This window comes from Stenotrophomonas maltophilia group sp. Smal12, assembly GCF_037079935.1.
GTDB lineage: Bacteria > Pseudomonadota > Gammaproteobacteria > Xanthomonadales > Xanthomonadaceae > Stenotrophomonas > Stenotrophomonas sepilia.
In genome coordinates this window covers 1-54771 of sequence record NZ_JBAWUK010000017.1, presented here as the reverse complement: position 1 = coordinate 54771, position 54771 = coordinate 1, and the positions used below count along the sequence as shown (strand labels likewise).

The following is a 54771-nucleotide window of genomic DNA, read 5'->3' as shown; positions in this document are numbered from 1 at the left end:
GGCGATGCGGCGGCAGCCCTGCAGCAGCAGATGGGTGGTGATGTCATGCCCGCCCTGGAAGTTGTCGCTGCCGATCGAGACACCGGGCTGGCCGGGCAGGGCGGCGCCCCAGCGCACGAAGTGCGTGCCCTGTTCGACCAGCCGCTGCAGGCGGTCGCGCGATTCGTGGTAGTCACCGTAGCCGAGCAGGATGATGCCGTCGGCCTTGTTGCTGTCTTCGTAATCTGCCTGCCAGTCGGTGGACAGCTGCTGGAACGACACCAGCAGGTCCTGCCCGTGCAGGGCGCAGGCGCGGGTGATCGAGCCCAGCATCGAATGGAAGAACGGGTTGATCAGCGAATCGTCGTTGGTCGGGTCCTCGAAGAACAGCAGGGCCAGCGTGCCGGCATTGCGCAGGCGCAGGCTGGAGGCGTTCTTGTCGACCTTGTAGTTCAGCTCGCGGGCGATGCGCAGGATGCGCTCGCGGGTCTCGGCGTTGACCATCGGGCTACCACGCAGGGCCCGCGACACGGTCGGCTGGGAGACCCCGGCCAGGTGGGCGATGTCGAGGGAGGTGGCTTTGCCTTTGATCGTCATGGGCGGGCGGAGCGGGCAGGTGGAAGGTGCCCGGGCATGATGCCATGCGCAGACGCGAATGCCTCTCTGGACGTCGGTCGGGGCGAAGGTAAGTCATTGCCGGACAAGGAAATCAGCCTGATCCTTCGGTGCGGTCGGGGTCTCCTGACCGGGCGGACGGCGGCGGCAATGGTAAGATGCGTCGTTCTCGCATTCCCCAAAATTTCACCAGGGGCGGCCCAGCGTACTGCACCCCGCCCGGGGCTGTGCTATCACTGGCGGTCTGCCCCTGGACAACGGACGAAGGTACCTATGGCGCGCGGCATCAACAAAGTCATCCTGGTCGGCAATCTCGGCAACGACCCGGACGTGAAGTACACCCAGGGCGGCATGGCGATCACCCGCATCAGCCTGGCCACCACCAGCGTCCGCAAGGACAAGGATGGCAACCAGCAGGAGCGCACCGAATGGCACCGCGTGGTGTTCTTCGGCAAGCTCGGCGAGATCGCCGGCGAGTACCTGCGCAAGGGCAGCTCGGTCTACGTCGAAGGCAGCCTGCGTTACGACAAGTACACCGGCCAGGACGGCGTGGAGAAGTACTCCACCGATATCATCGCTGATGAAATGCAGATGCTGGGCGGCCGCGGTGAAGGCGGCGGCGGTGGTGGCGGCAACTACGGCGGCGATCGTCCGCAGCGCCAGCAGGCGCCGCGCCAGGAGTACGGCGGCGGTGGCGGCGGCCAGCGTGGTGGCCAGGGCGGTGGCTATGGCAACCAGGGCGGCAACCAGGGCGGCGGCTACGGCAACCAGGGTGGCAACCAGCGTCCGCAGCCGCAGCAGGCGCCGCCGATGGACGACTTCGCTGACGACGATATTCCGTTCTAGCGAATACTAGATCAATAGTGGTGATATAGCTTCGAGGAAGGCCCTGTTTTTACAGGGCTTTTCTTTTTTCTACGCTGACTTGCGTAGTCGAAAATTTCATATACAGTTGTACATATGCAAAAACAGTAGAAGAAGAGTGATGGCCATGCTGTCAGTTCATGTGCTTGGCGAAGGAGAACGAGTTCCAATGCTCCACGACGAGCAGGGCGTGCCTTTGTTCTACCCGACCCTGTTCGCTACTTCCCAGCTTCGGAATGCCGGGGCAGCCGTCAACACGATCCGAAACAAGCTTGCCGACATCGTTGTACTTCTGCGCTGGGAGCAGGCCAATGGCCGAGACCTGATCACCGAGTTCCGCAGCGGGCGCCTTCTCACAGTTTCAGACATAGTGTCGCTTCGAGATTTCGCCAAGCTCGACATGCGGGAGTTGAGTTCAGTTGGAGAAGGTGACAAGAAACGAAGCGTCGTCATCGATTTTCTCGAGGCGCGAGTTGCCTCAAATCAGGTGCTGGCCACCATTGGTGGGCAACAGCATTTCAACCGTATCAGCACGTTTGCCGACTATCTGGAATTTACGGCTTCGGTCGTTACACAGCACCAGAACTCGTCTCGAACCGCTCAAGAAATTGCGCGGATGGCCAGAACCATTCGCAAGCACCGACCGCGCGGGTTGGCAAAACAGAGGGATGACGATTTGGATCTGCGCTCGCCACCCTCCGAGTTGGTCGAGCGATTCATGGCGATAGGCACTGAGGGTGATCCGCGCAATCCGTTCCGGCATCCGGAAGTCCAGCTCCGCAATGCCATCATCTTCGGGCTGCTAAGACACACCGGAATGCGACGAGGAGAGCTATTGAGCTTGCGACTCGACCAGTTCGACTTGGGCCATGAGCCGCACGTCTGGGTTCGGCGCAATCAGGATGATAAGCATGACCCGCGACCCTATCAGCCGGTAACGAAGACCAAGGAGCGGCCATTACCGATACCTGAGGCGCTCGCCAATCAGATCGACCGTTACATGCTGAATGTCCGTTCCAGGATCGGCCCCGCCAGAAGGCATCCGTATCTACTTGTCTCGCACAGGAAGGGCGATACATGGGGCAAGCCACTCTCCACCTCAGCTCTGAGTAGCCAGATCTTTTCGCGGATGCGCGCGGTGGACCCCGCCTTTGAGGCGATCCATCCCCACGCCTTTCGACACCATTTCAATTACGAGCTTTCCGTCAGCATTGACAAGCACAACGCCAAGATCCGGTCGGGTGAAGATGCTGAGGCATTGCCGTTCAGCGAGGCTAGGGAGCTGGATGTTCGTGCTTTCCTGAACGGTCATCGCAGCAAGGCATCGGGAGCGACGTACAACCGGCGTCACATTCGTGAAGCCAGCGACAAGGCTGCTCGTCAGGTGCAGGCCGCTCATCCCAAGCGTAGCGATAACTCCAAGGGGGGCGGTGGTGATTCGCGCTAATCCAAAGCAGGTCGATGTCGAGGGAAAGTCGACCGCTCAGACAGTGTCTAAGGATGGTTATCCCTTCAAGCCTTCGGATAAACATTGGCAATTAAACAAGGACGTGCAGATTTCACTAGCGCTGCCGGGGGGGGTTGAAGCTAGAACCGAGGCTGGCTTTCGCGCCACGCTGTTGCGCTATGCGGAAGAGGCATCCGCTCGTCATGCGCGAAATATGGAGACGCGTTTCAAGCGATACCTGCGGGATACAGGAGCGTCGCGGGTGACCGTGGTTGACCTCATCAACTGGCGCGCCAGCCTTGCGGCAGACGAGCAATATCAGTTAGGCGGCCTGAAGGGCTTTCTGCTTGCCTGGCATGACTACGGATTTGACGGCGTCACTAGCGAAGTCGTTGATCTCCTCCAAAGCTGGCGAATAAAGGGGAATGAAAAGGGGGCGGCCGTTGCTAGTGGTTGCCCCGAGAATGGGCCCTACACCGACCTCGAGATGGCTGCGCTCCTGGATTGGGCGAACCTCGCGGTAGCACGAAAGGACATTGCATTCGAGGACTACGCATATCTGCTCACCTTGGCGATGACCGCGCGCCGTCCCGTCCAGATCGCTGCTCTCAGGGGGCGGGATCTCGTTCGTGAAACAGGTGAAGGCGCGCCCATGTTTAGGCTCAACATTCCGCGAGCCAAGCAACGTGGCATCGCTTTTCGAGGTGCCTACCGGTCTCTTGCCATCCTTGAAGACCTATATCTGGTGCTTCGGCAGCAGCATCGACAGTCCGTCGCCGCAGTTCTCGAGGCGATTGGGGGGGCGGTTGATCCTGCCTTGGTAGGTGAGGTGCCGATCTTTCTCAATCGCAAGAAGCTTGAGGATGTTGGAAATTTAGACGAGCTCACCGACTATCTGATGGGTGGCGCGCCAGATCAACTGCATTCAAAAATTGACTCGCTCGATTCCGCTCTACAGCGTTGCGCGAAGGCGTCGACTGCGCACTCGGAGCGTACTGGTGAGTTTATTCGTTTTTCCGCACTGCGATTCCGACACACGCGAGGCACGAAGCTTCGCCGAGAGGGATTCGGTGCAGTCATCATCGCCGAGTTGCTGGATCATTCCGACACCCAGAACGTCCATGTGTACACGGAGAACACCGCTCAAGAGGCGGTAGTCATCAATGAGCTAGTGGGTGCTCGACTCGCTCCCTTCGCGCAAGCCTGCCTCGGCAAGCTTGTCCACTCTGAACGTAAGGCAGTTCGCGGTGACGATCCGCGGAGCCGTGTGCCGAATGATCGTCAACACGCGGTGGGGACCTGCGGTAACTATGGATTCTGCGCTAGCGGCTACCGAGCCTGCTACACATGCTTTCACTTCCAGCCGTGGGTCGACGGGCCGCATGAAGAGGTGCTGGTGGACCTATATGCCGAGAAGGAGCGCACCCGGGAGGCAGGCTGTTCCAACGTCATTGTTAATGCTAATGACCAACTGATCCTTGCTGTCGAGCACTGTGTTTCGATGTGCAAGGATGCGAGGGCTCAGATGCTCGACGCGAATCTGTTGGAGGCGGGCACCCATGGGTGATGTCGTCCAGTTCGTTCCCCGCGCTGAGCGTGAAGCCAGCGGAAACCTTGCCGACTTCATACGCTTGGCAAAAGAGGGTCTGACTGCCTTCGCGAATGGTGGCGCTTGGGATCGCGACAAGTGGCAGCAAAACGAGACCATAGTCGTCTTCGCAACGAAAACAGCACCTCTGAACTCATACTCTTTCACGCCCTTCGTCGAACCATTCATGCAGTTCGCAAAGGCATACAATCGATACAGATATAGCCACAGGCCAGTCAAGAGCTTGGCAATGATGCTCCAAGCACTTCGCTGCGTGGAGGCAGGATTGCTGGCGGCTTGCGGCCGAGGAGATGTCGGACTCCTGAGTGGTGCGGTAATGGACGTTTGCGCCAACAAGTGCAAGGAGTTCTACTCCAGCGAGGACGTGCACCACAAGACCGGGCTCCAACTTCAAGCTGTATTCGACTTCTTACGTGAGAACAGCCTTGTCCCGTCGTTGCCGGCTTGGAAGTCTCCTTTCAAGAAGCCGGTGATCCTGACCGAGGATCTCGGCGAAGCGGGACAGGCCCATCGCATGAAAAAGCTTCCCACCAATGAGGCAATGCTCGCAGTTGCTGACGTGTTTGCCCTGGCCGACGATCGGGAGAGTCAGTTTTACTCATCAATCTTCATCCTGCTTATGGCCGCGCCAGGCCGCGTCTCCGAAGTGCTGAAGCTTCCTATTGACTGCATCCAGTGGGAGGAAGATGACGACGGTAATCTTCAGATGTTCCTGCGTTGGAATGCGGCCAAGGGCAAAGGAGCGACGAAGAAGTGGGTCGTGCCTGTCATGCATGACGTCGTGAAAGAGGCCGTCCGGCGCCTGATCGAAATCGGTGCTCCTGCACGTGAGTTAGTCAGGGCGGCGTTCGAAGGCTCCACGTCTTCGTCTGAAGATGTCGGCACGTCCAATCTCATCAAAGAATTTGGCGGCTTCTACTGGCCCTTCCTTGATGAGAAGAGGGTGCTGACGACCTGGAGTGCTCTGTGCCTGCATCGAGAGAATGAATTCAGTCGCGAGAAGGAAATTAGGCCAGACTCATGGCGGATTCCAAGCGCTAACGAGGTGAATAAGCGCTTGGGCGCTGGCAGCGGCCACGGCGAATCTCTTTTTGACCGTATGGGCCTGCGGAATTTGGATGGCACGCGCATCACGTTGACATCGCACCAGCTCCGTCATTGGCTCAGCACGATGTCAGAACGGGCGGGCATGGACGATTACAGCCTGGCGCGCTGGGCCGGTCGCGCAAAGGTTTCCGACAACCGTCATTACGACCATCGCTCGCCGGAGGAACGCCTAGAGGCTGCCCGTGGGCTGCTTCCGATGCAGCCTGCCCCATTGCTCGAACGCATCAAGCAGCGTCAACCGGTGACGTATCAGGAACTTGGGACTGATCGGCTGGGAACGGCCAAAGCCACGCTCTATGGCATGTGCGTGCACGACTACGCCATGGCACCGTGCCAGAAACAGCGCGAATGCATGACCTGCAAGGAGCATGCTTGCATCAAGGGTGATCACGTTGCGCTAGACCGGATTCGCCTCTTGGAGGCGCAGACGGAAAAACTGCTCCAGCAGGCCATGAAAGCTCATGAGGATGGCGACTTTGGTGCCGACCGCTGGGTGGACAATCACAAGTGGAAGCTCGCGCACGTCAAGGCAATGAGGATGGCATTGGAGCATCCCAATGTTCTGGAGGGAGCGGTCCTCAGGATTCCGGATGGGCACGATCCTTCTCCGGTTCGCCGTGCTCTCATGGATCTTGGCGTTGTCGAAGTGCCCTCCATGGATGCGCTTGGTCCGAAAATGATTGCCTTGGCTCTTACCTGACCCGCCATGCCAAAGAAGATCATCACCAAGGCAACGCTGCCAAAGATAATGCGTGAGCTGGATCGCTGGGACGGCAAGCTCACTTGGCCGCTATTCTGCGAGCGCGCCGCAAAGGTGCTGGACGTGCCTTCGATCTCGAAGCACACGATGTACCTTTATCCTGCCGTCAAGGAGCGGTTTCAGCAGCGTCAAAAGGATTTGCGTGAGGCGAGAGATGCGCTTCCGAGAGATTTCACGTTGGACGCCGCTATCCGCCGCATCACTGACTTGGAAGCGCAGGTTAAACGGTTAGAGGACACCAACAATCTGCTTCTTGATCAGTTTCGTCGATGGCAATACAACGCCTACGCGAACAACGTTCGTATGGACTTGCTTGCATTGGACAAGCCGTTGCCTGAGGTGAACCGTTCTGGTCGCCGGAAAGGTGAAAAGAAGAAGAGAGAGAATAGCGAGCAGTGACCTGGAAGTGGTTTCTTTTGAGAGGTCACGGCAGCTCCGCCGGTCGCAATGCACGCTACTGAGTAGTAGAGCCTCGGTTCGGACCGATCAGAATCCGCTGCCGGCTCTTATCGGCGTCTTGCTGGAAGGGATCCGGACACTGAAAGAGCGGCGCGCGCAAGAAGACCAAGCTAAGCATGGTCGATCTGTTCGAGGTGTGGTGCGCATTGCTGTACGTAGAACCTAACATTCGCTTGGATGAGACGGGGATCCTGTAGTGCTGTTCCTGCGCGCTATAGCCTGCAGCGGAGTGCGCCCCTCCGACCATGTGCGGCTGCTGTAGCCGATTCACCGCAACCGCGTGATGCAGATGGGCGCTAAAGATCTGAAGTGCGCTTCCCTCGCCGTCCCGTGGAGATCCAATGGCGTAGGAAGAGTTAGGGTCGGTGGTCACATCGCCGTGGACGTTCGGATCCGTTCCGGCAACGCATGAGAAGGACCAGGCGGGGCCGTCTAGAACACAGATGCAGTCGGGCAAATGTTCAATTTCCTCAATCCCAAGCTGCTTGAACAGTTCGCCGGAGTTCATCGCTTCAGGCAGCTTTCGGAGGGGGCGCGCAGAATAGGCGATTACTCCCGCAAAGTACGTATTGCGGCGGATGGATGCAGCTTCCATCACGTCGACCGCAGATTTGATGTTCTCAAGGGCCTCGACCAGGCTGCCCGCCCAGCGGTAGTGTCGCCCCTTGGGGGTGAGAAACGATGGGCTGGTACTCATCCGGACGGTTTCCCTCACTATTTCTAGAGAGCTCTTGACCTCAATGATCGCAGCAACGGATTCAGGCCTAACGATCGAAAATTCATCGGCGCGTAACAGCGGGGTAAAGTCCTGCTTGTCATGCGCGAGGCAGTCGATCTGGCGCCAGGATCGATCAACCTGATTGTCTTGCTCTCGATCATGATCGGTCACGAATCCGCTGGTAACCAGGAAGCGTAATGGGAGATGCTGCTTGAGGAACTCTCGCAGACTCGCTTCCCGATAATGCCCATCGTCGCGGTGCGGAGCTGCTCGGATCATTTGTGATGGATTTCCTCTTCCAAGCCCAATGATGCCGTGAAATCCATCGCCGGCGCCTTCCCTATAAGGCCTGTTGCGGCAGGGCATAGAGGCCCAGTAGTCACTGTTGTCCCCTTCAGTGTTTATAGGTCCTGAAGGGGTCGCACCACGTTGTTCACTACCAGCCACCACGTGTCGTTGAAATAGAATGCAGACGTGCGGCCGGCAGGCAGTCGGCTGCCAGACCGTCGGCCGAGGCGGGGCTGTTAGGCCTCCCTCGCACCGAACGGTCGAGATGACATGAGCATCGCCCGCCTATGTAGGCCAACCATTTAGTCAATCGGCGCATCGCGGAAGGGTGCGATGAGTGAAACGGGAGTAGCATGACTCATCTGCTCCCCCAGGCCAGAGGGATGATCTACCCAATCGCCAGTGACGCCACCAGCCTGGAAGGACCTGCTCTGCGCGCGTTTACCAAGATGGCAGAAGTTTGGAAACTAAGCGCTCATGAGCAGTCGGCAATCCTGGGTAGGCCCATCGACGTTGCTTGTGCACAGCTAGAGGCGGGAGTGACTGACGGCCTTTGGCCAGAAACACTCGAGCGAATCAGCTATGCGCTCGGCATATACCGGGCACTGCACATCCTCTTCCCTGATCAGCAGCAAGCTGACAGCTGGCTACGACGCCCCAACAGCGCAGCACCGTTCAAGGGGACCCCGGCCTTGGCCTTCATGTGCTCTGGTCAACTCAACGACCTTGCCACTGTTCGTGACTATCTAGAGGCCCAGGGAATCGCCGCCTCCCTGACAGCTCCGACGACGTCCAGCAGTCTGTGACCGAGCACCACTAAGAAAGTCGGGACTATAACCACCACCTCGTCACAACCACCAAACCGCATAGCCGATACGTGAGACGAGCGAAGACGATGGATCCTGTTCATTTAGCAGTCTTTGATGGCTTACCTTCTGTGCCCGCCAGGCCTGTCCAGAACAAATTCTTTCCAAATCCAGTCCAGTTGGCATCGTTCTTACGAGCCGCGTAAAGTTCTGTAGAGACAGGATAGTCCACCGGGGGATGGAGCATGCCGATCGAACGTATTGTTATCGAGAACTTCAAGTCTTTTCGCCACCTCAATCTGCAGCTCAATGCGCACATGAACCTTGTGGTTGGTGACAACGAGGTGGGAAAGTCCACCTTGCTGGAAGCGATCCACGCAGTGATAACTGGGCAGCTGTATGGTCGCAACCTCACCTACGAGCTCACACCCTATCTTTTCCACCAGCCAACGGTGAGGGAGTACTTAGCGGCTCTGCGCGCGGGAACGCCTGCGTCACCGCCCAGGATCTCCATTGAAGCCTATTTGGGGAACGATCCCGCGCTGGCGTCTTTGCGCGGCACCAACAACTCATTAGGTCTAGACGGTGCAGGCGTCCGATTGCTGGTCGAGCTCAGCGATGACTATCGCGAGGAATTCAACGCCTACCTGCAGCAACACCAGGGCGCGACCAGCCTCCCAGTGGAATACTACACGGTGCGCTGGTACTCCTTTGCCAACAACGGTGTCACCGCTCGTACCATCCCGTTCGATTCAACTATCATCGACACCCACGGTATCAAGACACTGTCCGGAGCCGATCGCTATATCGCCAGCATCATCGAACAGGCGCTTACCCCAGCGCAGCGCGTGTCGCTATCTCTGAGTTTTCGCCGCATGCGGCAAAGCTTCGCGGAAGAGGGCGACGTTGCCGCCATTAATGCTTATCTCACTGAGCACACGGGGGACATCAGTCACAAAGCATTGACGGTGGGCGTGGACTCTTCACCGCGCTCAACGTGGGAAACCAGCTTGTCACCGTACCTGGATGAGCTTCCTTTCACCCAAGCTGGCAAGGGTGAGCAAAGCGCAGTAAAGATGAAGCTGGCTATGCATGCTGCAGGCTCGGCGCATGTACTGCTGATCGAAGAGCCGGAGAACCACCTCTCCTTCTCTGGCATGAGCCAGCTGATTGACAAGATTTCAGCGCTCTCTACAGCGCAGCAAGTGGTCATCGCAACCCACAGCAGCTTCGTTCTGAACAAGTTGGGCGTGGACAATGTGATCCTGTTCAGCGCCCAAGGCCAGATGAAACTGGATCAGTTGCCGCATGATACGCACGATTACTTCATGAAGCTTCCTGGCCATGACACGTTGCGACTGATTCTGGCCAAGCGGGTAATTCTGGTGGAGGGCCCGTCCGACGAGCTGATCGTGCAACGTGCCTACCTGGATCACCACGGTGTAGCACCATTGGCCCGTGGCGTGGACATCATCTCGGTCAAATCACTGGCGTTTAAGCGCTTCTTGCAGATTGCGGAGCGCCTGCGTATTCAGGCCAAAGTCGTCACCGACAACGATGGTGATATCGCGCTAGTGCAAGAGCGATATGCCGACTTCCCCAATGCCATCTACTACGATTCTGACGAGACCGCCCCATCGTTGGAAGAACAACTTATTAAAGCCAACTCACTGGACGAGCTGAACACCGTGCTGGCCCAGTCATTCGCCGACGAGGTGGCTTTGCTCAAGTACATGAAAGGTCACAAGACCGATACGGCTCTAGCCATTTTCAACAGCCCTCATTCAATCAGGTTCCCGGACTATGTCCAGCGTGCTATCGCCTAACCGGGTACTGCTATCGGCAGCCGGCTCTGGCAAGACCACCTTGCTGGTCCGCCAGGCCTTGGAGCGACCACAGCGCCGCATCGCTATGCTCACCTATACCTTGGAGAATCTCGAAGAAATTCGACGCTCATTCGAGGCCCATGCCGGCGCGGTGCCCGCGAATGTTACCTTGTATAGCTGGTACGGATTTCTGCTACGCGAGTGTATTCGACCTTATCAGGCGGCACTGTGTCGCGAGCCACGGGTTGAATCGATTCAGTTCGTTGAAGGACGGACTAACAACCGGGCACCCCGCTCGCAGATTTCCCGCCACTATCTGGCAGGCGACAGGATGTACTCGGATCGGGCCTCGGATTTCGCCGTTCGTTGCGATGAGCTAACTCATGGTCAGGTCATCTCGCGCTTGGCGGACATGTACGACGAAGTGTACGTCGATGAAGTGCAGGACTTGGCTGGCTACGACCTAGATCTGATTGAGCGCCTGTTGAAGAGCCCCATCGGCGTTACGCTAGTGGGCGACACGCGCCAAGCGACCTACGCCACCAACTACGCGCCTCGGTACAGCCAGTTCCGCGGACCGAACTTGGCGACGTTATTCCAGCTTTGGGAGTCGCACGGCCTGTGCCAGATCGATCACCGCCTCACGAGTTTACGATGCGTGCAGGCCTTGTGTGATCTGGCCGACGCGCTCTATCCACAGATGCCCCGGACCCAATCAGGCAATGATCAGTTGACCGGTCACGATGGCATATACCTGGTCGCGCCCGAGCATGTCACTGCGTACATGCAGGAGTTTGCCCCAGCCGTGCTGCGGCATGACCGACGGCAGGCTTGCGATGGCCTACCAGCAATGAACTTCGGTCAGTCCAAGGGACGCACCTATAGCCGTGTGCTCATCTTCCCTAATGGGCCTTTGACGCAGTACCTGCGCACTGCCGACGCGTCCCGCATAACGGCGCCACCCAAGTATTACGTCGCCTTCACCCGGGCGAGGCAGAGTGTGGCGTTTGTGTATAACGGCACGTGCGCGCTTTTGGGCCACCAAGTCTATACCCCTCAAGCTCAAACGACTTAGCGCCGCAACAGTTTGCACGGACACGCAGTAGGCCCACGGACTGGGCATGGCTGACCGACGTGACGAGTACAGTGCTGGAGCGGCTGGCAACGTAGGGTAGCTTCGTGGCAACGATCTGTACGGGCTTTGCAGCGGTCACAATTTCTTCAAGGGCGCCGCCGTGGGTGGCGGCGGCACTGGCCCAGGGTCGTTGAAGGAAAGCACTGCCCGCTCGATGCCGAATTGATCGAAAAGTACCCGGGCGATCACAGCGTGGACCACGTCAAGGTCCACCGAGGGGGCAGCGACAGTGATGGTGGCCGCAATCGCGCGTCCAGGTGCCAGGCCTGGGACGAGCCGCAGGCCGTCTACCGCTTTCACGCCCGGGTCCGTGAACATCGCTGCCCGGACCTCTTCCAAATTGATCTCGTTCATGAGGTTGAGGGATCTTGGATAGCGCCATCGCCACGACTGCCGCGGTCGCGATGTAGCCAGCGGTACAGCACCGGCAGGACCAACAGCGTCAGCGCGGTCGAGGACACGATACCGCCGATTACGACTGTGGCCAGCGGCCGCTGTACTTCAGAACCAGCGCCTACGTTCAAAGCCATCGGCAGGAAACCAAGGGAAGCCACCAGGGCAGTCATCAAGACCGGTCGTAGTCGCCCCAGGGCGCCATCCCGGACAGCATCTTCGAGGGCGTCGCCTTGCTCACGCAGTCGGCGGATGAAGGCAATCATGACCAAGCCATTGAGTACTGCCACGCCCGAAAGCGCAATGAAGCCTACGCCCGCAGAGATTGACAGCGGAATTCCGCGTAGAGCCAAGGCGATTACGCCACCAGTCAATGCCAAGGGAACGCCACTGAACACGATGGCGGCATCCTTGGCCGAGCCGAAGGCCATGAACAGCAGGGCGAAGATCAGCGCCAATGTGACCGGGACAACTACCGCCAAGCGCTGGCTGGCCGAGATCAGCTGCTCGAACGTGCCGCCATAATCGATCCAGTACCCCTCTGGAAGAGGTACATCCTGGCCGATGCGGGTACGCAGATCGCCAACGAATCCGCCAAGATCACGCTCACGCACGTTGGCGGTGATCACCACTCGACGCTTGCCGTTCTCACGATTGATCTGGTTGGGCCCGCGCTCTACCTGTATCTTCGCCACTTCTCGTAGTGGAACAGTGCGAGGCCCACCGTTGGCACCAGCGGCTACACGGCTGGACTCATCGATACTGGTGCTCTCCGGCAGTGGAATGGGCAGGTCCGCAAGCACAGCCGGGTCTTGCCGCAGCGATTCGGGCAAACGCACCACCAGGTCGAATCGGCGGTCGCCCTCGATCAGCTGGCCAGCGACGCTACCGCCGATGGCGGTTGCCACCGTGTCCTGCACGTCACCCGGATTCAATCCATACCGCGCCAATGCCGCTGGATCTGGCGTGATGGTGAGCAGTGGTAGGCCAGTAACCTGCTCGGCCTTGACGTCTTCGGCGCCGGGGACCCCGCGCAGGACGCGCTCGACCCGGCTGGCCAGGCGGGTCAGCTGGTCAAGATTGTCGCCGTAGACCTTGACCGCAACGTCCGAGCGAACGCCGGAGATCAATTCGTTGGTGCGCATCTGGATGGGCTGAGTGAACTCGTAGTTGCTACCCGGGATCTCCTTGGCCGCCGCCTCCAGCTCTTCCACCAGCTCGGCCTTGGGCTTGCGCGGGTCGGGCCACTGGTCGCGGGGCTTGAGCATCAGGAAGGTGTCGGCCATCGACGGCGGCATAGGATCGGTGGCCACCTCGGCGGTGCCGATCTTTGAGAAGATGTTGGCCACCTCCGGGAACTGGGCCAGGCGCTTCTCCAGCGTTTCCTGCATGGCCACCGACTGCTCCAAGCTGGTGCCGGGAATACGCATGGGCTGCAAGGTGATGTCGCCCTCATCCAGGCTCGGCACGAACTCCGAACCCAAGCGGGTGGCCAGCACGCCACAGCCCACCACCAGCACGGCCGCGCCGGCCAGCACCACCACGCGCCGACGCAGGGCCCAATCCAGCAGCGGCGTATAACGGGCACGCGACCAGCGCATCAGGCGGTTGTCGTGCTCAGCCACACGGCCGCGCAGGAAGCTGGCGATCGCCGCCGGCACGAAGGTCAGCGACAACACCATGGCGCCGGTCAGGGCCAGCACCACCGTGATCGCCATCGGGTGGAACATTTTTCCTTCTACCCCGGACAGCGCGAAGATCGGCAGGTAGACCGCGGCGATGATGCCCAGGCCAAACAGGCTGGGACGGATCACCTCGGCGGTGGCCGAGGCGGTCAGGTCATAGCGCTCTTCATCGTTGAGCTGGCGGCCCAGCGCGTGCTGCGCCTCGCCGAACCGGCGCAGACAGTTCTCGATGATGATCACCGCCCCGTCCACGATCAGGCCGAAGTCCAGCGCGCCCAGGCTCATCAGGTTGCCCGACACGCCGCCACGCACCATGCCGATGATGGTGAACAGCATCGCCAACGGGATCACCGCCGCGGTGATCAACGAGGCGCGCACATTGCCCAGCAGCAGGAACAGCACCACCACCACCAGCAGCGCGCCCTCGATCAGGTTCTTGGACACCGTGCCGATGGTGCGATCCACCAGCGCGGTGCGGTCATAGACGGCCTTGGCATGGACGCCGGCAGGCAGGCTGGCGTTGGCGGCATCCAGCTTGGCCGCGGCCGCCTGGGAGACTTCCCGGCTGTTGGCGCCGAACAACATGAAGGCGGTACCGACCACGACCTCATGGCCATTCTGGGTCGCCGCACCCGTGCGCAGCTCCTTGCCTTCGCCTACGCTAGCGACGTCGCGGACGCGAATGGGCACGCCATCGCGCCGGTCCAGCACGATGTTCCCAATCGCGTCCAGATTGGCCAGCTGGCCGGGCACGCGGACCAGAAATTGCTGGCCGTTGCGCTCGATGTAGCCGGCACCGATGTTCTGGTTATTGCGCATGACCGCTGCGACCACATCGTTCAGCGTAAAGCCCAGTGCCACTAACTGGGCCGGATCCGGGGTGATGTGGATCTGCCGCTCAAAGCCACCGATTGTGTTGACCTCGGTCACTCCAGGCGTGGTGCGCAGCTGCGGCCGGATCGCCCAGTCCTGCAGGGTGCGCAGGTCCGTGGCGGTATACGGGGTGCCGTCGGGCTTGCGGGCGTTGGGCTCAGCCTCCACGGTGTACATGAAGATCTCGCCCAGGCCGGTAGAGATGGGACCCATCTCTGGGTCCAACCCTTCGGGCAGCTGAGATGCGATCTGCTGTAGCCTTTCGGCGACCTGCTGGCGGGCAAAGTACAGGTCGGTGCCGTCTTTGAAGACGACAGTGACCTGGGAGAGTCCGTAGCGCGACAGCGAGCGGCTGTAGTCCAGCTTTGGTAGCCCGGCCATGGCCGTTTCAATGGCGAAGGTCACTCGCTGCTCGGCCTCCAGCGGCGAGTAACCCGGGGCCTGGGTGTTGATCTGGACCTGGACGTTGGTGATGTCGGGCGTGGCGTCAATGGACAGGTGACGGTAGCTCCACACGCCCAGTGCGACTAGCGCAGCGGTGAGCACCAGCGTCAGCCAGCGGTGGCGGATGGACAGACCAATGAGGCGTTCGAGCATGGCGGGCCTCATTCCTCTTCCACGGTGGATTTTTCGATGTCGGCCTTGATCAAGAAGCTTTGGGCCACCACCACTCGTTCACCCGCCTTGAGCCCTTCCAGCACTTCGGCGCGTTCGGCGTCGCGGCGCCCCAGCTTGATCGGCCGGGTGTGGTACGTCTCGCCCTGCTGCACGTAGACAACGTCCTGGTCCTGTGCGGTCTGCAGGGCGGTGATCGGAACCACCAGCGACGCCGATTGGCGATCCACGGTGACCCGCGCCTTGACCGCTGAACCCGGCCGCCACAGCCCATCGGTATTAGCCACGGTGGCGCGGGCGATGGTGCTTTGGCTGGCAGTGGCGGTGCCGGGCAGGACGCGCTCCAATGTGGTCTGCGCCGTGACGCCATCGCTCAAGCGGGTGACCGTCACCGGCACGCCGGCACTGATGTGCTGGGCGTCGGCGCCGAAGATGTGCAGGTCCACCCACAGCGTGGACAGGTCGGCGACCTCGAACAGCGGGGCGCCCTCAGGCGCCGACATGCCCACGGTGGCCGTACGCGCCATGACCACGCCATTGATCGGCGCGGTGATGGTGTAGGTGGTCAGGCTGAGGTTGCTCTCCACTGTCGCGAGCACCTGGCCGGTGCGTACCTGGTCACCCACGCCCACTCGCACGGAACGGACCGGTCCGGGGAAGCGTGCAGTGACCTGCGCGATGCGCCCATCGATTGGGGTCAACAGCCCTTGCACCTCATGCTCATCGGCAATCTCACCGGGTCCAGCCGGCGCGACCTGGATACCCGCCGCCTGCGCAGCTTTGGCCGCGATCTCGGTTTCCAGCGGCGCTTCCTCGTGCTCGCCGTGCTCTTCGCCCTCAGCGGCGTGGCCTCCTTCAGATGCTTCGTTGGGGGTCGACGCGTTGCAGGCCGCCAGCATCAGGGCCATGCCCAGTGCGGTCCAGGAAAAGCGATTCATGGGGTCTCTCCAGTGGAAGCGGCAGCCGGCGGCGTGACAAGCGCCTGGCCGGTCAGTCGTTGAATTTCGATCAGGGCGCGCTGCGCATCCAAGGCGACGTCCAGCTGTTGCTGGGCCATGGCGGCGCGTTCGGACTGCAACTGTGCCCATTCCAGGTAACTGATCGCCCCAGCACGATAGGCACGCTCAGCGGCCTGCTCGGCTCGGGCCAGCTTCGGCAACACGTCGCCGTGCAGGCGCGCCACCTCGGCCTGTGCCACGGTGTAGCGGCCATGGGCTTCGACCAGCGTGGAGTACAGCGACAGGCCCTTGGCCTCGCGCTCGATCGTCAGGACCTGCAGCTCGGCTTCGCCGGCGCGAATCTCTGGCTGTGCGCGGCTGCGGCTACCCAGCGGCATGGATAAGCTGGCGACCAGCGCGGTGTCATCGGTCTCCTGTAGTCGGCGCACTCCGAGCTGCCAGGACAGGTCCGGTGAGGCCGCTGAACGCGCCAGCTGCAGTCGTGCCTGCGCGATCCGGCGGGCGTCGGCAAACTGCGCCAATTCCGGAGTCCGTTCCAACTCATCGGCCAGCGTCTGCATGGAGGCGATCTTCGGCAGGGCCATCGGATCGGCCGGGGCCACCTCGAAGCTGGGAGTACGTTCGCCCCACAAAGCGGCCAGATGCTGACGAGCAGCGAGTCGCTGTTGCTCGGCCCGATCACGCGTCAGCTCGGCCCGCGCAAGCGCTGCCTGCGCGGTGAGCAGCACCGACTCGGGTGAAGCGCCGGCCTGCAGGCGCTGCCTGGCGGCGGCCACGGTTCGCTGGCGTTGGCCAACATCGATGTCCGCTAGGCTTCGTTGCCGGTCGGCACCAACGACAGCCAAATAGCGCTGCGCCGTCTCGGCTAGCAAGTCCAGGCGCCCGGTCTCGCGCTGCACGGCCAGCGCATCAATCCGGCTTTGTGCCAAGGTACGGCGGGCGTCGAGCTTGCCGCCGCGCTCCAGCACCGAACTCAGGCTCAAGGTCAACTCGGCGCTGTCCAAGCCACCGGCCGCGCCGGTGCCCAGCGCGTTTTCGACCTCGGCACCGAGCGTCCAGGGTGGGCGCTGCACCGCCTTATCTCGCTCGGCAACGAGGACAGTGGCTCGCGCATCGACCAGACGCAGCTCGGGATGGGTTTGGGCTACGCGTGCAAAGGCATCGTCCAAGGTCATCAACTCGACCGCCGCCGCAGGCATCGCTGCTGCGCCCGTTAACAGCAACGCGGCCAAGGCCGCCCATCGCACAGACATGGAAGTACTCCGAAGGTTCTCGAGATCACAGGGATCGGCCTGCGCCCACATGCGTCACCCGGAAATTGGCGGTCGAAAGGGCGCGTGCAGATGCTCATACGCATCTGCACGCGTTTCGGCCTCGATTTCAGGCAAATACCGGCCGACAGCCAATTGCGCCAGCAGCAACCAGCGCAGGGAAAATCCCAGCTGGCCGCCCGCGGTCATGCAGGGGTCTTGCGCGCGTCGGCGCGTGCCCGGCGCGCGTCGCCCAATATTTCAAAGGCTTCCTTCATCACGTAGAGGCCGATAAGGGCACCGATTACGAAATCCGGATATGGACTGGCCAGCCACCACACCAGCAGGCCAGCCAGGATCACGCCCACGTTGGCTACCACATCGGCTCGGGTGAAAAGCCACGTCGCCCGCAGATGTACTTCGCCAGACTTCAGTGGCGCCAGCATGCGAAGGACCGCGAGATTGACCACTAGCGACAATAGAGCCGTACCGATCATCCACCCGCTTACCGGTTCAGCCCCGTGGAGTACGCGGCGACCGACCTCGACCAGCACGCCAACGCCCAGAATCAGCAGCACGCTACCGCTGACCCAAGCAGCGTTGGCCTTGAAGCGCGCCGTCCGACCAATAGCGACCAACCCAATGGCGTAGGCCGTGGCGTCGGAGAGCATGTCCAGTGCGTCGGCAAGCAAGCCGGTGGAATGGGCGATCCAGCCGGCAATGCCGCCAATCACCGCCATTGCAGCGTTCAGGGCCAGAGCGATCCACAGCACGCGCCGTTCCTGCGCGTTCTTTGCCTCGTGGTGGCAGCCGCAATCACTCATCGGATCTTCTCCATCGCAGGGGAGCCGGGCCGGCGCGGTCCGCTGGCATGGCAGGGCCCACGAGGGTAAAGTCCGTAGCTACTACGGAGTCAAGCCTACTACGAATGAAAATTAGTGACGCCGCCACCGCCAGCGGGTGCCATCTGGAGACGATCCGCTACTACGAGCGTATCGGCTTGCTCCCGAGGCCGGGACGATCAGGCAATGGTTACCGGGTCTACGGATTGGCGGACATTGAGCGCCTGCGCTTCATTGCCCGCGGTCGGGATTTGGGCTTCAGCCTGGAAGAGGTCCGTAGCCTGCTGCAGCTGGCCGGAGACGAGGGCCTGTCGTGCGTGGATGTGGATCGTCTGGCCCGCAGCCACTTGTCCGACATTCGCGCCCGGATGGCAGACTTGCAACGTATGGCCAACGAACTGGAACGGGTAATCGCCAGTTGTCACGGCGGACAGCGAGCTGAGTGCACCATCCTGTCGACGCTGCGCCAGCCGACTTCCGAGGACTCCCCACGCAAGGAATCGAGCAAGAGCGCTACCTAGGCACCCGCGGTCCAAAACCTATGACTTCTGCAGTCCGGCCGGTCGACGGTGTCAGTTGCCTGTAGCCTAGCTGCCCGAACCTGGACTCCAGGCGCGTATGAAGTCCTCCTGCTCATGCGTCTCGATCGCACCCGGCCTGACCTGACGAACCATGCTCATGGCCTGCTCACCAGTGGCAGCCGTGCCTGTTTCTAACAGCAACAAGCACGCTACGGTGCCAGCTCGTCCTAGCCCGCCCTTACAATGCACAACTGCGCGGCTTCCGCGCAACAACTCATTACTGAGTGCTGGGCCCAACTCGCGCCATGCCTCCAAGAAGGAACTGTTAGGCGCTGCGCCGTCTACGATTGGAAGTCCGTACCACTTGATTCCCTGCGCCATCGCCCGCTCTGGCAGCGCGGCAATCCTAAGCTCATCGAACTCCCATGGCTCAATCAGGGAGATCAGGTACCCCGCGCCCCACTGGCGAATCGCGCAAAGGTCCACGTCAATGTCACGACTCCATGGCCCCGTCATCGCGGCCTTTTGAAACTTCCCTGGCGCGAAAGTTACACCTACTGCGCCGCCACTGACTCCGACAGCGATCGTGGCGATATGCAGAGGATGTGTGTGACTAGTTCTGAACATTGTCGATCCCTCATCGCGGCAACTAAGAGAGCCGCGGCGCAGCGGCGACCACCCATGGCTTCTATGCCGATCCTTGAGCTAAACATTCCAGCCGACCTAGTGGTGCCGCCCTGCCGAGCAGCACAGCAAAGGTGATCCTTTTGTCAGTTGCAGGCAACAAGTACCAGTAGGCTCACGCTACATGCGTACCAGTAGGCTCACGCTGCATGTGTACCAGTAGGCTCACGTGTTGGACAGCGAGAGTGTCCAGGAGCAAGGTGTACACACGCTCCTCGCTAGAGACAACACATGAAGCCGAGCATTCTGGCATTGGACCTCGAAGGGACACTCATTTCCAATGCGATAAGCCAGATTCCAAGACCCGGCCTCTGTCGGTTCTTGGAGGACGTCCGATCGCACTTCAGTCAGCTCATGATGTTTACGACTGTGCCGGAAGAGCGCTTTCGCAGCATTGCCGATTTGTTGGTTCGTGAAGGAAGCGCGCCTCCGTGGTTCGCGAGCCTTGAATACATCCATTGGACGGGCAGCACGAAGGATCTACGGCTAGCCACACCAAAATTAGGCGCGGCCTTGCTGCTTGATGATCATCGCCCCTATGTACACCCAGGACAGGAGCATCTGTGGGTTCAGATACCTCTGTTTGCGTCTCCCTACCCATCAGAGGACGAGGGATTAGCGATCGCGCTTCGACTCCTGCTCGATCGCATCCACGCAACGGGCAATTTCACTGAAGCATCTCTCCAAGAACAGCTAAAGCCACAGGCAGAAGCAACGGGCGCACCACGGCGTTCCGACGCCTGCTCATCGGCCCAGAAGATCCTGTCCGACGCCGCCGTCAGGCGAGATGAACTTGCCGCACAGTGGCATAGCGCCGCCGAAGTCAGTTCACAGCTCGGCCCGTCATTGACCAGTGGTAGCGGCCTAGCCGGTCAGCTGCGCAGAGCCGGCCAGCTACTCGGGGTCTATGTAACGAAGCCTGTGCCCGGCTATCGCTACCCAGACTGGCAGTTTGGTGAAAACGGCGAGCCCGTTGAATATTTGGCAGAAATCCTGTCAGCACTGCGTGCAATCGGTCATTTCGAGATCGAGCCGTACGGGCAACTTCACAGCACCGGATGGCGTGAGGCAGAGTGGTTTCTCTCACCGCACGCTCTGCTCAACGGCATGCCACCTGCCGAAGCCCTCAGCTCTGAACCGGCTCGCGTGCTGCGGGCGGCCCGTACCGAGTTCGGGCAAGGAGAGTCATAGCGTCCCCCTCTGAAGTGTTGAGAAAAATATAGGATTGAGGTCAGTGGGCACTCTTTCTCACCCAAATTTTCCATTTGGTAGAATAAATGGTGCTATCCATGGTGAATGAGTTCCTAGAAAGGCAGTGTTTTAGAGAGATGCCTAGTAATGAGGTATGCACAACATGTGTGCACAACCGTTCTAAGCGCATCTTCGGTGCATCCCGACAAGGGCTCCTGGCATGCCTGCCTGGGGCCCATGTCGTTCTTGAGGCACTGCCGGGATCCTGTTGTCCGGCGGCGGCCGATGCGGACGTTCCTCGATGTTGTCACCGATTACCGAACACGCCCTGGTCCAGCAGGCAATCAATGAACGCACCCAGCAGGGCGGGGCGGTGCCGCCTGTTCGGGTAGTAGAGAAAAAGCCCGGGGCGCGAGACCGACCAATCCGCCAGTACCCGCACCAGCAATCCCTGGGCCAGCAGTTCCCCCACGCGATCCTGCTCGAAGTGATAGGCGATTCCGAGGCCGGCCAGTGCCGCCGCAATCCCGACGTCAGCGTGATTGGTGACGACAGGACCGTCCACGGCGACCTCCAGGTGGCGGCCTCGCTTCTTGAACTCCCATCGGTACTGCCTGCCGTCACTCTGCAGCCGCCAGTTGATGCAGGCGTGATCCTGCAGGTCCGCCGGAGTTCGCGGCGTTCCACGGCGTGCGAGGTAATCCGGTGACGCCACGGCCACCATGTTCAGGTCGGGAGTGAGGCGGATGGCCACCATATCCTTCTCGAGCTGCCCACCCACGCGGATGCCTGCATCAAACCGCCCACTGACGATGTCGCTGAGCGCGTCGTCGACCACGATGTCGACAACGACATCAGGGTAGGCCTGGTGGAAGCGGGCAAGCCGCGGGGCAATCAGTGTTCTTGCGGCGATGCCCAGCGTATTGATCCGCAGGGTCCCGTTGATCCGTCCGCTCGCTTCGCTGGTTTCAGCGACCGCTACCGCCAACTCCTGGAACAGCGGCGCGATGCGCGCGTACAGTCGTCCGCCACTTGCCGAGGGTGCCACGCTTCGTGTTGTGCGATTCAGAAGGCGGGTGCCGAGACGGCCTTCCAGTTGACGGATGGTCTGGCTCAGGGCCGAGGGCGATACCCCCAGATGTTCCGCCGCCCGCGCGAAGCTCTGACGTTCCACTACCGCCACGAAGGCCTTCAGTTCAGCGAACTCGGATCCGCGCATTATGTAAGATTCTTGACATAACCCATTCGGATTATAGGGCATTCACTTAACCGACCTGCGTGCACATCCTGAGCGCCTCACCACTGCAGGAGCCAGGAATGAATGCGTTGACTCTCCCAGAACCCATCGCCGCGTACTTCGCGGCCGAACATGACCCCGAAGTGCTGGCGCGTTGTTTTGCCGCCCAGGCTGTGCTGAAGGACGACGGGCACACCCTCGTCGGCGTCGACGCCATCAAAGCCTTCCTGGCCGAGGCATCCGCCAAATACAGCGCCACCAGCGTGCCGAGCGCCATCGAACGGCAGGGGAAACACCACGTTGTCCGTGCCATCGTGAGCGGCAACTTCCCCGGCAGTCCGATTCTGCTGAGCTACCGTTTCGAACTGGAACGGGGCCTGATCGCATCGCTGGAGATCACCGCATGAGCTTCGATCTTCAACTCGGTGGCCTGCGGGCCGTGGTGACCGGCGGCACGGCCGGTGTGGGGGCGGCCGTGGTCAGGACCCTTGCCGAGGCCGGGGCCAGGGTGATGACGTCGGCGCGCAGCCTGCCGGCACGCCCGGTGGAAGGAGTCGCCTACGTAGCCGCCGATCTGTCGACGGCCGAGGGCACCGGCATTTTCGCCCACGCCGTGCTGCAGGCATGGGGCAGCGCAGACATCCTGGTCAATGTGCTGGGGGGATCAAAGACACCTGGCGGCGGCTTCGCAGCGATCAGTGATGCGCACTGGCTTGCCGAGCTGAACCTGAATCTGATGCCGGCGGTCCGTCTGGATCGTGCCTTGCTGCCATCCATGCTCTCGCAGCGCGCTGGCGTGATCATCCACGTCAGTTCGATCCAGCGCATGCTGCCTCTGCCGGAGTCCACCACCGCGTATGCCGCCGCCAAAGCGGCACTCACGACCTACAGCAAGTCGCTTTCACGAGAGGTCACCCCCAAGGGCGTGCGGGTGTTGAGCGTAGCGCCGGGCTGGATCGAGACAGAAGCATCCCGGGAATTTGCAGAGCGGATCGCGGCAGAAGCGGGAACCGATTATGAAGGTGGCAAGAGGCTGGTCATGGACTGGCTCGGGGGGATCCCGGTGGGACGGCCCGCGGCACCGCAGGAGGTGGCCGATCTGATTGTGTTCCTGGCGTCTCCCCGGTCGGCGTCGATTGCCGGAACGGAGTATCGGATCGACGGCGGCACGATTTCGACGCTGTAGCCAACAGGCGTCGTCCTGCTTCCACCGCCAGAAGGAAAGCCTCGCTCACGCGGGGCTTTTGTTTTCCAGGTCGGCTGCGGAGTTGTGCCTCGCAGCATTGATTTTCGTGCACTGCGACTTGCAAACACACAAATTCCTCCCCTATGGTGCAATCGATTGCATTGCAGTGAATCCTCAGTGTTTGATGTCGGTTGGGAGGCCGGCAGGTGGATGTCCATCCATTCGATCAGACCGGCCCCGGCGATGGGCATCACGCGACGCGACGCGCTACGTCTTGCGGTTGCCGGCGGCATTGGCCTGGGGGCTGCAGGTGTGCTCCCTGCATTCGCCGCCGATGCCCCCCTCAAAGGAAACCTGAAGCAGGCCGTCGCCCGTTGGACCTTCCCGCAGCTGTCGGTTGCCCAGCTCTGCGCGACGGTGAAGGACATCGGTTTCGCCGCGATCGACCTGGTCGGTCCCGAACACTGGCCCACGCTGAAGGCCCACGGCGTCTACAGCTCGATGTGCAACGGCGCGGAGCTGGGCCTGACCAAGGGTTTCGCCGGCCGCGAGTTCCACGACCAACTGGTGGAGCGCTACACGCGGCACATCGACCTGGTCGCCGATGCCGGCTACCGCAACCTCATCTGCTTCTCCGGCAACCGCAATGGCATGGACCCCCACGACGGCATGGCCAATGCCGAGGCCGGCCTCAAGCGCGTCCTCGGGCATGCCGAGAAGCGCGGCGTCGTGCTGGTGATGGAACTGCTGAACTCCAGGGTCGACCATCGCGACTACCTGTGCTGCCACTCCGCATGGGGCGTGGAGCTGTGCCAGCGGCTCGGCTCGGACAATTTCGGCCTGCTCTACGACATCTACCACATGCAGATCATGGAGGGCGACATCATCGCCACCATCGGAAAACACCATGCCTGTTTCAAGCACTACCACACCGCAGGCGTGCCCGGCCGGAACGAGATCGGAGACCAGCAGGAGCTCAACTATCCGGCCATCTGCCGCGCGATCCGCGACACCGGTTTCAAGGGGTATCTGGCGCAGGAGTTCATGCCTGCCGCGCCCGATCCCGTTGCTTCATTGCGCGAGGCGATCCGCCTCTGCGACGTCTGAAACGATATCCACCCAGGTGAGAGACCCATGGCAGATAATCACTACGACGCCATTGTTGTTGGCTCGGGAATCAGTGGCGGCTGGGCAGCGAAGGAGCTGACCGAGAAGGGCCTGAAGGTCCTGATGCTGGAACGCGGGCGCAACATCGAGCACGTCAAGGACTACGTCAATGCGATGAAGGAAGCGTGGGACTTCCCGCATCGCAACCGGCCGACGCAGGCGATGAAGGCCGCTTTTCCGGTGCTGATGCGCGACTACGGCCTCGCCGAGAACCTGGAAGGAATGTGGGCCAACGAGCAGGACTCACCCTACATCGAAACCAAGCGTTTCGACTGGTTCCGCGGCTACCACGTCGGTGGCCGTTCGCTGTTGTGGGGCCGTCAGAGCTACCGCTTCTCCGACCTGGATTTCGAGGCGAACCTCATGGAGGGCATCGCCACCGATTGGCCGATCCGCTATGCCGACATCGCGCCGTGGTACGACCATGTGGAAAAGTTCGCCGGCATCGCCGGCACGCGCGAGGGACTGGACGTGCTGCCGGATGGTGAGTTCCTGCCGCCGATCCCGTTGAACATCGTCGAGAAGGACGTGGCCGCGCGGATCAGGAAGGCTTTTGGCGGCACGCGGCACATGATCCACTCGCGCACGGCCAACATCACCCAGCCGATGCCCGAGCAGGGGCGCGTGAACTGCCAGTATCGCAACAAGTGCATTCTGGGCTGTCCCTTCGGTGCCTACTTCTCGACCCAGGCGGCGACGCTGCCAGCGGCGATGAAAACCGGCAACCTGACCCTGCGCCCGTTCTCGATCGTCAAGGAAGTGCTCTACGACAAGGATCGCAAGCGCGCGCGTGGCGTGGAGGTCATCGACGCCGAGACCGGGCAGACCTATCAGTACACGGCCAAGGTCATCTTCCTCAACGCATCGTCCTTCAACTCGACCTGGCTGCTGATGAACTCGGCCACCGATGTCTGGGAGGGGGGGCTGGGGTCTTCGTCGGGCGAGCTGGGGCACAACGTGATGGACCATCATTTCGGTGCGGGCGCCTCGGGCCGGGTCGAGGGCTACGAAGACAAGTACTACTTCGGCCGCCGTCCGTGCGGCTTCTACATTCCGCGGTTCCGCAATGTCGCCGCCGACAAGCGTGGCTACCTGCGCGGATTCGGCTACCAGGGCGGTGCCAGCCGCACCGGCTGGTCGCGCGAGATCGCCGAGCTGAACATCGGTGCCGACCTGAAGGAAGCGCTGACCGTGCCCGGTGACTGGCGCATCGGCATGACCGGGTTCGGTGAGATGCTGCCGCACCACGACAACACGATCCGCCTGGACCGCGAGCGCAAGGACAAGTGGGGGCTGCCGGTGCTGGCGATGGACGTGTCCATGCGCGCCAACGAACTGGCGATGCGCAAGGACATGGCCGCCGATGCTGCCGAAATGCTGGAGGCGGCCGGGGTCAAGGACGTGAAGATGCACGACAACGACTACGCCCCGGGCAAGGGCATCCATGAGATGGGGACTGCGCGTATGGGACGGGACCGGAAGAGCTCGGTATTGAACGCGCACAACCAGGTCTGGGATGCCCCCAATGTGTACGTCACCGACGGTGCCTGCATGACCTCCAGCGCCTGCGTGAATCCGTCGCTGACCTACATGGCGCTGACCGCGCGCGCGGCCGACCACGCGGTACGCGAACTGAAAGCGGGGAACCTGTGATGGATCGCCGCGAACTGCTGAAGATGATCGTCGCCGCCACCGGTGCGGCCATGGTCGGCCTGCCTGCGCTGGTGCAGGGCAAAGCGCCAGCGGCCGGGGCGATGGCCGCGTTCTCCGATGCCGAAATCAGCACGCTGGACGAGATCGCCGAGACCATCCTGCCGCGGACCCGGACACCCGGGGCGAAGGACGCGGGCGCCGGTGCGTTCATGGCGACGTTCGTCAGCGACTGCTACACCGCCAGGCAGCAGGCGGTGTTCCGCGCCGGGCTGGCGGACATCGACAAGCGCGCCGGTGGCCGCTTCGTGTCGCTCACGGCGGAGGCGCGCACCGGATTGCTGCGTACACTGGATGCCGAAGCCAAGGCGCGCAATGCAGACGTGACCGAAACTGGAACGCCCGAAGAGGGCGAAGCCATGCCGCATTACTTCACGATGATCAAGCAGCTGGCCATCTTCGGCTTCTTCACCTCCAAGGTCGGTGCGACCGGGGTGCTGCAGTACGTCGCCGTGCCGGGGCGCTACGACGGTGACCTCGCCTATGTCCCCGGCACACCTGCCTGGGGAACCAGCTGATGGACACCAACCTGATGATCCGCCCTGCGTTGATCACCGCCGGCCTGCTGGCCGCTGCATCTGCGTTCGCACAGGACAGTGCCGACGCTGTGCGTGACCCGAAGAAGACGGAAGTGTGGACCCCTGTGCCCGCGACCGTGGCAACGCCACCCGGCAAGGCACCGTCCGATGCGATCGTGCTGTTCGATGGCAAGGATCTCTCCGCGTGGGAATCGGAGCAGGGTGGCCGCGTGCCCTGGAAGGTTGCCGGAGGCGCCATGACGGTTGTTCCGGGCAGCAAGGGCATCCGTACCCGGCAACCCTTCTGCGATGTCCAGCTGCATGTCGAATGGCGTACGCCCGCCGAAACGAAGGGCTTCGACGGCCAGAACCGGGGCAACAGCGGGATCTTCCTGCAGGGACTCTATGAGTTGCAGGTACTCGACAGCTACCACAACCCGACCTACGCCAATGGCCAGGCGGGTTCGATCTACAAGCAGGCCATGCCACGGGTGAACGCCTCGCGCGCACCGGGCCAGTGGCAGGTCTACGACATCCTCTGGAAGGCCCCGCGCTTCTCGCCGGGCGGCGGCCTGACGTCGCCCGCACGGATCACCGTGCTGCACAACGGCGTGCTGGTACAGGACGACACCGTGCTGGCGGGCAGGACCGAATACATCGGTGCGCCTTCGTACGCACCGCATGGGTGCGCGCCGCTGTATCTGCAGGAACATGACTCCAAGGTCAGCTACCGCAACATCTGGGTGCGCGAGCTGTAGCGCCCACCCGCTACTTCGCCAGGTAGCTGGCGATGTCATCGATCTCCTGCTGTGACAGCTGCGGGAAGGGGGGCATCAGACCGCCGCCCTTCCTGATCCTGTCCTTGACCTGGGCGGGCTGCAGCCGCTTGCCGACATCGGTGAGCGCCGGGAACGTCGGCGGTACACCGGTGCGTTCAGCACCGTGGCAGGCGGTGCAGTGCTGGGCGTAGAGTTTCGCGCCGGCGGCCGGGTCGTCCTTGGCCCACGCTGCCGTCGCAACGTTCATGCCGCCCAGGGCCACGGCCACTGCCAGGATCATTTTCATGTGGGGCTCCTTGATGCGTCAGCGGTGGGCACGGGTGGGCAGGTTGGTGGTCAGGTGTTCACGCAGGTAGTCCGCGCCGGCCTGGATGACCTTGGCCGGGTCGCGTGGCTGGTCGTGTTCGACGATGTACCACTGCACGCCAGCGGTGGCGGCGGCCGGCAGGATCGCGTCCCAGTCCAGCACGCCCTGGCCGACCGCAGCGAATCCACCTTCGTCTTCGGCCTCGCCCTTGGGCGCATTGTCCTTGGCGTGTACCGCAAATATGTGGCCGCGGAACTTGCCAAGCATCACGGCCGGGTCCAGGCCCGCGCGCGCGACCCAGGCCAGGTCCAGTTCGGTCTGCAGCTCGGGGCCGGCGGCGTCGAACAGCAGCTCCAGTCCGGTCCTGCCATTGAAGTCGACCAGCTCGAAGTCGTGGTTGTGATAGGCCAGCTGCATCCCCTTGCCGCGCACCTGCCTGGCAATCCGGCCCAGCTGCCGGCCCAACGCGGTCCAGCCGGCGGCATCGCGCGGACGGTCCTTCTGGTCCAGATAGGGCACCACCAGCGTGCTGTTGCCAATCGAGCGGTTGAAGGCCACCACGGCATCCAGGTTGTCGCGCAGCTCGGCCAGCTGAACGTGCGACGAAACCGCTTTGATCGAGTAACGGTCCAGCAACTGTTTCAGCTCCGCAGCGCTTGCATTCTGCGTACCGACGGTCTCCACCGCACGCACGCCCGCGTCGTGGACGATCTTCAGCTGTTGGTCAAGCGGGCCGGCGTTGCGCAGCGTGTACATCTGCACGGCGATGGGCTTCTGCGCACCGGCTGTGTTTCCTGCGAAGGCGGGCAGGACTGCAAGCAGCAGCAGGACGAGGGTTGCAGTTCTACGGACAGGGATGTTCATCAACAGATCCTCCCGGGATTCAACCGATGGTGGTCCAGGTGCGTGACCTGGCCGATGCAATGACACGATCAACGATCTGCGCCGAGCGCAGGCCGTCTTCGAAGGTGGGCAGGCCCTGCGGCCGCTCGCCTTCAATGGCGCGATAGGTGTCGGCCACGAACGCTTCGAAGCACTGCCCGTAGCCCTGCGCGTGCCCCGCTGGCAGCGGCGACAACCGGCGTTGTTCGGCACTGCCGGCGCCCGGGCCGCGTACGAAGATTTCCTCGCGCTGCTCGGGCAGGCCGATCCACAGCCGCTCGGCATCCTCCTGGTTGAACGCCACGCTGGCGTTGGCGCCGTCGATCTCGAACCAGAGCCGGTTGTGGCGTCCGGCCGAGACCTGGCTGACCGTCAATGACGCCAGCGTGCCCGCGCCGGTCCTGAACATCGCTGCGGCCACGTCCTCGCTCTCGACCGCTTGCTTTGCGCCGTCTGTCGCCGGCGTGCTGAAACTCTGGGAGGTGGTTGCGCTGCGCTCGGGGATCACCGTGGCAAACGCCGCGTTCACTTCGGCGAAGCACTCGCCGCTGACCCATTCAACCAGGTCGCACCAGTGCGACCCGATGTCAGCGAACACGCGCGATGTGCCACCCAGTGCAGGGTCAACCCGCCAGTTGTTGCTGGCCGGGTCCAGCAGCCAGTCCTGCAGGTAGCTGCCATGGATCAGGTGCAGTGGCCCCAGATCGCCCTGCGCGATGCGTGCGCGTGCCTCGCGGACCACCGGGTGGTAGCGGTAGACGAAGGGGACGGTGGCGACCAGTCCGGTCGAGGCGGCCAGCGCCGCCAGCGCCTGCGCATCGTCCAGCGTCGTCGCCAACGGTTTCTCGCAGATCACGTGCTTGCCGGCGTCCAGTGCGGCCTGCGCCATCGCGCGGTGCAGGTGGTTGGGCGTGCAGATGTGCACGACCTGTACCTGGGGATCAGCGACGACGTCCTCGATATCGCGATAGGCGCGCGGGACATTCCACGCATGCGCCACCTCGCGCGCGCGCTGCGGCGACGAGGCGGCCACGCCGCGCACCTCGGCGCCAGCCAGCAGTGCCGCGCGGCGATGCACCGCGCCGATCATGCCGGTACCAACGATGGCGATTCCAAGCAGGGGCATCGGCCGGTCTCCTCAGGGTGTGGACGACGCGGCCGCCGCTACCGGGCGGTCGCGGAACAGCAGCAGGAAGGCGATCAGCACCACCAGTGCAACGCCGGCCGGGAACAGCCAGATCTGCTGCCAATCGGGGCCGGCCTCGGTGGTGAAGTGCTCCACTACCGCGCCGGACAGGAAGGTGCCGATCAGCATGCCCACGCCATAGGTGGCCAGGGTGATGAAGCCCTGCGCGCTGCTGCGCGCGGCGGGGCCGGCGTGGGCATCGGTGTAGATCTGGCCGGTGACGAAGAAGAAGTCGTAGCAGATGCCATGCAGTACGATGCCGATCACAAGCAGGGAGAAGCCACTGCCCGCATCGCCGAAGGCGAACAGCGCGTAGCGCACGACCCAGGCTGCCATGCCGACCGCCAGCATGGTCTTCACCCCCAGCCGCACGAACAGGAACGGCATGGCCAGCATCAGCAGCACTTCGGACACCTGGCCCAGCGACTGCAGGCCGGCCGCGCCCTGCACGCCCAGGTCGTTGAGATACGGATTGGTGAAGTTGTAGTAGAACGACAGTGGGATGCAGATGGCGATGGAAGCCAGGAAGAACACCAGGTAGGCGCGCGACTTCAGCAACCGCAGTGAATCCAGCCCCAGGATCTGTCCCAGCCCGGCATCGCGCTGCTGCGCCAGTGGCGGCGTGTGCGGCAGGGTGAACGCATACAGGCCCAGCACCAGCGATGCCAATGCGGCCATGCGGAAGGTCAGTTCAAGCCGATGCGCCTGTTCCCAGCCCAGCCAGCCGATCAGCACGCCTGCAACGATCCAGCCGACGCTGCCGGCCACGCGTACCAGCGGGAACTGCTTCTCCGGCGATTGCATGTGCCGCATGGCGACGCTGTTGGCCAGTGCCAGCGTCGGCATGAACAGGAGCATGTAGCCCATGACGCACGCGGAAAACACGCTGAAACTGGTGGCGGTGGACGCCAGGCACATCAGCACCGCGCCGGCCAGGTGCAGCACCGCCAGGATGCGCTGCGCCGCGAAGTAGCGGTCTGCGATCAGGCCGACCAGGAACGGCGCCACGATGGCGCCGATGGACTGGCTGAGGAACGCCGTTGCCACCTGGCTTGCGCTGGCCTGCAGCGGGCCCTGTACCAGGTAGGTACCCAGGGTGACGAACCACGCCCCCCAGATGAAGAACTGCAGAAACATCATCGCGCCCAGGCGCGACATGGCGTGCGTCATGGCTTGCCCTCCCGGGGCGGTCGTGGCTCAGATTCCCAGCATGCGGCGCAGTGATCCAGCGTCCGTGGCGCTCCCGGCAAAGTCGTCGAAGGCGCGTTCGGTTACATGGATGATGTGATCGCGGATGAAGGCGGCACCCTCGCGCGCGCCGTCCTCCGGGTGTTTCAGGCAGCACTCCCACTCCAGCACCGCCCAGCCGGGGAAGTCGTACTGGGCGAACTTCGAGAAGATCGCCTTGAAGTCGATCTGGCCGTCACCGGGTGAGCGGAACCGGCCCGGACGATCGATCCAGTCCTGGTAGCCGCCATACACGCCGCTGCGCGCGCTGGGGCGATACTCCGCGTCCTTGACGTGGAAGATGCCGATGCGGGCGTGGTAACGGTCGATGAAACCGAGGTAATCCATCTGCTGCAGCAGCAGGTGGCTGGGGTCGTACAGGATCTTCGCGCGGGGATGATGGTCGACCTCATCGAGGAAGCGCTCGAATGTCGCACCGTCATGCAGGTCCTCGCCCGGGTGGATCTCGAAGCACAGGTCCACGCCGCAGGCATCGAACACATCCAGGATCGGGCGCCAGCGGCGGCCGAGTTCGGCGAAGGCTTCTTCCACCAGGCCCGGCGGGCGCTGCGGCCACGGATAGAAGTAGGGCCAGGCCAGCGCACCGGAGAACGTGGCGTGCGCGGTCAGCCCCAGGCGCTGGCTGGCCTGCGCGGCGAGCCGCAGCTGCTCCACGGCCCAAGCCTGGCGCGCGGGCGGGTTGCCGCGCACGTCTACGGGTGCGAATCCGTCGAACAGGCTGTCGTAGGCGGGATGGACCGCGACCAGCTGCCCCTGCAGATGCGTCGACAGTTCGGTGATCTGCAGGCCGTACCCGGCCAGCATGCCGGCAACATCGTCGCAGTACGCCTGGCTGCGCGCCGCCTCGGCCAGATCGAACAGGTGGGGCGCGGAGGTGGGAACTTGTACGCCAGAATAGCCCAGACCCGCGGCCCACCCGGCCAGCGTGTCCAGCCGATCAAAAGGAGCTGTGTCGCCGATGAACTGCGCCAGGAACAGCGCTGGACCCTTGAGCGTCTTCAACGTGATTCGCCCTCGATGCAATCGATTGCATTATCCTAGCAGGGGCGCACGCAGGACCTGTTGTGCACTGCACAGCGGACAGGAGAACTAACGCCATGGCCACCATCTACGACATCGCCAGGCACGTCGGCGTCTCCGCAGGCACGGTGTCACGGGCGCTTTCCCGGCCGGACAAGGTGCTGCCGGCCACCCGTGCGCGCATCGAGCAGGCCGCCGCCGCATTGGGCTATGTGCCCAACACGGTGGCCCGCACGCTCAAGACCCAGCGCAGCGGCAAGATCCTGGTCACCGTCCCGGACATCGCCAATCCGTTCTTCGCACAGATCCTGCAGGGTGCGGAGGAGGCCGCGCAGGCGGTCGGCTACGCGGTTCTGCTGGGCGATACCCAGCATCAACCCGATCGTGAGGAGCGCTACGCACAGATGCTCCGGCGCAACGAGGCCGACGGCATGATCGTGCTGGGCCATCGCCTGCCACCGACCGCGCGCGAAATCGTCGAGCAGCGCGGTGCAGCTGCGCCGGTGGTCAATGGATGTGAGTTCGACCCCGCACTGGGCATCCCCAGCGTCCATATCGACAACGCGGCCGCCGCACGCGCGGTGATGGAGCACCTGTACGGCCTGGGGCACGAACGGATCGCCGTGGTCGGCGGGCCACCTGACAACCCCCTGCACCAGCAGCGGCTGGAAGGGGTCCGGGCCGCCGGCAAGGCGCGGGGTCGCCTGCGCCAGCTGAGCATCGTGCCCGGGGACTTTTCCGTTGAGTCCGGGCATGCGGCGGTGATGGCGCTGCTGGACGGCACGCCCGTGCCGACCGCGGTGTTCTGCTTCAGCGACCAGATGGCACTGGGGGCACTGGCGGCCTGTCGCGACCGGGGCATCCGCGTTCCGGAAGCGCTCTCCATCGTCGGCTTCGACGACCTGGCCTCTTCGCGTTATCTCACCCCGCCGCTGACGACCATCCGGCAGCCGATGCGTGAAATCGGCGAGCGCGCGGTCAACCTGCTGCTCGCCATCATCGAACAGGTCGATGTACCGCTTCAGCAGACGCTGGAGTTCAGCTTCATGCTGCGCGGTTCGACAGCGGCGCCTCGGTGGTAGCGCAGGCGAGGCAGGGCAGTCGGAGCAGGGCGGCCGGCCCGCGCGTCGTGCCGCGACCTTGATCCCGAATTGACGCAAAGCTGTCAGACTCATCGCAGGCAGCCCGGCAAGGGCCGTGGCAGCAGGTGCGATCGCGCAAGGGGGGGCAATGCCATTCTTCACCGATTCGGCGGAAGGCGCGGTCGAAGGCATTGGCGCGGCACGTCGCATCGGCTGGATGCGTTTCGTCGGCAATGGACTGGGGGCAATCCCCATCGCTTCGATCATCCTCGAGCGCCACGATGGGCCGCTGGCGTGGGTCCTGCTGCTGCTCAACGCGCTGGCGTGGCCTGCGCTGGCATTGATGCTGACCCAGCGCTCCGGCCAGCCCGCGCTCGTCCAGTTCCGCTGCATGGTGGCCGACTCCTTTTTCGGTGGTGGCTGGATCGCCTTCATGGCGTTGAGCGCGGTGCCCAGTGCACTGTTCGCCGCACTGCTGGTGGCCGACAAGATCGCTGCCGGTGGCGTTCGCCTGGCGATGCGCGCCACGCTGGCCCTGATGCTGGGCTTCGCGCTCACCTGGTGGGCGCTCGGCTTCCCTTACCAGCCGGTCACCTCGCAGCGCACGATCGTGCTGAGTGTCCCGTTCCTGTTCGTGTATGGCATCGGCCTGAGCATTCTCAGCTGGCAGCTGGCGCGCCGGGTCAAATCGCAGAACCGCCAGCTGCAACGTCTCAGCCGGATGGACCCGCTGGTCGAACTGGCCAATCGTGGCTTCCTGATCCTGCGTGCGCAGCAGGCGCTGGACCGGGCACAGGGCCAGGGCGGGTTTGCCTGCCTGCTGATGCTCGATGTGGACGACTTCAAGCGCATCAATGACTCGCATGGCCACCGCGCCGGTGACGAGGTGCTGCGGCATATCGCGGCGACATTGCGCACCGTTGCCCGGCCCGGTGATACGCCCGCGCGGCTCGGGGGCGATGAGTTCGTCGTGCTGCTGCGCGACTGCACGCCTGTTGACGCGATGCACGTGGCCGAGCGGGTGCGCCTGCACCTGCTCGAGGCCGCGCGGCAGGCCACGCCGGGTGTGGAATTCAGCGTCAGTATCGGCATTGCGGCCACGCCGCGTGGCGGCAGTGTCGAGGACTGGTTGGCACTGGCCGACCGCGCGCTGTACCACGCCAAGCGCCAGGGCAAGAACACCGCCAGCTATGGCGAGTGAGCGCGCGTGGGGACGGCACGGCTGCCGCCGAACGAGGATGAAATGCCCATTCATCCTGCACGCGGAATCAGCACGCCAATCCTCTACCATGGGCCACCCCGCCCGGACGCGCTCCCATGCAAGACGCTCTCGTTGCCCAGCCCAAGCCCCCCATTCCAAGGATCGCGGCGTGGCTGATGATGCTGCTGGGCATGTGGCTGGCGCTGAAACTGGGCCTGGTGGTCACCCTTCTGTCCGGCCTGCTGGTGTTCCAGCTGACCCACCTGCTGGCTTCCACCGTGGAAGGCAGGCTGCCGCCGGGACGCGCACGGGCGATCGCCGTGATCGTGCTGTCGGCGATCATCATCAGTGCGCTGGTGCTGGCCGGGATCGGCGTGGCCTCGTTCTTCCGCAACGAGACCGGCGGCCCGGACGCATTGCTGGCGCGCCTGATGGAGATCCTCAACACCTCGCGGCATCAGGTACCGGCGCTGCTGCAACCCTACATCCCCGAGGACATGCCGGCGCTGCGCGCGGCGCTGAACGACTGGGCCGCCGAGCATCAGCGCCAGCTGGGCGTGGCCGGTACCTCGGTGGTCCAGGTGGGTGTGCGCGTGCTGATCGGCATGGTGCTGGGTGCGATGATCGCACTGTATGACGAACTGCCGCTGCCGAAGATGGGTCCGCTGGCGCAGGAGCTGATCGGGCGCACCAGCCGCCTGGCCACCGCGTTCCGCCAGGTGGTGTTCGCGCAGGTGAAGATCTCGCTGCTGAACACCGTGTTCACCGCGATCTTCCTGCTGGGCGTGCTGCCGTTGTTCGGCGTGCACCTGCCGCTGTCCAAGACCCTGGTGCTGATCACCTTCCTGGCCGGCCTGCTGCCGGTGGTGGGCAACATCATCTCCAACACGATCATCACCATCGTCGCACTGTCGGTCTCGTTCTATGTGGCGGTGGCGGCGCTGCTGTACCTGATCGTGATCCACAAGCTGGAGTACTTCCTCAACGCGCGCATTGTCGGTGGCGAAATCCAGGCGCGGGCCTGGGAGCTGCTGCTGGCCATGCTGGTGATGGAGGCGGCCTTCGGCCTGCCGGGCCTGGTCGCCGCGCCGGTGTTCTATGCCTACGTGAAGCGCGAACTGGTCGACCAGCGCTGGATCTGACGCGGCGGGGCATGACGTATTTGTCCCGATTCGAGCGTCCGCGCGGCCTTGTCGGTGCGTTCGCGGCGGGCACGGTGTACCGACGGCCACGGTTGGCCCGCTAGCGGCTTGGCGCCTGTGCAGGCGGCCGCTACAGTGTTCCGCACGACAGGGGAAATGTGCATGGCCCGCAAGGCGTCGCCCATCGGATTGCGGACCTGGGTCTGGATCCTGGCCGGGCTGTTCGTAGTCTGTACGCTGCCGCTGATGGCCATCGCACTGGTGCAGGGCACGCTGCGCTTCACCGCTGCCGAGGACAACCTGGTCAGCCTGCGCCGACTGCAGCAGACCTTCGACCTGGCCAACCGGGTGTCGGCCGAGCGCGGCCCAGCCAACAGCCTGCTGGGAGTCAATACGGCCGATGCGGCCGAACAGGCGCGGCTGGCCGCGCAGCTGGCGGTTGCGCGCAAGCGGGTCGACACCGCCCTGCTGCAACTGGACACCGTGTTCAAGGCCGATCCGGGCGTGGTCGACGAACATGGGCTGCTGGCCGACGCGCAACGTCGCCTGCAGTCGGCGCGGGCCGCGGTGGACCAGGTGGCGGCACAGCCGCACGAAGTGCGCCGGGTGGAAGACGTGGAGCGCGCGATCAGCAGCATGTTCGCCGTGGTCGATCGCCTGCACGTGCTGACCTCGGCGCAGATCAGCGTGCTGGTCAGTGCCGACCGCGAAGCGGCGATCCCGGCGATGCAGGGCCAGGTGCTGATCGACCTGCGCGAGCATGGCGGCCGCCTGGCCTCGAACGTGATGGCGCCGGTGGCGGTACCGGGGGCCTGGCGTGACGAACAGGTGCGGGCGGCATTGCAGACCGAAGGCCGCCTGCTGGAACTGTGGCGGCTGGCAGGCAGCCATGAAGCCGTGTTCCGCAGCGATCCGACGCTGTCCTGGCATTGGGACATGGCACGCCGCCAGTTCTTCGGCGAATCGCTGCCGATGATCGAACAGCTGATCGAAGATGGACGGCGTGGCGTGCCGCCGCCGTGGACCGCCGCCGAGTTCACCACGCGCTACGTACCGACCCTGCGGTCGCTGGAAGCGCTGCGTGACGGTTACCTGAGCGTGTCCATCGCCCGTTTCGAGCGCACCCGCAACCGCGAAGCCACGCGCCTGGTGGTGCTGGTGGCGACCGTGCTTGGCACGCTGGTGGTGCTCGGCGTGGCGCTGCGCATTGCCCATCTGCAGATGCTGCGGCCGCTGCTGCAGGCACAGAAGCAGGTGATCCAGATCGCCTCGGAAGCGCCCGGCCCGGAACAGCACGTGACCCACCCGCTGGCCGAGATGCAGCGCCTGTTCGATGCCATCGAAGTGCTGCGCGAGAAGTCGCGCGAGCGCTCGGCGTTGACCAGCGAGCTGCGCCAGCTGGCCGGCACCGATGAACTGACCGGGTTGTTGAACCGGCGCGCGCTGGACCAGAGGGTGCAGCAGCGCCATGCCGACGGTGGCACCAGCGCGGTGGTGATCCTGCTTGACATCGATCGCTTCAAGGCCATCAACGATGGCCATGGGCATGCTGCTGGCGACCAGGTGCTGGTGCAGGTGGCACAGCTGCTGCAGCGCCACCTGCGCCGCAGCGACAGCATCGCCCGCTACGGTGGCGAGGAATTCCTGGTGCTGCTCGCCGACGGCGATCTGGCCGGCGGCCGCCAGTTGGCCGAGTCGCTGCGCGTGGCCATGCGGCAGCTGGACATCGCACTGGCCGGAGGCAACGTACTGCGGGTCACTGCCAGCTTCGGCGTAGCCGAGGGGGGCACCGATGCGCTGGGCTGGCGCACCCTGCTGCGTGCTGCCGACGCGGCCATGTACCAGGCCAAGGCGCAGGGCCGCGACCGCGTGCGGGTGGCCGGCGGCGGCCGCAACGCACGTTGAGGATACGCATCAACCGATGCGCGCATGCACGCGCCGCAGCGTGCGCGCGATCATCCGCCTCGCGATGGGACGCGGCACCGAGAGACCGCGCCAGCGCAGCGCACCCACCCGGAAGGTGGCGCTGGCGGTGGCCAGTACCTTGCCGGCCGGGTCAGTCAGCCAGCCACGGGTGAAGGCGATGCTGCCCTTGCTGTGCTCGACTTCGCCCCAGCCGATGATCCGCCCCGGCCGTGCCGGGTTGACGAAACTGGTCTTGGATTCCACCGTGACCGCGATGCGGTTGGCTGGCAGGGTGGCGTAGATCGCCGGCCCCATGCAGTCGTCCAGCATCGCTGACAGGAATCCGCCCTGCACGTTGCCCATCGGATTGGTGAGCACCGTCCCGGCGTCGAACTCGACCTGGATGCGACGCAGTGCATCGTCATAGCCGACGAAGCGCCAGCCGAGCAGGGTGCCGGCCTGGGAACGTGGAAGATTACCGTTGACCACGCTGTAGAAGATCGATTCGGGGTTCATGGCGGAGCCTCGTGGGGAGGGGGCAAGGGAACTCACCGGGACAGTGACAGCACGGCCAGCGCGAGGCCGAGGAGCGACAGCAGCACCACGACCGCGCCGGTGGATACCGGGGTACGCGCACCGGTGCGTCGCCGCACGCCGGAGGCGACCAGCACCGGGGGCGCGGTGGCGACCAGGCAGAACAACTGGAACGCCAGCAGCTGTGGCAGCGCGAAGTGACCACCGAAGAAGATCAACCAGGCCAGCATCACGCCGGCACCGGCCAGTGCGATCCACCCGGCGCCGACCACGCGGATGAGTGCCATCAGCAGCACCTGCATGCGCGGTTCGATCTCCGCCCACGACATGCCCACGGCCTGCGCGTGGTAGGGCATGAAGTCGGAACGTTTCAGATAGGCCGCAGCAAACAGCGAGACAATGAAGAACGCCAACAGGTAGCAGCCGAACGCGAGCCAGGCGAACAGATCCATGTGGAGGCCGTGCGGTTGGGGGAGGAGTCGCCGCGTGCACGCCGGCTGCCATGCCGGTCGTGCCACGGGGTTGCGCGATTCTCGGGCACGCCCCTGTTAGCTGGGTGTAGTGCTCCGCAGGGGCGTTCCTCTATCTGCCTTTAACGTAAGCATGGTGGTGTGGAGTGCGTCACGCATGGACCATGCGCCGTATCTCGTTTCCCGTGAAGAGGCCGCAAGTGCTCATGCACTTTCCGGTCACCGCTCTGCGCAGACGCTGGGCGTCCCTCCGATCAAGGACCGCGCCGTGACCCAGCTCACCCTCCCAGAACTTGCCAAGAAAATGGCCGGCATCGATTTCACGATGCTGCAGACCCGCGCCGGTGGAGAAATTGCCGGTCGCCCCATGAGCAACAACGGTGACGTGGACTATGACGGTGACAGCTGGTTCTTCACCATGGAAGACACCGACATGGTGCGCGAGATCGAGGCTGACCCCACCGTCGCACTGGGTTTCTCCGGCAGCAAGTCGCTGCTGGGCAAGCCGCCGCTGTTCGTGCACGTGCAGGGAAGGGCGGCGCTGGTGCGCGATCGGGCCACGATGCGCGAGCACTGGGTGAAGGACCTGGAACGGTGGTTCGAACAGGGAGTGGATACACCGGGACTGGTACTGATCCATGTGCGCGCCAGCCGTATCCACTACTGGGATGGCGAGGACGAGGGCGAAATCACAACCTGATCCCGGCGCGGGGAGGCCGGCGGCAACGCGGCCGTTGCGCGCCGCGCCCGGGCTTTGCCATCCTCCCTGCTGTTTTCCGTACCGTGGAGTTCCAATGCGCCCTGCCTCCTGGCTGATCCTGGCCCTGCTGCCTGCCCTGGCGGCGGCGCAGCCTGCACGTGCACCGAAGGCCAGCGCACAGGCGCAGGACCCTTTCAGTGAGTTGTTCGATACCGCCTGCATGCAGCACATCGGCGCACCGGCGCGGTTGCAGTCGTTGATGGAATCCAACGGGCTGTCACCGCTGCAGCCTGCCGAGGCGGCAACGTTGCTGCAGGGGCAGTCGGGCGTGGCCTGGATGGTGCCGCTGGCCAGCGGCCGCTATGCGGTCAGCTGGGCTGACGATGGCACGTGTACGGTCTACGCCGAAAAGGCCGACGCGGCGGTCGTGCAGAAGGGCTTTGCCCGGTTGGTGCAGGCGGCGCCGACGCCGTTGCAGGCGCGCTCGCTGCCAGGCCGTGGGCCGTTGTCGGCGGACCAGGTGGCGATCCAGTACGGCTGGGCCACGCCCGGGCAGGCCAAGCTGCAGGTGCGTTTCCGGCTGGTCACGCGGCAGGCGGCCGAGGCCGGCGTGCAGGCGATGGCCTCGGTGACGCCGGGCGAAGCGATGCTGGAGCAGGCTGCACCCAGCCGGTAACGCTGGCCCCGCGCCGCGCAGGCTGCCCAGGCCCGCGATTCAGCCTTTCACGCAGATTGTGATATATCGTTTATCGATAAATCCACCCCGGGGGCGGCGAGGCCGCCCCAATGCCGGAGGCCGCTTGACCGCTCGTCCCGCCCGCGCCAGACCCGCGCGAGGCTTGTTCACCCTGGCCCAGGCCGCCGTCCAGGCCGTCCGGGCGATGTGCTGGCTGGGCATCCTGGCCGCACTGCTGGCCGTGCCGCTGGTCGCGCACGACCGTCGCTGGCTGCTCGACAGCGTCCACGATGCCGCTGCCGCTGCTGCACACGGCAACGCGCTGTTCCTGCACTTCTGCCTGGGGCTGGCTGTGATCGTCGCGCTGCTGGTGCTGTGCCTGCTGTTCCTGCGCCATCTGCTGCGGCTGCTGAAATCGGCGGCGCGTGAAAGGCCGTTCACCCACGCCAATGCGCAGCGCCTGCAACGCATGGCGTGGCTGATGCTGGCGATGGAGCTGCTGTCGATCCTGATCGGCGCCTACGCGGCCTGGATGGGCCCGGACTTCAGCTGGATGGAGGTGGGCGGCGGCATGTCGATCACCGGGCTGGTGGCGGTGCTGATGCTGTTCGTGCTGGCACGCGTCTTCGCCGTGGGCGCGGCGATGCGCGATGACCTCGACGGTGTCATCTGATGGCAATCGTCATCACCCTGGACCGCGTGCTGCAGGAACGGGGCATGACCCTGTCCGAGCTGGCCGGTCGCATCGACATCACCCTGGCGAACCTGTCGATCCTGAAGACCGGCAAGGCGCGCGCCATCCGCTTTTCCACGCTGGATGCGATCTGCCGGGAGCTGCAATGCACGCCTGGCGACCTGCTCGGGTACGACCCGGTGCGGGCGCAGGAGGCAGACTGAGTGTTTCTTCTTCTCCCTTACCCACTGACGAAACGGACCTGAAATGGAATGGTTGGCTGACCCCTCGATTTGGATGGGCCTTGCAACCCTGGTCGTGCTTGAGATCGTGCTCGGCATCGACAACCTGGTGTTCATCGCGATCCTTGCCGACAAGCTTCCGCCACACCAGCGCGACCGCGCGCGGGTGATCGGCCTGGCACTGGCCCTGCTGATGCGGCTGGTGCTGCTGGCGGCGCTGGCCTGGATCATGAAACTGACCGCGCCGCTGCTTACGCTGTTCGAGCACAGCTTCTCCGGGCGTGACCTGATCCTGCTGGGCGGTGGCCTGTTCCTGCTGTTCAAGGGCACCATGGAGCTGCACGAACGGCTGGAAGGCCGCGCGCACCACGAAGACGGCAAGAAGGTCTACGCCAGCTTCGCCATGGTGGTGGCGCAGATCGTGGTGCTCGATGCGGTGTTCTCGCTGGACTCGGTGATCACCGCGGTCGGCATGGTCGACAACCTGGGCGTGATGTATGCCGCCGTCACCATCGCGATGGCGCTGATGCTGCTGGCGAGCAAGCCGTTGACCCGCTTCGTCAACAAGCATCCCACCGTGGTGGTGCTGTGCCTGGGCTTCCTGCTGATGATCGGTTTCAGCCTGGTGGCCGAGGGCCTGGGCTACAAGATCCCGAAGGGCTACCTGTACGCGGCGATCGCCTTCTCGATCCTGGTCGAGGCGTTCAACCAGTGGGTGCGTTTCAATCGTGAGCGCAACGAGCGCCGCCAGCCGTTCCGCCAGCGCACCGCTGATGCGGTGCTGCGCATGCTCGGGGCGCGCCCGGCCAACGGCCATGCCGATGACGGCGTGGACGAGCCGGTAGATGCCGAAGAGCGCCTGCAGCCGGCCGAGCACGAGATGATCCGTAGCGTGCTGGGCCTGGCTGACCGGCCGGTGTCGAGCGTAATGACCGTGCGCGCCGATGTGCAGTGGATCGACCTGGCGCGGGGCCAGGAGGATGTGGTGGCCCGCCTGGTGGCATCGCCACACACCCGGCTGCTGGTGGGCGAGGGTGACCTGGACAGCCTACGTGGCGTGGTGCAGAGCCGCGACCTGCTGGCTGACCTGCTGCAGGGCAGGCCGCTGCAGCTGGAAGGCAACCTGCGCGAGCCGCAGTACGTGCTGTCCAGCGCCAGTGCGCTGCAGGCGCTGGAACTGATCCGCCAGCATCCGGTACCGCTGGCGGTGGCGGTGGATGAGTACGGCAGCGTGGAAGGCCTGGTGACCGCCAACGATCTGCTGGCGGCGATTGCCGGCGATCTGGTCGATACCCAGGACGAGCGCTATGGCGTGGTCGCGCAGGGCGAGGACCAGTGGGAGGCCGACGGTGCGCTGACCCTGGACGACCTGCAGCGGCTGACCGGCGTATCGCTGCCACGCAGTGCCGACTACATGACCATCTCCGGGCTCGTGCTGGAGCAGCTGGGCCGGCTGCCGGACACCGGCGATGCGGTGGAGGTGGCGGGTGTGCGCATCACCGTGCTGGCGATGGAGAAGCGCCGCATTGCCCGCCTGCGGGTGCAGCGCCTCGACGGAATGGCTTGACGCCCCTGTTGTTGTAGCGCCGAGCCCATGCTCGGCTGCAGATTGAAATACCGGGCATGGGCTCGGTGCTACACAACACCGCCTGCAGCCGTCACCATGGCGGCCCACTTTCTTTCCAGGATGGTTGCAGTGCTGAGTACGATCGGTTTGTTGATGGGCCTGTATGTGGCCTGGCGCCTGTTCTGGCCACAGCGCATGCCCACTTGGCTGAAGGTCGTGCTGTCGCTGCTGCTGGTGGGCGTAGCCGTGCAGCTGCGTATCGTCGCCACCTTCTGGGGCACCATGGCGTCGCCGGAAATTCCGAAACTGGCCATCGCCACGCTGGCCACCGGCTCCACGGCGGTGTTGCTGTTGGCGTTGCTGATGCTGGCGATGGATGTGGGCCTGCTCGCGTCCCGCCTGCTGCGCTGGCCACGTGCGGTAGCCGCATTGCTGCGGCCGGCGGCCGGCGTGCTGGCCCTGCTGGTCAGTGGTTATGGTGTCAGTCAGGGCATGGCAGTGCCCCAGCCCCGGCAGATCGAGGTGAGCGTTGCCGGGCTGCCAGCGGCGTTCGACGGCTATCGCGTGCTGCAGCTGACCGACATCCATGCCAGCCGCCTGCTGACCGGCGACTGGGTGCGCAGGGTGGTGGATGAGAGCAACGCATTGGCGCCGGATCTGATCGTGATCACCGGCGATCTGATCGACGGCAGTGTCGAGGCCCGTCGTGACGACGCGCGTCCTCTGGCCGATCTGCGGGCGCCGGACGGTGTCGTCGCCATTACCGGCAACCACGAGTATTACGCGCAGTACCAGGCATGGATGCAGGCGTTCCGCGCGCTGCACATGCAGGTGCTGGAGAACAGCCACCTGCAGGTACGACGCGGTGATGCAGCGCTGACCATTGCCGGGGTCACCGATCCGGTGGCTGCACGCTACGGCCTGCCGCTGCCGGATCTGGACGCCGCCTTGGCCGGCGCCGATCCCTCTGCGCCGGTGATCCTGCTTGACCACCGCCCGCGCAACGCGCGAGAGGCGGCGGCGCGCGGCGTGAAGCTGCAATTGTCCGGGCACACTCACGGTGGGCAGATCATCGGCATGGACCAACTGGTGAAGCGGGCCAATGGTGGCTTCGTCTCCGGTCGCTACGACGTGGACGGGATGACCCTTTACGTGAGCAATGGTGCGGGTCTCTGGGCCGGTTTCCCGGCACGCATCGGCGTGCCGTCGGAGATCACCCTGGTGACATTGCGCCGCGCGCCGTGACCTGAAGTGGGGCAGATCCCTTTCCGCAGGGGATTCGATGCCGATCGTGCTGGGATCCCTCTGTAGAGCCGAGCCCATGCTCGGCTGAACCAGAGGCAGCCGAGCATGGGCTCGGCTCTACAAGTAACCGCCTCCTTGAGAACTCCGCAGCGGTGGCCGCGCACGCGCGCTTCGGCGCAGTGACTGCGCCCGCTTGGTGATCCAGCGCACCACGAAGGCGGTGAACAGCAGTGCCGACGGCACCGCATACCAGAAGTTGCCTGGCACGCGCTTGAAGTACGAGTAGGTGAACACCGCCGCGATGATCCACATGCCGGACAGGTGCAGGCGACGCCAAGCAGTGGGGCCCATGCGGCGGGCGATCCCCCGATGCGAGGTGATGGCCAGCGCCAGGATGGCGATGTAGCCCACCGTGCCCGGAAGATTGGCCAGCGCGGATCGTGCTGGCCAGAACGCCGGGTTGAGGATGCCGAAACTGGTGATGGCGATGGCATGCAGCAGGTGCGAGAACGCGAAGGACAAACCGACGGTGCGCCGTTCGCGCAGCAGGAACCGGGTGAACGGGCCGGGCAGAAGACTGGCGAACGACGATGCGGTGAACGCCGCCAGGAACAGCAGGAACGATGTGCGTGCAGTGATCCGGATCGCCGCACGGCTGCCTTCGGCTGCATCGGGATACAGGGCGAAGGCCGCCAGCGCGAATGCGATCAGGACCACGGCGATGGCCACGAACAGGCGCCAGCCGTGCAGGAAGGAAGTGTTGGAAGCAGCCATGGTGAGACCTCGAAGCAGGAATGGGGGCACCGGCCGCTGGCCGGGCACCGAGTGGGTAGTGCCGACCGCTGGCCGGCAACCTCAGGAAGCAGGCAATGCAACCAGCACGCCTGCCATGCACAGCTCGCCCAGAACGGGCACGCAGGCCACGCGCAATGCGTCCGTTGCCACGCCATGCGTTTCGGACAGCGTCTGCAGTGCCTCATCCACCGGCGCGCCGTCGTCACCGAAGGCTGATAGCAGCGCGTAGGCCAGCGGTGACAGTTGCTCGACCTGCAGGCTGAAATCGGCGCGGCGCTGGATCAGCAGCAGCGTGGGCGCAGCGCTCGGCACCGGTTCCAGGGCCTCGTCCTCATGCACCGGCCACTGGTAGCCCAGCACCCGCACCAGCGGCGAAACCGCCAGCACATCGCTGCCCTCGGGAACGCGGTGCAGGGACCGCCCGGCGTCACGTGCTTCAATGTGCAGCGACTGCTGCGAGCTCTCGTAGTGCGCCAGTTCCGCTGTCCAGGCCGGGAGTGCCAGCGTGTCCTGTACTGCCAGCCAGGTCGCGAACTCGCCGGCGATCTGTGGGAACAACGGGGTCTGGCAGGCGTGGCGGGCGTAGTAGTGCTCCACCGTGTCGCGCCAGCGTGGCATGCCCAACTGCTGTTGCAGGCGCGGCAGGCTGCCGGCCAGCAGGGTGTCCAGGCTGTCGATGCACAGGCGGCGGTATACCGCCAGCCTGCCCGCCTCGACGCCGTCGGGTGCGGCAATTGCTGGGTCCCGCACATGATCGGCCCAGCGCCGTTGCAGGGTAGCCAGCGACTCAGCCATGGGCCACCTCGGGTGAACGTGCCTCGACCTGCGCTTGGCGGATCTGTGCAACCTCGGTCAGCAACTCCGCCAGCGGCGGAAAGTTGAAGTCGCGTTCGAGCAGCGTCGGGCGCACGCCGACCCGCGCATAGGCCTCGCGCAACAGCGCCCAGACCACGCCTTTCACCGGGGCACCGTGGGTATCGATCTTGAAGCCATCGTCTTCATCGAAATGGCCGGCCACATGCAGCGAGGCGACACGGTGGGACGGCACGCAGGCCAGGAATTCGAAGGCGTCGTAACCGTTGTTGCAGGCGTTGACGAAGACGTTGTTGACGTCCAGCAGCAGGTCGCAGTCGGCTTCGGCGAGCACGGCGTTGATGAAGTCGATCTCGCTCATGTCCGCGCCGGCAACGGCGTAGTAGGAGATGTTCTCCACGGCGATGCGCCGGCCCAGCATGTCCTGCACCTGGGCGATGCGACTGGCGACATGGTGTACGGCTTCGGCGGTGAACGGCAGCGGCAGCAGGTCGTAGACATGTCCGCCGGCGGCGCAGTAGCTCAGGTGTTCGCTGTACAGCTGCACCTGGTGCAGGTCGAGGAAGGCACGGGTCTGTGCCAGCAGGGTGCGGTCCAGCGGATCAGGACCTCCCAGCGACAGCGACAGGCCGTGGCAGGTCAGGGGATGGCGCTCGCTGAGCTGGCGCAGCGCGGCGCCGTGTGCACCGCCGACGCCGATCCAGTTGTCAGGGGAGACTTCGAGGAAGTCGATGGCACTGGCCGGCATTGCCAGCAGTTCGTCGATCAGGCCACGGCGCAGGCCAAGGCCGGCGGCATTGAAGGGCAGGGACATGGCGGATGCTCCAGAGAGAGGGCGCCGCCTTGAAGGCAGCGCCGGTTGGACGTCGATCAATCGGCAACGCGGGAGAACAGGCCCTTCGGCATCGGCTTGCCGTTGGCGGTGTAGACGCTGCGCAGGTAGTCGTGCGCTTCCTGTTCGCTGATGTAACCGTCGTGGTCGGTGTCGATGCGGTCGAACTCGGCGGCACGCTTGGCGGCCACCGCGTTGAACTCGGCACGCGAGACCTTGCCGTCGTGGTCACGGTCGGTGCGGGCAAACGAGGCATCGCCGCACTTGCCTTCGCCACACTGGCCTTCGGCCACCTTGGCCTTGCCGGCGGGCTTGCCGGTGGTGGCCTTGTTGGCCCCGCACTTGCCTTCGCCGCACTTGCCTTCGGCGGCGGCGCTCATGGCGACGGCGCTGATCGCCAGCGGTTGGATCGCTGCGGCCTGGCCGGCCAGCAGCAGGCCACCGGCCAGGGCGATGCCGATGGCACCAATGCGCGGCAGGCGGGAGGAGGGGGTGTTCTTGGTCGAGACGGACATGGTGGTGACTCCTTGGGGATGGCACGCCAGGCGTGCGGGATGGACGTCGCCTGAAGGCGACGGAAACGAAAGGAGGAAGCGCGGGAAGGGGCGAAGCAGGTCAGGCGGTGCGACGACGGCGCAGCGCGTAGCCCAGCAGCAGCACGCCACCAAGCAGGGCGCCGCCGAAGCCGATGCCGGGCAACAGCGCGGCAACCGGCAGCAACAGGGCGATCAGGCTGACGCCCCAGCCCAGGCCGTCATCGCCGACGGGGGCATGCTGTGGGCCGACCAGCAGCCGGTCCACGCTGAGCGCGCCACCGCCGTTGAGGATCAATGGCAGCAGCATGGCCAGGAACAGCAGCGGCAGCTTGAAGTTGCCGTAGCCCTGGTCGGTGATCGCATAGCCCTGCCAGAGTTCACCCAGGCCGTTCCACTGGTCGGGCCAGTGCACGGCGGCGATGGCGACCACTGTCAACACCCAGAAGACGTAGGCCACCGAGCGCGTGGCCAGGCCGAGCAGCAGCATCACCGCACCCACCAGTTCCAGCCAGGTGGCCAGCTGCCAGTTCAACGATGCGGGCAGGGTGGAGAACGGGAACGGGAAGCGACCTTCCAGCTCGGCGAACCAGTTCTGGCCGCCCAGCTTCTCGCGGCCGGACTCAAAGAACTCCCAGGCCAGCAGCGTGCGAAGCGCCAATGGCGAGAGCCAGCGGCCGACGGCGTCCAGGCGGGGGGTATACACGGAAGAGGCGGTGCTGATCATGGTGGTTTCCTGCGGGCCAGTGGTCGATGGAGGCCATTCCAGGCGGCGCAGGTATCGGCAACGTGTGCCGTTGCCCGGGGTTTTGTCAGCGACTGTGGCCGCGACCGGGGTTTCGTACAGTCCGATACAAAGACGACGCGTGGATGCACATCGGGGTGTTGCGCGAGCGCGGGGGAACGATATCCAGCCGGTAGCGGCCGGCCTGGCCCGGCGCGCGAATGTATCCCACTGTACAAACCCGCCTGCGCCCTACAGTCCGTTACAACTCCGCGCCGCGAAGAAACAGCGCCGATACACCGGCAGGCGGAAATGACCACTCCCAACGCCGGAGTGTCACCCATGATCCGTATCTCCTCGCTTGCCGCCGCTCTCGCCCTGGCCGGAGCTGCCGCCCCGGCCTTCGCCACCCAGGCCGATACCGCTGCACCGCCCACCGTCATCCTGGTGCATGGTGCCTTCGCCGACGGCTCCAGCTGGAGCAAGGTCATCAGCACCCTGCATGACTGGAAGCTGCCGGCGGTGGCGGTGCAGAACCCGCTCACGTCGTTGGCCGACGATGTGGCCGCCACCCGCCGCGCGATTGCCGCCGCGCCCGGCAAGGTGGTGCTGGTCGGCCACAGCTGGGGTGGCACGGTCATCACCGAAGCGGGCAATGACCCGAAGGTGCAGGCGCTGGTGTACGTGGCGGCCTTCGCACCGGATGCAGGGCAGTCTTCGGCGCAACAGGGCGAAGGCTTCCCGGTCGGGCCGGGCCTGGCCCGGCTGCAGGAGAGGGATGGCTACCTGACGTTGCCGGCCGATGCCATCGCCCAGGACTTCGCGCCGGACGTAATGAAAAAGTCGGCAGCACTGCTGTACAGCACGCAGGTCCCGTTGAAGGCCAGCGCGCTGGGCGAGGTGGTGAACATGGCGGCCTGGCGCAGCAAGCCGAGCTGGTACGTGCTCAGCCGTGATGACCGCATGCTGTCGCCACAGCTGCAGGCCGCGACCGCACGTCGCATCGGTGCACAGCTGCAACCGATCGGGAGCAGCCATGTGTCGCTGCTTTCGCATCCGGCGCAGGTAGCCGACAGCATCCTGGAGGCGGCAGGGGTGAAGCCCGCTGAACTGCCGTTGGCCGAGCAGGGGGGCTGAACGATGACCGCACTGCGAGGGTACGCACTGCCGTTGCTGCTGGGCCTGCTCGGCGGAGCAGCGTTGTTGCTGGCCTGGCCCAACCCGGAGGCCGATGCGCAGCCGGCACAGGCCCTTCCCGCTGCCGGGTTCGACGGTGGCGGGCCCTGGCACAACAGCCCACCGCTCACACTGAAGCAGTTGCGGGGGCAGGTGGTGCTGGTCGAGTTCTGGACCTATACCTGCAGCAACTGCCTCAACGTGGCGCCGTATGTCCACCAGTGGAATGCCAGGTACGCGTCGCAGGGCCTGAAGGTGATCGGCGTGCATACGCCGGAGTTCGCCCATGAAGGGCTGCCCGGCAACGTGCGCAGGGCCATCGCACGGTTGGACATCACCTGGCCGGTGGTGCAGGACAACCAGTACCGGATCTGGAACGCCTGGGGCAACCGCTTCTGGCCCGCACTGTACCTGCTCGACCGGCAGGGGCGGGTGGTCTACCGCCATTACGGCGAGGGCGACTACGCACGTACCGAAAGCGAGATCCAGCGCCTGCTGGCCAGCCCTTGAGCCGCGCTACCATGGCCGCGCAGCGCGGCCCTGACCTCCGTCTTCATCGAGAACGCAATGAACCATGTACCGCACATCCTGGTCGTCGACGATGACAGCGAGATCCGCCAGATGCTGGCCGACTACCTGCTGCGCAACGGTTTGCGTGTCAGCCAGGTCGACGGTGGCCGGGCCATGCGCGCGCTGATGGATACCCATGCGGTGGATCTGGTGGTGCTGGACGTGATGATGCCAGGCGAGGACGGCCTGAGCCTGTGCCGCAACCTGCGCGCCGGCAAGCATCGTGCGGTGCCGGTCGTGCTGCTGACCGCCCGCGATGACGAAACCGATCGCATCATCGGCCTGGAAATGGGCGCTGACGACTACGTGACCAAGCCCTTTTCTTCGCGCGAGCTGCTGGCACGCATCAATGCGGTGATCCGTCGCACGCAGATGCTGCCGCCGAACCTGCAGGTGAGCGAGGCCGGGCGCCAGCTCGCCTTCGGCGAGTGGCGCCTGGATACCACCGCGCGCCACTTGCTGGACGCACAGGGGACCGCGTATCCGCTCAGCGGCGCCGAGTTCCGCCTGTTGCGCGTGTTCCTCGACCACGCCAATCGGGTGCTCAGCCGCGACCAGCTGCTCAGCCTCACCCAGGGCCGCGATGCCGAACTGTTCGATCGCTCGATTGACCTGCTGGTCAGCCGCGTGCGCCAGCGACTGGGTGACGACGCGCGCGAGCCGACTTACATCAAGACCGTGCGCAGCGAAGGCTATGTGTTCAGCGTGCCGGTGCAGTTGCTGGGGCCGGACGAATGAGCACCGGGGCACGCCGTCCACGCTGGCCGCGCACGCTGTCGGCGCGGCTGCTGCTGGTCCTGCTGGGCGGACTCACCCTGGCCCACGCGCTGTCCTTCGGCTTGCTCTTTTTCGAACGCTACCAGTCCACCCGCAGCATGATGCTGCGCAACCTCGACGAGGATGTGGCGGTGAGTGTCGCACTGCTGGAGCACCTGCCCGCAGACCAGCGCGATGCCTGGGTACCACGGTTGGAACGACGCACTTACCGCTACCTGTTGCGTCCAGCCGCGCCCGGGCCGGGGCTGCAGACCGATCGTGCGCGCCAGGTCACGGCGATCATCGACGACAGCCTGCGGCACCGCTATCGGTTGCAGGCGCGCCAGGTGGCTCGCCTGCCGGAGCGGTTCGAGGTGGAACTGCGCCTGCACGACGGCACACCCTTGACCATTGAAGTCACCCCGTCGGGGCTGCCGCTGGCACGTTGGCTGCCCGCCGTGCTGCTGGTGCAGCTGGCGCTGCTGCTGGTGTGCGCGTGGCTGGCCGTGCGTCTGGCCCTGCGCCCGCTGCAGCAGCTGTCGCATGCGGTGGAGCATCTGCAGCCGGGCAAGGACGGGCCTGCACTGCCTGAAGATGGCCCTGCGGAAGTAAGCGGCGCGGCGGCCGCACTCAATGCACTGCAGGCACGCATTCGTGGCCATGTCAGTGAACGCCTGCAGATCCTGGCCGCGATCTCGCATGACCTGCAGACCCCCATCACGCGCATGAAGCTTCGGGTGGAGACCCTGCCGGAAGACGCTACCCAGCAGCGCCTGCTGAATGATCTCGATCACCTCGGGCAACTGGTGCGCGAGGGCGTCGCCTATGCGCGCAGCAGCCACGTCGCCGCTGGCGCGCCGGTGTCGATGGACCTGGGCGCGTTCCTGGCCAGTGTGGTCGGCGACTACGAGGACATGGGCAAGCCGGTCACTGGCGGTGCGCCCGCTGGGCTGGTCGTACAGACCTGGCCGCAGCCGCTGCGCCGGGTGGTCGGCAATCTGGTCGACAACGCATTGCGCTACGCCGGCGCCGCCGAGATCGAGGCGGGCCGCGATGAGGCCGGAAGGGTGTGGATCAGCATTTCCGACCGTGGCCCCGGCATTCCCGAGGACCAGCTGCAGGCAGTGCTGGCGCCGTTCCACCGGCTGGAAAGCTCGCGCAACCGCGATACCGGAGGGACCGGCCTGGGACTGGCCATCGCGGTGCAGCTGGCGCAGTCGCTGGGTGGCTCGCTGCGGTTGCACAACCGCGAGGGCGGCGGCCTGCGGGCGGAGCTGCAGCTGCCGGGCTGAGTTGCTCGGCCTTGTGTTCCAGCAAGGACGCTTCTGCTTCGGCTTTGACAGTGAGCGCTTCAGCGGCCATGAAGCCCAGTACATGCAGGCAACCGATAGCCGATGACCGGTATTTCACCCCATCCATGCCACGCTGCGCCGAACCTGCCCAACCGGGATCGAGGCTGTTGAAGGCGAATACGCGATGACTGTGGCGCGACAGCGCTCTATGTGGGTGGCCGGCCTGTCCACGGTGGTGGAGTGGTACGACTTCACCCTGTACCTGTACTTCGCCACGGTGCTGTCGCGGGTGTTCTTCGGCGGTGGCGAGCAGGCGCTGCTGGTCACCTTGGCCGGATTCGCCGTGTCCTACCTTATGCGTCCGCTGGGCGCGCTGTGCTTTGGTCACCTGGGTGACCGGCTCGGCCGGCGATGGATGTTGCTTGCGTCGATGGCGTTGATGGCAGCGGCAATGCTGGCCACTGCGCTGCTGCCGACCGCGGCCACCGCAGGCGCCACGGCCGGCGTGCTGCTGCTGGTGCTGCGCTGCGTGATGGCGTTCTCGGTGGGCGGCGAATATACCGGCGTGGTGGCGTACCTGCTGGAAAGCGCACCGGCGCGCCGACGCGGCCTGGTTACGTCATTGGCCTCGGCCGCCAGCGAAGTGGGCGCCCTGCTGGCGGTGGCGATCTCTGCACTTACCGTCGCGCTGCTGCCCACACCGCAGCTGGACAGCTGGGGCTGGCGGATTCCGTTCCTCGTCGGCGCTGCGCTTGCGCTGGTGATCCTGATTGCGCGTTCGGGCATGCACGAGTCGCCGGAGTTCGAGCGCCAGCGCCGCGAAGGCAGCATTCCCGCCACACCACTGCGGCATGTGCTGCAGCATCATCCGTTGGCGGTGGCGCGCACGTTCGCGATTTCGGCGCTGGGATCGATCACTTACTACGTGGGCATCACCTATGTGCCTGCATTCCTGCACGCGCAGGGCCACGATGAGGGTGACGCACTGTGGCTGTCGACGATCGCGGCGGTGGCAGTGATCGCGATCACGCCCCTGTGTGGCGCATTGTCGGACCGCATCGGACGACGTCCGGTGTTGTTGGGCCTGACCGTGCTGGCAGCGCTGCTGCCGCTGTCCCTGTTTGCGTGGATGGCACAGGCAACGGCGCTGGGCATCGTGCTGGCGGCGGTGCTGCTGGCCTGCGTGGCCGGCGGTGTAAGCGCGGTGGCGGCCCCGGCCACGGCTGAGCAGTTCCCAGGCGAAGGCCGGGTCAGCGGCCTGGCACTGGGAGTAACAATGGCCACTGCCTTCTTCGGCGGGGCAACGCCATGGCTGGCGCAATGGTGGGTGGAGCGCAGCGGCTGGGCGGCGGCGCCGGGCGCGATGATCGCGCTGGTGGCGGTGCTGGTGCTGCCGGTGCTGTGGACCCTGCCCGAGACGGTCCCGGGCAGGGCCAGACGCTAGCCGGTCAGACCTTCAGGGTCTGCTCGATGTCGGCCAGTACCGCGGCCGCATCCACACCGATGGCGATCGACTGCACCACGTGGCCGTCCCACACGCTGGGGCCGAATGCCAGGCCTTCCGGCTTGGGAATGGTCATGCCGCGGGCGACGCCGTCGGTGGCCACGCGCACGCTGGCGCGCTCGAACTGGAACAGTTCCGGGCGGGTCAGCGCGATGCACGCGCAGCAGTCATGCACGACCATGCCCTTGTGGCCGGCCTGCAGGTAGAAGTCCACGTAATCCTGCGACAGCGCACGGACCAGCTCGGCGTCGGCACCGCCGATGGTGGCCAGCTTATCCAGGCCGTCACGGTCCATTTCCACGCGGGTGGTCACGTCCAGGCCGATCGCGGTGACTGGCCAGCTGGCGGTGAACACCACGTCGGCGGCTTCGGCATCGCCCCAGATATTGGCCTCGGCGGCCGGGGTGATGTTGCCGTTGACGTGGAAGGCGCCGCCCATGATCACCACGCCGCGTACCAGGCCGGCGATGTCCGGGGCCTGCTGCAGGGCCAGGGCCAGGTTGGTCATGCGGCCGACCGCGACCAGGGTCACTTCGCCCGGATGGGCGCGGACCAGATCGATGATCAGCTGATGGGCCGGGCGGGCATCGGCGGCCACGTCCAGGCTGGCCGGCACCGGGTGGTTGCCCAGGCCGTTGTGGCCGTGGATGTGCACCGGCCACGCTTCCGGGGTGGCTTCCGGCTGCAGCGGGCCGTCGGCACCGCGCGCGACCGGGGCGGCGAAGCCCCAGGCCTGCTTCAGGTACAGCGCGTTGTGCGTGGTCGACTCCACCGAGGCATTGCCGAAGGTGGTGGTGACACCGATCAGGTCGATCTGGGCGTGCTTGTGCAGGTACAGCAGGGCCAGGGCGTCGTCGACGCCCGGGTCGGTATCGAAAATGACTTTCAGCATGTTGTTGTTCTTCTTCTTCCGTGTGGTGCGAGGGGCGCCGGCGGCCAGGGGCAGGCCGGCACACCCCCACATTGTCCCATCTTCATGACAGGCAGGGCCATTGCCGGGGTGGCAGGCCATAATGCCCCCAGTCCAGGCATGGTGTCGCCGAATGCTGATCGTTGCCCTTCTGCTGGTCCTGCTGGTGCTGGGCTTGAACGTGGTGGCTACCGTGGTGATCGGCAGGCGTGATGGGCTGTCGACGGGCGGTCGGACGGTGCAGTTGCTGATGGTCTGGCTGCTTCCCCTGGTCGGCGCCATCCTGTGCATGGCGGTGGCTACGGCCGATGGCTCCGGGATCCGGGGCGACAACAGTTTCGGCGGTGGCTACGATCATCCGGGCGGCCAATCCGGCGACAGCTACAGCCATCACAGCCACAGCAGCTCCGACTGCGCCAGCGACGGTGGCAGCGGTGACGGCGGCAGCTGCGGCGATTGAGGTCTCTGTAGCGTCGAGCCATGCTCGACTGCTCTTCGCTTCAACGCCGCCGTGCCTGAGCAAGAAAGCAGTCGAGCATGGCTCGACGCTACAGAACATCGGTTGGCTGCGGCCGGTAGTGCCGGCCGCTGGCCGGCAACCTCATCCGCTCAACCGCCGCCTTCGGTCGGCAAGGGCGCTGGCACGTTCAACAGCCCGCCCGCTGCCACATAGGCGGCCAATGCCTGGCCCTGGCTGAGCAGATGGCGCTCCATGGTGCGTTCGGCAGCCTGCGCATCGCGGCGGCGGAAGCACTCCATCAACTCGCGGTGTTCGGCCAGCGACTGCGCCGTGCGGCCCGGGGTCAGCAGCTGGCGGCCGCGATGCATCTTCAGGATGCGGTGCAGGTCGTGGGTGATGCGGATCAGCCACGGATTGCCCGCGTAATGCTGCACGGTTTCGTGGATCAGGTAGTTGTTGCGGTAGTACTCGGCAATGTTGCCCTCGGCCGCCGCCGCTTCCATCGCCGCATGCAGGGCCTCCAGTTGTTGCACGCCGGCATCGTCGATGTGCTTCACCGCCTCGTGCGCGCAACGGCCTTCCAGCATGGCCATTACCGGGAACAGCTGGTTGAGGTCTTCCAGCGTCAACCGGGTGACCCGGCTGCCACGACCTGCGTCGATCTGTACCAGGCCTTCGGCGGCCAGCAGCTTCAACGCCTCGCGCAGCGGCGTGCGGCTGATGCCCAGTTCTTCGCACAGCGCGGGCTCGTCGATCCACTCGCCCGGCGGCAGCCGATAGTCGTAGATGCGCTCGCGCACGTGGTCGGCCACCTCTTCATACAGAGGTGCGCGCTTCTTCGGTGACCGCGGGGCAGGGGCAATGGCCATGGAGGAAGTGTACCGCCAGGTAGTGGCGGGGGGGGGGGGGGGGGGGCGCGCGCGCCCCCCCCCCCGCCGCCCCCCACGCCCGCCCCCCCCCCCCCCCGCCCCCCCCCCCCCGCGCCGGCGCGCGGCGGGCCGCCCCGGGCCCGGCGGGGGGGGGGGGGGGGGGGGGGGGGGGGGGGGGGGGGGGGGGGGGGGGGGGGGGGGGGGGGGGGGGGGGGGGGGGGGGGGGGGGGGGGG

At 64.6% G+C, this 54771-nt stretch carries 55 protein-coding genes and 1 pseudogene (1 of these 56 only partly in view); 32 read left to right on the top strand and 24 right to left on the bottom strand.

Annotation, left to right across the window (positions count from 1 at the left end; translation table 11 throughout):
- Window positions 1–576, bottom strand: the 5' portion of a protein-coding gene (locus WDC87_RS09760; protein WP_088496557.1) for a LacI family DNA-binding transcriptional regulator. The gene continues 456 nt to the left of window position 1, outside the view; the window shows 576 of its 1032 coding nt (coding positions 1–576); its start codon is at window positions 574–576; its stop codon lies off the left edge, out of view.
- A 291-nt stretch (window positions 577–867) separates the two neighbouring features.
- On the opposite strand from WDC87_RS09760, the gene WDC87_RS09755 reads away from it, so the two are divergent.
- The 5 genes from WDC87_RS09755 (at window position 868) to WDC87_RS09735 (ending at window position 6780) form a co-directional block, all read left to right on the top strand.
- Window positions 868–1440 (top strand): single-stranded DNA-binding protein, encoded by a 573-nt coding sequence (locus tag WDC87_RS09755; protein WP_043034165.1) that lies wholly within the window; start codon window positions 868–870, stop codon window positions 1438–1440.
- Window positions 1441–1579: 139 nt separating this feature from the next.
- Complete coding sequence (locus tag WDC87_RS09750; protein ID WP_223276829.1) at window positions 1580–2905, top strand: site-specific integrase; 1326 nt, start codon at window positions 1580–1582, stop codon at window positions 2903–2905.
- The gene (locus tag WDC87_RS09745; RefSeq protein ID WP_252745234.1) at window positions 2892–4472 is read left to right on the top strand and encodes a site-specific integrase; all 1581 of its coding nucleotides are present in this window, start codon (window positions 2892–2894) and stop codon (window positions 4470–4472) included. Before WDC87_RS09750 ends, WDC87_RS09745 begins: the two co-directional genes overlap by 14 nt.
- A complete protein-coding gene (locus WDC87_RS09740) occupies window positions 4465–6321 on the top strand; it encodes a hypothetical protein (RefSeq protein WP_252745235.1) in 1857 nt (618 codons plus the stop codon). Before WDC87_RS09745 ends, WDC87_RS09740 begins: the two co-directional genes overlap by 8 nt.
- Before the next feature lie 6 nt (window positions 6322–6327).
- On the top strand, window positions 6328–6780 hold the full coding sequence (locus WDC87_RS09735; RefSeq protein WP_049397654.1) for a hypothetical protein: 453 nt from the start codon (window positions 6328–6330) through the stop codon (window positions 6778–6780).
- Window positions 6781–6835: 55 nt separating this feature from the next.
- Here WDC87_RS09735 and WDC87_RS09730 read toward each other — a convergent pair whose 3' ends face one another.
- Complete coding sequence (locus WDC87_RS09730) at window positions 6836–7837, bottom strand: DUF6602 domain-containing protein (protein ID WP_252745236.1); 1002 nt, start codon at window positions 7835–7837, stop codon at window positions 6836–6838.
- Window positions 7838–8199: 362 nt separating this feature from the next.
- Between WDC87_RS09730 and WDC87_RS09725 the strand changes: the two genes are divergently transcribed.
- From WDC87_RS09725 to WDC87_RS09715, 3 genes are all read left to right on the top strand, one after another.
- Window positions 8200–8652: an antitoxin Xre/MbcA/ParS toxin-binding domain-containing protein gene (locus WDC87_RS09725; protein ID WP_065427963.1), complete on the top strand. Its 453-nt coding sequence runs from the start codon at window positions 8200–8202 to the stop codon at window positions 8650–8652.
- 245 nt (window positions 8653–8897) lie between these two features.
- Complete coding sequence (locus tag WDC87_RS09720) at window positions 8898–10478, top strand: AAA family ATPase (protein WP_111007899.1); 1581 nt, start codon at window positions 8898–8900, stop codon at window positions 10476–10478.
- Window positions 10456–11553 (top strand): UvrD-helicase domain-containing protein, encoded by a 1098-nt coding sequence (locus tag WDC87_RS09715; RefSeq protein WP_049397650.1) that lies wholly within the window; start codon window positions 10456–10458, stop codon window positions 11551–11553. The genes WDC87_RS09720 and WDC87_RS09715 overlap by 23 nt, the downstream gene beginning before the upstream one ends.
- A 135-nt stretch (window positions 11554–11688) precedes the next feature.
- Here the strand turns inward: WDC87_RS09715 and WDC87_RS09710 are convergent, their stop codons facing one another.
- The 6 genes and pseudogenes from WDC87_RS09710 to WDC87_RS09685 form a co-directional block, all read right to left on the bottom strand.
- On the bottom strand, window positions 11689–11967 hold the full coding sequence (locus WDC87_RS09710) for a hypothetical protein (protein WP_049397649.1): 279 nt from the start codon (window positions 11965–11967) through the stop codon (window positions 11689–11691).
- Window positions 11964–15161, bottom strand: coding sequence for a CusA/CzcA family heavy metal efflux RND transporter (locus WDC87_RS09705; RefSeq protein WP_252745237.1), 3198 nt, complete (start codon window positions 15159–15161; stop codon window positions 11964–11966). The genes WDC87_RS09710 and WDC87_RS09705 overlap by 4 nt, the downstream gene beginning before the upstream one ends.
- An 8-nt stretch (window positions 15162–15169) precedes the next feature.
- Window positions 15170–15976: pseudogene (locus WDC87_RS09700) on the bottom strand (efflux RND transporter periplasmic adaptor subunit); the annotation flags it as partial.
- A gap of 137 nt (window positions 15977–16113) precedes the next feature.
- Window positions 16114–17337 carry a TolC family protein gene (locus tag WDC87_RS09695; RefSeq protein ID WP_223276982.1) on the bottom strand — a complete coding sequence of 408 codons (1224 nt, stop codon included), beginning with the start codon at window positions 17335–17337 and terminating at the stop codon, window positions 16114–16116.
- 108 nt (window positions 17338–17445) lie between these two features.
- Window positions 17446–17598: a hypothetical protein gene (locus WDC87_RS09690; protein ID WP_162838286.1), complete on the bottom strand. Its 153-nt coding sequence runs from the start codon at window positions 17596–17598 to the stop codon at window positions 17446–17448.
- The gene (locus WDC87_RS09685; RefSeq protein ID WP_049397646.1) at window positions 17595–18212 is read right to left on the bottom strand and encodes a cation diffusion facilitator family transporter; all 618 of its coding nucleotides are present in this window, start codon (window positions 18210–18212) and stop codon (window positions 17595–17597) included. The genes WDC87_RS09690 and WDC87_RS09685 overlap by 4 nt, the downstream gene beginning before the upstream one ends.
- 104 nt (window positions 18213–18316) lie before the next feature.
- Here WDC87_RS09685 and WDC87_RS09680 point away from each other — a divergent pair, with 104 nt between their 5' ends.
- A complete protein-coding gene (locus tag WDC87_RS09680) occupies window positions 18317–18751 on the top strand; it encodes a helix-turn-helix domain-containing protein (protein ID WP_049397645.1) in 435 nt (144 codons plus the stop codon).
- 66 nt (window positions 18752–18817) lie between these two features.
- On the opposite strand, the gene WDC87_RS09675 is transcribed toward WDC87_RS09680, so the two are convergent.
- On the bottom strand, window positions 18818–19267 hold the full coding sequence (locus tag WDC87_RS09675) for a protein-tyrosine phosphatase family protein (RefSeq protein WP_223276962.1): 450 nt from the start codon (window positions 19265–19267) through the stop codon (window positions 18818–18820).
- 399 nt (window positions 19268–19666) lie between these two features.
- On the opposite strand from WDC87_RS09675, the gene WDC87_RS09670 reads away from it, so the two are divergent.
- A complete protein-coding gene (locus WDC87_RS09670) occupies window positions 19667–20626 on the top strand; it encodes an NIF family HAD-type phosphatase (protein WP_223276915.1) in 960 nt (319 codons plus the stop codon).
- A 307-nt stretch (window positions 20627–20933) separates the two neighbouring features.
- On the opposite strand, the gene WDC87_RS09665 is transcribed toward WDC87_RS09670, so the two are convergent.
- Entirely contained in the window at window positions 20934–21845 is a 912-nt protein-coding gene (locus WDC87_RS09665; protein WP_072168646.1) for a LysR family transcriptional regulator, read from the bottom strand.
- A gap of 98 nt (window positions 21846–21943) precedes the next feature.
- Here WDC87_RS09665 and WDC87_RS09660 point away from each other — a divergent pair, with 98 nt between their 5' ends.
- From WDC87_RS09660 to WDC87_RS09635, 6 genes are all read left to right on the top strand, one after another.
- Window positions 21944–22270, top strand: coding sequence for a nuclear transport factor 2 family protein (locus WDC87_RS09660; protein ID WP_072168647.1), 327 nt, complete (start codon window positions 21944–21946; stop codon window positions 22268–22270).
- Complete coding sequence (locus tag WDC87_RS09655) at window positions 22267–23049, top strand: SDR family oxidoreductase (protein ID WP_188241199.1); 783 nt, start codon at window positions 22267–22269, stop codon at window positions 23047–23049. Before WDC87_RS09660 ends, WDC87_RS09655 begins: the two co-directional genes overlap by 4 nt.
- Before the next feature lie 210 nt (window positions 23050–23259).
- Entirely contained in the window at window positions 23260–24156 is an 897-nt protein-coding gene (locus WDC87_RS09650; protein WP_252745250.1) for a TIM barrel protein, read from the top strand.
- A 27-nt stretch (window positions 24157–24183) separates the two neighbouring features.
- Window positions 24184–25869 carry a GMC family oxidoreductase gene (locus tag WDC87_RS09645; protein ID WP_088496558.1) on the top strand — a complete coding sequence of 562 codons (1686 nt, stop codon included), beginning with the start codon at window positions 24184–24186 and terminating at the stop codon, window positions 25867–25869.
- Window positions 25869–26444: a gluconate 2-dehydrogenase subunit 3 family protein gene (locus WDC87_RS09640; protein ID WP_088496559.1), complete on the top strand. Its 576-nt coding sequence runs from the start codon at window positions 25869–25871 to the stop codon at window positions 26442–26444. The genes WDC87_RS09645 and WDC87_RS09640 overlap by 1 nt, the downstream gene beginning before the upstream one ends.
- Window positions 26444–27202, top strand: coding sequence for a DUF1080 domain-containing protein (locus tag WDC87_RS09635; RefSeq protein ID WP_252745238.1), 759 nt, complete (start codon window positions 26444–26446; stop codon window positions 27200–27202). The genes WDC87_RS09640 and WDC87_RS09635 overlap by 1 nt, the downstream gene beginning before the upstream one ends.
- 10 nt (window positions 27203–27212) lie before the next feature.
- Here WDC87_RS09635 and WDC87_RS09630 read toward each other — a convergent pair whose 3' ends face one another.
- The 5 genes from WDC87_RS09630 to WDC87_RS09610 are packed head-to-tail and all read right to left on the bottom strand — an operon-like array spanning window position 27213 to window position 31848.
- The gene (locus WDC87_RS09630; RefSeq protein WP_005415640.1) at window positions 27213–27509 is read right to left on the bottom strand and encodes a cytochrome c; all 297 of its coding nucleotides are present in this window, start codon (window positions 27507–27509) and stop codon (window positions 27213–27215) included.
- Between the two features lie 18 nt (window positions 27510–27527).
- Entirely contained in the window at window positions 27528–28394 is an 867-nt protein-coding gene (locus tag WDC87_RS09625; protein WP_252745239.1) for a sugar phosphate isomerase/epimerase, read from the bottom strand.
- 19 nt (window positions 28395–28413) lie between these two features.
- Window positions 28414–29538 carry a Gfo/Idh/MocA family oxidoreductase gene (locus WDC87_RS09620; protein ID WP_252745240.1) on the bottom strand — a complete coding sequence of 375 codons (1125 nt, stop codon included), beginning with the start codon at window positions 29536–29538 and terminating at the stop codon, window positions 28414–28416.
- Window positions 29539–29550: 12 nt separating this feature from the next.
- Window positions 29551–30768 (bottom strand): nucleoside permease, encoded by a 1218-nt coding sequence (locus tag WDC87_RS09615; RefSeq protein WP_252745241.1) that lies wholly within the window; start codon window positions 30766–30768, stop codon window positions 29551–29553.
- Between the two features lie 27 nt (window positions 30769–30795).
- Window positions 30796–31848, bottom strand: a complete 1053-nt coding sequence (locus tag WDC87_RS09610) for a sugar phosphate isomerase/epimerase family protein (RefSeq protein WP_252745242.1) — start codon at window positions 31846–31848, stop codon at window positions 30796–30798.
- A 95-nt stretch (window positions 31849–31943) separates the two neighbouring features.
- On the opposite strand from WDC87_RS09610, the gene WDC87_RS09605 reads away from it, so the two are divergent.
- The 4 genes from WDC87_RS09605 to WDC87_RS09590 all read left to right on the top strand — a co-directional run bounded on the left by WDC87_RS09605 (window position 31944) and on the right by WDC87_RS09590 (window position 37196).
- Window positions 31944–32948, top strand: coding sequence for a LacI family DNA-binding transcriptional regulator (locus WDC87_RS09605; RefSeq protein ID WP_151355111.1), 1005 nt, complete (start codon window positions 31944–31946; stop codon window positions 32946–32948).
- A 148-nt stretch (window positions 32949–33096) separates the two neighbouring features.
- Window positions 33097–34149, top strand: a complete 1053-nt coding sequence (locus WDC87_RS09600) for a sensor domain-containing diguanylate cyclase (protein WP_151355112.1) — start codon at window positions 33097–33099, stop codon at window positions 34147–34149.
- A 116-nt stretch (window positions 34150–34265) separates the two neighbouring features.
- Entirely contained in the window at window positions 34266–35291 is a 1026-nt protein-coding gene (locus WDC87_RS09595) for an AI-2E family transporter (RefSeq protein WP_072168658.1), read from the top strand.
- A gap of 162 nt (window positions 35292–35453) precedes the next feature.
- On the top strand, window positions 35454–37196 hold the full coding sequence (locus tag WDC87_RS09590; protein WP_252745243.1) for a GGDEF domain-containing protein: 1743 nt from the start codon (window positions 35454–35456) through the stop codon (window positions 37194–37196).
- Window positions 37197–37205: 9 nt separating this feature from the next.
- Here the strand turns inward: WDC87_RS09590 and WDC87_RS09585 are convergent, their stop codons facing one another.
- Both WDC87_RS09585 and WDC87_RS09580 read right to left on the bottom strand, forming a co-directional pair.
- A complete protein-coding gene (locus WDC87_RS09585) occupies window positions 37206–37712 on the bottom strand; it encodes a PaaI family thioesterase (RefSeq protein ID WP_088496565.1) in 507 nt (168 codons plus the stop codon).
- Between the two features lie 32 nt (window positions 37713–37744).
- Entirely contained in the window at window positions 37745–38182 is a 438-nt protein-coding gene (locus tag WDC87_RS09580) for a hypothetical protein (protein ID WP_227836618.1), read from the bottom strand.
- A 286-nt stretch (window positions 38183–38468) separates the two neighbouring features.
- On the opposite strand from WDC87_RS09580, the gene WDC87_RS09575 reads away from it, so the two are divergent.
- The 6 genes from WDC87_RS09575 (at window position 38469) to WDC87_RS09550 (ending at window position 43303) form a co-directional block, all read left to right on the top strand.
- A complete protein-coding gene (locus WDC87_RS09575; protein WP_072168661.1) occupies window positions 38469–38900 on the top strand; it encodes a pyridoxamine 5'-phosphate oxidase family protein in 432 nt (143 codons plus the stop codon).
- Window positions 38901–38994: 94 nt separating this feature from the next.
- Window positions 38995–39576 carry a hypothetical protein gene (locus WDC87_RS09570; protein WP_005415652.1) on the top strand — a complete coding sequence of 194 codons (582 nt, stop codon included), beginning with the start codon at window positions 38995–38997 and terminating at the stop codon, window positions 39574–39576.
- 205 nt (window positions 39577–39781) lie between these two features.
- A complete protein-coding gene (locus WDC87_RS09565; protein ID WP_032954010.1) occupies window positions 39782–40249 on the top strand; it encodes a DUF2975 domain-containing protein in 468 nt (155 codons plus the stop codon).
- Window positions 40249–40473 (top strand): helix-turn-helix transcriptional regulator, encoded by a 225-nt coding sequence (locus WDC87_RS09560; protein ID WP_188241192.1) that lies wholly within the window; start codon window positions 40249–40251, stop codon window positions 40471–40473. Before WDC87_RS09565 ends, WDC87_RS09560 begins: the two co-directional genes overlap by 1 nt.
- Before the next feature lie 43 nt (window positions 40474–40516).
- Window positions 40517–42058, top strand: coding sequence for a TerC family protein (locus tag WDC87_RS09555; RefSeq protein WP_188241191.1), 1542 nt, complete (start codon window positions 40517–40519; stop codon window positions 42056–42058).
- Window positions 42059–42178: 120 nt separating this feature from the next.
- Window positions 42179–43303 carry a metallophosphoesterase gene (locus tag WDC87_RS09550; RefSeq protein WP_188241234.1) on the top strand — a complete coding sequence of 375 codons (1125 nt, stop codon included), beginning with the start codon at window positions 42179–42181 and terminating at the stop codon, window positions 43301–43303.
- A 117-nt stretch (window positions 43304–43420) separates the two neighbouring features.
- Here WDC87_RS09550 and WDC87_RS09545 read toward each other — a convergent pair whose 3' ends face one another.
- From WDC87_RS09545 to WDC87_RS09525, 5 genes are all read right to left on the bottom strand, one after another.
- Window positions 43421–44077 (bottom strand): ferric reductase-like transmembrane domain-containing protein, encoded by a 657-nt coding sequence (locus WDC87_RS09545; protein WP_088496741.1) that lies wholly within the window; start codon window positions 44075–44077, stop codon window positions 43421–43423.
- 81 nt (window positions 44078–44158) lie between these two features.
- A complete protein-coding gene (locus WDC87_RS09540; RefSeq protein ID WP_252745244.1) occupies window positions 44159–44893 on the bottom strand; it encodes a putative DNA-binding domain-containing protein in 735 nt (244 codons plus the stop codon).
- On the bottom strand, window positions 44886–45725 hold the full coding sequence (locus WDC87_RS09535) for a DUF692 domain-containing protein (RefSeq protein WP_088496743.1): 840 nt from the start codon (window positions 45723–45725) through the stop codon (window positions 44886–44888). The genes WDC87_RS09540 and WDC87_RS09535 overlap by 8 nt, the downstream gene beginning before the upstream one ends.
- A gap of 56 nt (window positions 45726–45781) precedes the next feature.
- Window positions 45782–46258, bottom strand: a complete 477-nt coding sequence (locus WDC87_RS09530) for an EF-hand domain-containing protein (RefSeq protein ID WP_069139051.1) — start codon at window positions 46256–46258, stop codon at window positions 45782–45784.
- Between the two features lie 100 nt (window positions 46259–46358).
- Window positions 46359–47003 (bottom strand): DoxX family protein, encoded by a 645-nt coding sequence (locus tag WDC87_RS09525; RefSeq protein WP_111201168.1) that lies wholly within the window; start codon window positions 47001–47003, stop codon window positions 46359–46361.
- A gap of 339 nt (window positions 47004–47342) precedes the next feature.
- Between WDC87_RS09525 and WDC87_RS09520 the strand changes: the two genes are divergently transcribed.
- The 5 genes from WDC87_RS09520 to WDC87_RS09500 all read left to right on the top strand — a co-directional run bounded on the left by WDC87_RS09520 (window position 47343) and on the right by WDC87_RS09500 (window position 52238).
- A complete protein-coding gene (locus WDC87_RS09520; RefSeq protein ID WP_252745245.1) occupies window positions 47343–48137 on the top strand; it encodes an alpha/beta hydrolase in 795 nt (264 codons plus the stop codon).
- A 3-nt stretch (window positions 48138–48140) separates the two neighbouring features.
- The gene (locus WDC87_RS09515; RefSeq protein WP_072168669.1) at window positions 48141–48686 is read left to right on the top strand and encodes a redoxin family protein; all 546 of its coding nucleotides are present in this window, start codon (window positions 48141–48143) and stop codon (window positions 48684–48686) included.
- Window positions 48687–48743: 57 nt separating this feature from the next.
- Complete coding sequence (locus WDC87_RS09510) at window positions 48744–49484, top strand: response regulator (protein WP_072168670.1); 741 nt, start codon at window positions 48744–48746, stop codon at window positions 49482–49484.
- Entirely contained in the window at window positions 49481–50794 is a 1314-nt protein-coding gene (locus tag WDC87_RS09505) for a HAMP domain-containing sensor histidine kinase (RefSeq protein WP_072168671.1), read from the top strand. The genes WDC87_RS09510 and WDC87_RS09505 overlap by 4 nt, the downstream gene beginning before the upstream one ends.
- A 184-nt stretch (window positions 50795–50978) precedes the next feature.
- Window positions 50979–52238: an MFS transporter gene (locus WDC87_RS09500; protein ID WP_069139056.1), complete on the top strand. Its 1260-nt coding sequence runs from the start codon at window positions 50979–50981 to the stop codon at window positions 52236–52238.
- Between the two features lie 4 nt (window positions 52239–52242).
- Here the strand turns inward: WDC87_RS09500 and WDC87_RS09495 are convergent, their stop codons facing one another.
- The gene (locus tag WDC87_RS09495) at window positions 52243–53190 is read right to left on the bottom strand and encodes a nucleoside hydrolase (RefSeq protein WP_005415667.1); all 948 of its coding nucleotides are present in this window, start codon (window positions 53188–53190) and stop codon (window positions 52243–52245) included.
- Between the two features lie 151 nt (window positions 53191–53341).
- Between WDC87_RS09495 and WDC87_RS09490 the strand changes: the two genes are divergently transcribed.
- Complete coding sequence (locus WDC87_RS09490; protein WP_072168673.1) at window positions 53342–53668, top strand: hypothetical protein; 327 nt, start codon at window positions 53342–53344, stop codon at window positions 53666–53668.
- Window positions 53669–53817: 149 nt separating this feature from the next.
- Here the strand turns inward: WDC87_RS09490 and WDC87_RS09485 are convergent, their stop codons facing one another.
- Window positions 53818–54537, bottom strand: coding sequence for a GntR family transcriptional regulator (locus WDC87_RS09485; RefSeq protein ID WP_069139058.1), 720 nt, complete (start codon window positions 54535–54537; stop codon window positions 53818–53820).
- Window positions 54538–54771: the final 234 nt, after the last annotated feature.

What these genes read in the sequence shown, in the direction of transcription:
- WDC87_RS09755 (WP_043034165.1), top strand. Translation starts at nt 868, where the DNA reads ATGGCGCGCGGCATCAACAAAGTCATCCTGGTCGGCAATCTCGGCAAC.
- WDC87_RS09750 (WP_223276829.1), top strand. Translation starts at nt 1,580, where the DNA reads ATGGCCATGCTGTCAGTTCATGTGCTTGGCGAAGGAGAACGAGTTCCA.
- WDC87_RS09740 (WP_252745235.1), top strand. Translation starts at nt 4,465, where the DNA reads ATGGGTGATGTCGTCCAGTTCGTTCCCCGCGCTGAGCGTGAAGCCAGC.
- WDC87_RS09735 (WP_049397654.1), top strand. Translation starts at nt 6,328, where the DNA reads ATGCCAAAGAAGATCATCACCAAGGCAACGCTGCCAAAGATAATGCGT.
- WDC87_RS09730 (WP_252745236.1), bottom strand. Translation starts at nt 7,837, where the DNA reads ATGATCCGAGCAGCTCCGCACCGCGACGATGGGCATTATCGGGAAGCG.
- WDC87_RS09725 (WP_065427963.1), top strand. Translation starts at nt 8,200, where the DNA reads ATGACTCATCTGCTCCCCCAGGCCAGAGGGATGATCTACCCAATCGCC.
- WDC87_RS09720 (WP_111007899.1), top strand. Translation starts at nt 8,898, where the DNA reads ATGCCGATCGAACGTATTGTTATCGAGAACTTCAAGTCTTTTCGCCAC.
- WDC87_RS09715 (WP_049397650.1), top strand. Translation starts at nt 10,456, where the DNA reads ATGTCCAGCGTGCTATCGCCTAACCGGGTACTGCTATCGGCAGCCGGC.
- WDC87_RS09710 (WP_049397649.1), bottom strand. Translation starts at nt 11,967, where the DNA reads ATGAACGAGATCAATTTGGAAGAGGTCCGGGCAGCGATGTTCACGGAC.
- WDC87_RS09705 (WP_252745237.1), bottom strand. Translation starts at nt 15,161, where the DNA reads ATGCTCGAACGCCTCATTGGTCTGTCCATCCGCCACCGCTGGCTGACG.
- WDC87_RS09695 (WP_223276982.1), bottom strand. Translation starts at nt 17,337, where the DNA reads ATGCCTGCGGCGGCGGTCGAGTTGATGACCTTGGACGATGCCTTTGCA.
- WDC87_RS09690 (WP_162838286.1), bottom strand. Translation starts at nt 17,598, where the DNA reads ATGACCGCGGGCGGCCAGCTGGGATTTTCCCTGCGCTGGTTGCTGCTG.
- WDC87_RS09685 (WP_049397646.1), bottom strand. Translation starts at nt 18,212, where the DNA reads ATGAGTGATTGCGGCTGCCACCACGAGGCAAAGAACGCGCAGGAACGG.
- WDC87_RS09680 (WP_049397645.1), top strand. Translation starts at nt 18,317, where the DNA reads ATGAAAATTAGTGACGCCGCCACCGCCAGCGGGTGCCATCTGGAGACG.
- WDC87_RS09675 (WP_223276962.1), bottom strand. Translation starts at nt 19,267, where the DNA reads ATGACGGGGCCATGGAGTCGTGACATTGACGTGGACCTTTGCGCGATT.
- WDC87_RS09670 (WP_223276915.1), top strand. Translation starts at nt 19,667, where the DNA reads ATGAAGCCGAGCATTCTGGCATTGGACCTCGAAGGGACACTCATTTCC.
- WDC87_RS09665 (WP_072168646.1), bottom strand. Translation starts at nt 21,845, where the DNA reads ATGCGCGGATCCGAGTTCGCTGAACTGAAGGCCTTCGTGGCGGTAGTG.
- WDC87_RS09660 (WP_072168647.1), top strand. Translation starts at nt 21,944, where the DNA reads ATGAATGCGTTGACTCTCCCAGAACCCATCGCCGCGTACTTCGCGGCC.
- WDC87_RS09655 (WP_188241199.1), top strand. Translation starts at nt 22,267, where the DNA reads ATGAGCTTCGATCTTCAACTCGGTGGCCTGCGGGCCGTGGTGACCGGC.
- WDC87_RS09650 (WP_252745250.1), top strand. Translation starts at nt 23,260, where the DNA reads ATGTCCATCCATTCGATCAGACCGGCCCCGGCGATGGGCATCACGCGA.
- WDC87_RS09645 (WP_088496558.1), top strand. Translation starts at nt 24,184, where the DNA reads ATGGCAGATAATCACTACGACGCCATTGTTGTTGGCTCGGGAATCAGT.
- WDC87_RS09640 (WP_088496559.1), top strand. Translation starts at nt 25,869, where the DNA reads ATGGATCGCCGCGAACTGCTGAAGATGATCGTCGCCGCCACCGGTGCG.
- WDC87_RS09635 (WP_252745238.1), top strand. Translation starts at nt 26,444, where the DNA reads ATGGACACCAACCTGATGATCCGCCCTGCGTTGATCACCGCCGGCCTG.
- WDC87_RS09630 (WP_005415640.1), bottom strand. Translation starts at nt 27,509, where the DNA reads ATGAAAATGATCCTGGCAGTGGCCGTGGCCCTGGGCGGCATGAACGTT.
- WDC87_RS09625 (WP_252745239.1), bottom strand. Translation starts at nt 28,394, where the DNA reads ATGAACATCCCTGTCCGTAGAACTGCAACCCTCGTCCTGCTGCTGCTT.
- WDC87_RS09620 (WP_252745240.1), bottom strand. Translation starts at nt 29,538, where the DNA reads ATGCCCCTGCTTGGAATCGCCATCGTTGGTACCGGCATGATCGGCGCG.
- WDC87_RS09615 (WP_252745241.1), bottom strand. Translation starts at nt 30,768, where the DNA reads ATGACGCACGCCATGTCGCGCCTGGGCGCGATGATGTTTCTGCAGTTC.
- WDC87_RS09605 (WP_151355111.1), top strand. Translation starts at nt 31,944, where the DNA reads ATGGCCACCATCTACGACATCGCCAGGCACGTCGGCGTCTCCGCAGGC.
- WDC87_RS09600 (WP_151355112.1), top strand. Translation starts at nt 33,097, where the DNA reads ATGCCATTCTTCACCGATTCGGCGGAAGGCGCGGTCGAAGGCATTGGC.
- WDC87_RS09595 (WP_072168658.1), top strand. Translation starts at nt 34,266, where the DNA reads ATGCAAGACGCTCTCGTTGCCCAGCCCAAGCCCCCCATTCCAAGGATC.
- WDC87_RS09590 (WP_252745243.1), top strand. Translation starts at nt 35,454, where the DNA reads ATGGCCCGCAAGGCGTCGCCCATCGGATTGCGGACCTGGGTCTGGATC.
- WDC87_RS09585 (WP_088496565.1), bottom strand. Translation starts at nt 37,712, where the DNA reads ATGAACCCCGAATCGATCTTCTACAGCGTGGTCAACGGTAATCTTCCA.
- WDC87_RS09580 (WP_227836618.1), bottom strand. Translation starts at nt 38,182, where the DNA reads ATGGATCTGTTCGCCTGGCTCGCGTTCGGCTGCTACCTGTTGGCGTTC.
- WDC87_RS09570 (WP_005415652.1), top strand. Translation starts at nt 38,995, where the DNA reads ATGCGCCCTGCCTCCTGGCTGATCCTGGCCCTGCTGCCTGCCCTGGCG.
- WDC87_RS09565 (WP_032954010.1), top strand. Translation starts at nt 39,782, where the DNA reads ATGTGCTGGCTGGGCATCCTGGCCGCACTGCTGGCCGTGCCGCTGGTC.
- WDC87_RS09560 (WP_188241192.1), top strand. Translation starts at nt 40,249, where the DNA reads ATGGCAATCGTCATCACCCTGGACCGCGTGCTGCAGGAACGGGGCATG.
- WDC87_RS09555 (WP_188241191.1), top strand. Translation starts at nt 40,517, where the DNA reads ATGGAATGGTTGGCTGACCCCTCGATTTGGATGGGCCTTGCAACCCTG.
- WDC87_RS09550 (WP_188241234.1), top strand. Translation starts at nt 42,179, where the DNA reads ATGGTTGCAGTGCTGAGTACGATCGGTTTGTTGATGGGCCTGTATGTG.
- WDC87_RS09545 (WP_088496741.1), bottom strand. Translation starts at nt 44,077, where the DNA reads ATGGCTGCTTCCAACACTTCCTTCCTGCACGGCTGGCGCCTGTTCGTG.
- WDC87_RS09540 (WP_252745244.1), bottom strand. Translation starts at nt 44,893, where the DNA reads ATGGCTGAGTCGCTGGCTACCCTGCAACGGCGCTGGGCCGATCATGTG.
- WDC87_RS09535 (WP_088496743.1), bottom strand. Translation starts at nt 45,725, where the DNA reads ATGTCCCTGCCCTTCAATGCCGCCGGCCTTGGCCTGCGCCGTGGCCTG.
- WDC87_RS09530 (WP_069139051.1), bottom strand. Translation starts at nt 46,258, where the DNA reads ATGTCCGTCTCGACCAAGAACACCCCCTCCTCCCGCCTGCCGCGCATT.
- WDC87_RS09525 (WP_111201168.1), bottom strand. Translation starts at nt 47,003, where the DNA reads ATGATCAGCACCGCCTCTTCCGTGTATACCCCCCGCCTGGACGCCGTC.
- WDC87_RS09520 (WP_252745245.1), top strand. Translation starts at nt 47,343, where the DNA reads ATGATCCGTATCTCCTCGCTTGCCGCCGCTCTCGCCCTGGCCGGAGCT.
- WDC87_RS09515 (WP_072168669.1), top strand. Translation starts at nt 48,141, where the DNA reads ATGACCGCACTGCGAGGGTACGCACTGCCGTTGCTGCTGGGCCTGCTC.
- WDC87_RS09510 (WP_072168670.1), top strand. Translation starts at nt 48,744, where the DNA reads ATGAACCATGTACCGCACATCCTGGTCGTCGACGATGACAGCGAGATC.
- WDC87_RS09505 (WP_072168671.1), top strand. Translation starts at nt 49,481, where the DNA reads ATGAGCACCGGGGCACGCCGTCCACGCTGGCCGCGCACGCTGTCGGCG.
- WDC87_RS09500 (WP_069139056.1), top strand. Translation starts at nt 50,979, where the DNA reads ATGACTGTGGCGCGACAGCGCTCTATGTGGGTGGCCGGCCTGTCCACG.
- WDC87_RS09495 (WP_005415667.1), bottom strand. Translation starts at nt 53,190, where the DNA reads ATGCTGAAAGTCATTTTCGATACCGACCCGGGCGTCGACGACGCCCTG.
- WDC87_RS09490 (WP_072168673.1), top strand. Translation starts at nt 53,342, where the DNA reads ATGCTGATCGTTGCCCTTCTGCTGGTCCTGCTGGTGCTGGGCTTGAAC.
- WDC87_RS09485 (WP_069139058.1), bottom strand. Translation starts at nt 54,537, where the DNA reads ATGGCCATTGCCCCTGCCCCGCGGTCACCGAAGAAGCGCGCACCTCTG.